Source organism: Chromohalobacter moromii (assembly GCF_023091865.1).
GTDB classification, from domain to species: domain Bacteria; phylum Pseudomonadota; class Gammaproteobacteria; order Pseudomonadales; family Halomonadaceae; genus Chromohalobacter; species Chromohalobacter moromii.
This window is the reverse complement of record NZ_JAHXDI010000004.1, coordinates 399974-456695: the sequence shown is the minus strand read 5'-3', so window position 1 is coordinate 456695 and position 56722 is coordinate 399974. Positions and strand designations below refer to the sequence as shown.

The window sequence follows — 56722 nt, the reverse complement described above, 5'->3', positions numbered from 1 at the left end:
CCTTGATGGAGGCCAGCGCCGATGAGCCCTTCACCATGTATGGGCTACTGGCGGGCGGCATCCGCCTCGATCCCGACCGCCACTGGATGGAAATCGATCTACGCCCGGAAGCACGTTTCCACGACGGTCATCCCGTGACGGCAGAAGACGTCGTGTTCAGCTTTCGTCTGCTGCGCGACGAAGGGCAGCCTTTCTATCGCGCCTACTACGCCGATGTCGACAAGATCGAAGCACTGGATGACGACACCGTGCGTTTAGAATTCAGCGATAACAATTCGCGTGAGTTGCCATTGATCCTCGGCCAGCTTCCGGTGTTGCCCAAACACTATTGGGCCTCGCGCGACTTCACTGCACCGACGCTAGACAAGCCGCTGGGGTCCGGCCCCTATGCGGTCGAGAGCCTCTCGCCGGGGCGTCGCATCGTCTATCATCGTGTCGAGGATTACTGGGGGCGCGACCTGCCCATCAACCGCGGGCGGCACAATATCGACCGTCTGGTCTACGATTACTATCGGGATCAAACCGTGGCGCTGGAGGCCTTCAAGGCCGGCAACCTCGATCTGCGCCGCGAAAGTAGCGCCAAGAACTGGGCCACCGCTTACGATACCCCCGCTCGCAAGGAAGGCTTCATCAAGCGCATGGTCGTCCCTGACGCACAGCCCGCCGGGATGCAAGCCTTCGTCATGAACCTGCGGCGCGAGAAATTCCAGGACCGCCGCGTTCGCGAAGCGTTGACGCTGGCCACCGACTTCGACTGGCTCAACACGCACCTCTTCTACGGCGCGTACGAGGAAACCGATAGCTACTTCGAGAGTTCCGAGATGGAAGCCAATGGCCTGCCCAGCGACGCCGAACGCGTGTTACTCACGCCTTATCGCGATCGCCTGCCGCAGGAGGTCTTCGACACGCCCTTGCCCGCACCCCGGCCCGAGGGCTTGCGAGCACGCCTGAAAAAAGCGCTGGGGCTGCTGCGCGATGCCGGCTATGAGGTCCATGACGGCACCCTAATCAACAACGAGACCCAGCAGCCGCTGCGCCTCGAATTCCTGCTCTACGATACCCAGTTCGAACGCGTCACCCTGCCGCTGATTCAAAACCTCGAGCGCCTCGGCATCGAAGCCAGCCTGCGCGTGGTCGACGTCAATCAGTTCCTGACGCGTCAGCGCAACTTCGATTTCGACTTGATCCTCGGCAGTTTCCCGCAGTCCGCCAACCCAGGTAACGAACAGCGCGAATTCTGGACCAGCGACTACGCCGACGCACCGCGCAGCCGCAACTTGATCGGCTTGCAGAATCCCGCCATCGACGGCCTGGTCGACAGCCTGATTCGTGCCGACAGTCGGCAGGCACTGGACACCGCCGCGCGCGCCCTCGATCGGGTACTGCGCTGGGGTTTCTACGTCATTCCTCAGTGGCACCTCGATGGCACTCGCGTAGCGCTATGGGATAAGTTCGGCTATCCCCAACCATTCCCCGAATACACCTTCGATCTATCGAGCTGGTGGGTCGATCCACAGCGCGCGTCCCGTATAGAACAACGTCAACGCGGCGAACGCTAAGGACAGCATCGTGGCTCATTACATCCTACGTCGCCTGTTACTGATGATCCCTACACTGCTGGGCATCTTGCTGCTCAACTTCATGATCGTGCAGGTGGCGCCGGGCGGTCCTATCGATCAGATGCTGGCCCGCTTCGAAGGCATGGACAGCAACGCCAGCACGCGCCTGGAAAGCGGTGGCGAGACCTCCAGCGGCGACACCCGCAACGCGCGCGGCATCGACCCGCGCCTCGAAGCGGAGCTGGAAAAGCAATTCGGCTTCGATAAGCCGCCTGTGGAACGGTTTTTCGGCATGCTGGCCGATTACGCTACCTTCGATCTCGGCGATAGCTTCTTTCGCGGGCGGCCGGTGATCGATCTGATCGTCGAACGCCTACCGGTGTCGATCTCGCTGGGACTCTGGACGACGCTGCTGGTATATTCGATCTCGATACCACTCGGCATTCGTAAGGCCCTGCGCCACGGCTCGCGCTTCGATGTCTGGACCTCGGGCCTGATCATCGTGGGATATGCCGTGCCAGGATTCTTGTTCGCCATCTTCCTGATCGTGGTGTTCGCCGGCGGCAGCTACCTGGACTGGTTCCCGCTGCGCGGGCTGACCTCGCCCGACTTCGCCGATCTTTCCTGGTGGGGCAAGATCCAGGATTACTTCTGGCACATCGCGCTGCCGGTGCTAGCCTCGGCCATCGGCAGTTTCGCCACGCTCACCATGCTGACCAAGAACAGCTTCCTCGACGAGATCCACAAACAATACGTGCTCACCGCGCGTGCCAAGGGCGCTAGTGAGGGTCTCGTGCTCTATGGACACGTGTTCCGCAATGCCATGCTGATCATCATCGCAGGACTGCCTTCGGCACTGGTGGGCATCTTCTTCACTGGGTCGCTGCTGATCGAGGTGATCTTCTCGCTCGACGGCCTCGGACTTCTCGGCTTCGAGGCCGTCATGCAGCGCGATTATCCGGTCATTTTCGGCACCCTGTATCTCTACACATTGATCGGCTTGGTGCTCAAGCTGATCTCGGATCTCACCTACGTGTGGGTCGACCCTCGCATCGACTTCGCGACGCGGGAGGCATGATGACACTTCGCAAGCGCGCGCAACCGTCTCCCATCGCCCGTCGCCGCTGGCAAATCTTTCGCAGCAATCGGCGCGCTTGGTGGTCGCTGTGGGCCTTCGCCCTGCTGTTGATCGTCAGCCTGGGCGCGGAATTGGTCGCCAACGACAAGCCCATCGTCATGCACTACCAGGGCCAGTGGTACGCCCCGGTGATCTTCGATTACCCCGAAACCGAGTTCGGCGGTTTTCTCCCCACGACAGCCGACTACCGCGACCCCGCCGTGCGCGAAAACATCGCCGCACAGGGCTGGATGCTATGGCCGGCCGTGCCCTTCTCCTACGACACGCTGGATCGCGAGCTGACGGGGCCTGCACCCTCACCGCCCTCGGCACGCCACTGGCTGGGAACCGACGACCACGGCCGCGACGTCTTCGCCCGCGTAATCTACGGCTTTCGTTTGTCGGTGGTCTTCGCCGTGGTACTGACGCTGGGCTCCATGGCACTGGGGGTCCTGTTCGGCGGCGTGCAAGGCTACTTCGGTGGCAAGGTCGACTTGATCGGCCAGCGCATCATCGAGATTTGGTCGGGCATGCCAGTGCTATTCCTGCTGATCATCCTCGCCAGCCTAGTGCAGCCCAACCTGTGGTGGCTGCTGGGCATCATGCTGCTGTTTTCATGGCTGGGCCTGGTCGACATCGTGCGCGCCGAATTCCTGCGCGCACGCAATCTCGAGTACGTGCGCGCGGCACGCGCCATGGGATTGCCCTCGCGCCTGATCATGTGGCGCCATGTGCTGCCCAACGCCATGGTCGCCACCCTGACCTTCATCCCGTTTCTATTCACCGGCGCAATCACCACGCTCACCGCGCTGGATTTCCTGGGCTTCGGCCTGCCGCCAGGCTCGCCCTCCTTGGGTGAACTCGTCGCCCAGGGCAAGAACAACCTGCAGGCGCCCTGGCTTGGCATCACAGCCTTCCTGAGCCTCGGGATCATGCTTTCGCTATTGGTCTTCATCGGCGAAGGGCTACGTGATGCCTTCGATCCGCGCCACGTGCCCAGCACCACCACGTCGACCTCCGCCGATAACGACGCTCTACCCGGGAGAACCGCGCATGGCCACTGACGACGTCGTATTCGAACTCAATGCCCTGCGCATCGCCTTCGGCGACATGCGCGTCGTCGAGGACCTGTCACTCACCATACGCCGTGGTGAAACCGCCGCACTGGTCGGTGAATCGGGCTCCGGCAAGTCGGTATCCGCCCTTGGCGCCCTCGACCTGCTGCCGCCTGGCGCGCGCGTCGAGGGCGGACGCTGGCTCTGCGGACAGTCCCTCGAAGGCCTATCACCGAAGCGCTGGAATACGCTACGCGGCGGTCAAGTCGGTTTCGTGTTCCAAGAGCCCACGACCTCGCTCAACCCCTTGCACACGGTCGGCAAGCAGCTCGGTGAAACGCTGCGCCTTCATCAAGGATTGCGTGGTCGCGCCGCCCGCCAGCGCGCTCGGGAATTGCTGGTGGAAGTACAGTTGCCGCGCCCCGATGAAATGCTCGAGGCGCATCCCCATCAGCTTTCGGGCGGTCAACGCCAGCGCGTGGTGATCGCCATGGCCATCGCCAACGCGCCACGACTTCTCATCGCCGACGAGCCCACCACAGCGTTGGACGTCACCGTACAGCAGGAAATCCTGGCCTTGCTGGCGCGGCTGCGCGACGCCAATGGTATGGCCATGCTGTTCATCACCCACGACCTCAACCTGGTGCGCCGGCATGCCGACAGCGTGCATGTCATGCAGCATGGACGGCTCGTCGAAAGTGGCAGCGTCACACGCGTCTTCGATGCCCCTCGCGCGCCCTATACTCAACACCTGCTCGCCGCCAACCCGGAAGGCCACGCCGCGCCGCTGCCGGCGACCCGCACGATGCTGCTCGAGGCACGTCGACTCGGCGTCTCCTTCGCGCGGAGCAAATCCTGGTTCGGGCGCCGTCCCGCCCCGTTCGTGGCCGTCCAGTCGCTGGATATCACCCTGGCGCGTGGCGAGACACTAGGCTTGGTCGGGGAATCCGGCTCCGGCAAGACCACCCTGGCGTTAGCGCTTCTACGCCTGACCGCCGCCGATGGTGAGATCCTCTTCGATGGCGAACGCCTGGATGCGTTGCGAGGCAACGCGCTCCGTCGTCGGCGGCGACGCTTCCAAGTCGTCTTCCAGGACCCATACGGCTCGCTCTCGCCACGCATGCCGGTCATGGATATCGTCAGCGAAGGGCTACGCTTCCATCACCCAGCTCTCAGCGACGAGGAGATCGAGCAGCGGGTCGCCACCACCCTCGAAGAAGTCGGCCTGCCGGCGAATTGCGCAGCGCGCTATCCGCATGAATTCTCGGGTGGCCAGCGCCAGCGTATCGCCGTGGCGCGCGCCGTCATTCTCGAACCCGATCTCATCGTGCTCGACGAACCAACCTCCGCGCTCGACCGCAGCGTGCAGAAGCAGCTCATCGCTTTGCTGCGCGGCCTGCAAGCACGACGCGGACTGAGTTACCTATTCATCAGCCATGATCTCGCCGTCGTACGCGCCATGGCGCACCGCATCGTGGTGCTTAAAGACGGCGAGATCGTCGAGCAAGGCGACTGCGAAACGCTACTCAACCAACCTCGAGAAGCGTATACCAAGCGCCTTCTCGAGGCCTCTGGATTGCATTTCGGCACCTGACGAACTTTCTATGGTGCTTTATGACGGCGGCGTCAGGTTAATGAGCGATAAGCGTGCAGAAAAGATAACGGTATAAACTAGATGGAAGCGATTTCCGCCTCGGTCAGTTCTCGCCACTCTCCCGGCGCTAGTGCTGAGTCGAGGACGATATCGCCGATCCGTTCGCGGTGCAGTGCCACGACCTCGTTACCCAGCGCCGCGAACATGCGCTTTATCTGATGGTAGCGCCCCTCCTGGATGACCAGACGCGCCTGAACGAATTCGTCTTCGTCCCGCGTCGGTAGACGCTCGAGGCGCGCGGGCAATGTCGGTTTGTCTTCCTTTTCCAGCATCAACCCGGCTGCCAGACGATCTTCCGCATCCTCCATCAGTGGCTGGGCCAGCGTCACGAGGTAATGCTTGTCGCAGCGCCGTTTGGGGGATGTCAGTCGATGCGACCATTGGCCATCCTCGGTGATCAGCACGAGCCCGGTGGTGTCCACGTCCAAACGCCCTGCGATGTGCAGGCGCTCGCGCTTGGTGACATCCAGCAGTTCGACCGCCGAAGGATAGCGCCCCGGCCGTGTCGTACACTCATAGCCCGTGGGCTTGTTGAGCATCAGATACCGCACGCCGACCAGGGCCAAGGGCGCCCCCATCCAGCGCACGTCCTGCTCTTCACCGAGTTTGAAGGCGGCATTTTTGATCACGTCACCGTCCACCTCAACCTCGCCGCGGTGCAGGGCTTTCTTGGCTAGCGAGCGCGTCAGCTCGGTACTTTCACTTAAAAAACGGTCGAGACGCATGCAGGCAATTCACTCCTCGACCTGGAAACGATCGGCATCCATCCAGGCCGGAAATTTGTCACGGAACGCACTCAGCGCCTGGCGATCCAGGTGGCCGGTACGCATGAAGGGTACGTCGCGCGGCTCGTCGATCACGGGCTCACCCTTGAAGTCGACGAGCATCGAGTCGCCCGCGTATGCCAGCCCCTTGGCGTCTTCTCCTACACGGTTGACGCCGATCACATAACAGAGATTTTCGACGGCACGTGCCTGTAGCAGGGTCCGCCAAGGCTGACGACGAGGCGCGGGCCAGTTGGCAACGCACAGCAGCGCATCATACTCGAAATGCTCGCCCGATGCGGGCTGCTGACGCAGCCATACGGGGAATCGCAAGTCATAGCAGACACTCAACAGGATTCTAAATCCCTTGAGCTCTACGATGACGCGCTCACTGCCCATGCCATAGCGCTCATGTTCGCCGGCCATGCGGAACAGGTGGCGCTTGTCGTAATGCGTGATATGGCCATCCGGGCGCGCCCAGACGAGACGATTGAAGTACTCGCCGTCTTCGACCACGGCCACGCTACCAGTCACCACGCAGCCACGCTGGCGGGCTTGTTCGACCATCCAACCGACGGTAGCGCTTTGCGCCATGGGCTCGGCCATTTCGCGGGAGTTCATGGTGAACCCCGTGGCGAACATTTCTGGCAGTACGATCAAGTCCGTATCGTCCGCTGAGAGCGTACCCAGGCGTTCCTCGAGCAAGCGGCAATTGGCTTGGGGGTCTTCCCAGCGCAGGTCGGCCTGCACCAGGGTCGTACGTAATTCGCTCATCACACACCTCCCAGTTTGGGGATTCAGTCTGAAGGTCAGCTCAGGGCGGCGGCAAGTCCCTTTCGTCCATGTTAGATTAGCGCTCGCCTGTTCGGTTTTGTCGCCCCATGCTGAGGTCCCCATGGCTCGAGAGAGTGCCCAAGAGAGCGCTAAAGAAAGTACTAAACAAAGTGCCCCGCAGGACACGTCTTCCCCATCGACGGCCGCCGCCGATAAAGACGCCGCCAAGGGCGTAATGTTCGGCTTGATCGCCTATACGCTATGGGGATGCTTTCCGCTTTTTTTCTCACTTTTCGAGGGCGTACCCGCCTGGGAGATTCTTACTCACCGCATCCTTTGGGCATGTCTCTTTCTAGCCCTCGTGGTCACCCTCCTGGGGCGTTGGCAACCCGTCAGGACCGCCTTGCGCGCACCGCGCCTGCTAGTGCGAGTACTCGGTTGCGCCTTGCTCATCGGTTTCAACTGGGGGCTCTACATCTACGCGGTGGAAACCCACCACGTCCTCCAGGCCAGCCTCGGTTATTTCATGACACCACTGATCAACGTGGCGCTGGGCATGCTGGTATTGCGGGAACGCATGTCACGCCTCCAAGGCGCCGCAGTGGCCATCGCCATCGTCGCCATCGGCGTTCAACTGGTGGGGCTCGGCGGCCTGCCGTGGATCAGCATTTTTCTTGCTCTCAGCTTCGGCACTTATGGCCTGTTGCGCAAGCAGATCAGCCTGGATGGCCTTTCGGGGCTGTTTGTCGAGACACTGATACTGTTGCCCCTCGGCTTACTTGCCGTGGCCTGGTTCGAGATGGCCGGTCTATCCCATTTTGGTGGCACCGTCCACAACACCACGCTGCTGATCGCGAGTGGTGCCCTGACGGCCTTGCCGTTGCTGGCCTTCGCCGGGGCCGCACGCCGACTGCGTCTGTCGACAGTCGGATTCTTGATGTACATCAACCCCACTCTGCAATTTTTGATCGCACTGCTGATCTTTCGCGAGCCTTTAGGCACCCTGCAACTCATTACTTTCGTGCTCATCTGGTTCGGGCTAGCACTGTATTCGCTTTCCGCTTGGCAAGGCAGGTATGCTGGCGCCAAGTAAGACAAGCGTCACGGCACCGACATCGTCTAGAGTGAGTGCATGACCGCCACGACGTGTCGCGCGGCGGCCGACTGGCCCGAGGAAACACGCCTTCATGACGACGCACCTAGTGCTGGTGGGCGCCGGTCACGCGCATCTCCACCTGCTGAAACACGCTACCGCATTACGTCGCGCCGGCTATCGCATCACGCTCGTGGCGCCCACGCGCTTCTGGTATTCGGGTATGGCCGCACGATTGCTTGGCGGCGCGCCGCGCGATGCCTGCAGCCTCGACATCGCCGCCCTCTCCGCACGCCATGGCATCGAGCATGTCACAGCGCCTTTCGTGGCACTCGACGTGCACACCAAACATGTCTTCCTGGCCGACGGTCATCACATCGCCTTCGACGTCCTCTCTCTCAATGTGGGCAGCGACGTCGTCCCGCCGACGCCGACCGGCGCGACCGTGCCGGCTTGGGGAGAAGCACGCTACTGGCACGTCAAGCCCATCGAGCGTCTCGACGCACTGCGCCAGCATGTACTCGATGCCGCCCAGCAGCACCGAACTTTGCATATGGTCGTGGTCGGCGGCGGGCCTTCCGGCGTGGAAATGGCCGCCAATTTGGCAGGACTGAGCCAGCACCTAAGGGCCAACAACGATATTCGCCTTGTCACGCGCCATGCACGCCTCTTGTCCGGCGCACCACCTACCGCGTCTCTATGGGCCAGCCGTCAACTCTCGCGACTGGGCGTCCACTGGCATTCCGACGTCGCGCTCGATGGCGGCGCCGGATGGCTCGATACCCTCGATGTCTCACCCGACGACATCATCCTCGCCACGGGATTGCGACCCGCGTACTGCGTCGCCGACCTGCCACTAGCTCTCGACGACAACGGCATACGCATCAAGGCAACGCTTCAAAGCGAGGAACACGCGACGATCTTCGCCGTCGGTGACTGCGCCTCGCTGATCGATCACAGCCTTCCCAAGCGCGGTATCGAAGGCGTCCGCCAAGGCCCCGTGCTACTGAAGAATTTGATTGCCCTGCAGAATGGCACCCCACTGAGTGACTATCATCCACCGGCAACGGCACTGGCCATCGTGGACATGCACGACAAGGGATTGGCACTTTACGGAGAACACTGGCGAGGGGGTCGCTTGGCCTTGCGGCTCAAGCGCTATATCGATGCGCGCTTCTTGCAGCGTTACCGCTAGATAAGGTGTTGTAGCGTTATCGATAGGGAGGCAGCGACTCGCAGAAAAGCCAAGACGCATCGCACCGCCGGGGATGACGGTGCCTGAATGACACGCTAATGCGTCACACCTGCATATTCATGACATCCTTATAGGCAGTAACCACGCGATCGCGTACTTGCTTGCCCATCTCGAAGGCGATGCTGCCCTTTTGCATATCGACCATTACATCGTTGAGCTCCACGCCCGGCGCCCCCGCCTCAAAAGCTTCTGCCTGCGCATTGGCGGTTTGTTGCAAATGATTGATACGTGAAATCGCGCTATGCAATTCGCCGGTAAAACCACCGCCGCCGACCGACGTATTGACCTGGCTCCCAGGCGTCTGGCTCGCCTGATTGGCCATGGACTGCATTTGCTGAAGCGCCTGTGAAATGGCAGGTGCACTCATGAATTTTCTCCGCCGATCGAACAGCTCTGGAATACGTTGCTGAACCTTATCAGCAACCTGGCCTGCCTCATATCTGCAATTGGGACCTAAAACATCGGCTTTTCCACCCTTTAGGGTTTTCTTAGCTACACATAATGGCGGTCATCAAACATACGTCTCGTGACGGTATCGATCGCACCGTCACGAGACGTCAAACGATGCGCAGAATTTTGGAGTTGGACACCCCCATGCTTGTCGCTGGACCTTTTCAGTGCCTACCCCGGCGTTGCCGGAGGATGACATGAGCACAGCAGCATCCTCCTCGACCGAGGCCAACCAAGGTACGTCAGGACAACGTCAAGGCAGCGCCGCCACGGGCAACGCCCAATCGTTTGTCGACCGACTGCGCAGTAACCCGCGCGTACCGCTGATTATCGCCGCCGCCGCCTGTGTCGCGGTCATCGCCGCCCTTTTAATGTGGGCCAGCTCCCCTGACTACCGCGTGCTTTATTCGACGCTCACGCAGGAAGATGGCGGGAAGATCGTCACCGAACTCGACAGCATGGGGGTGCCCTACGAGTTCAGCGAGAACGGCCAGGCACTGCTGGTGCCGGCCGAACGGGTCAACAAACTACGCATGCAGCTCGCCGAACAAGGCCTGCCGGAAGCCTCCGGTGTGGGCTACGAGCTGATGGACGAGCAATCGTTCGGCATTAGCCAGTTCACCGAGCATGTCAATTACCAGCGCGCCCTCGAAGGCGAATTGTCGCGCACCATCGAGGATCTCGGCCCGGTGGCCAAAGCCCGCGTTCACCTCGCCATGGCCAAGCCTTCAGTCTTCGTGCGCGAGAGTGAGCCTGCCAGCGCCTCCGTCATGCTCGACCTGCAACGCGGGCGCGTCCTCGGCGAAGGACAGGTGCAGGCGATCATGCATCTGGTATCGAGTAGCGTTTCCGAGCTAGCCACCGGCGACGTCGCTGTGATCGATCAAACGGGCCGCCTGCTCTCTCCCGCCAGCGATGGCAACGACGCGCTGAGCGGCACGCAGTTGGATTACGTGTCTCGCGTCGAGCGCAACTATGCCGAGCGCATCGAATCGATCCTGGCGCCCATCCTCGGGGCGCGCAACGTCAAGGCCGAAGTCTCCGCCCAACTCGACTTCTCCAAGCGCGAAGGCACCAGCGAGACTTACTCCCCCAATCAGCCACCCAATGAAGCTGCCGTGCGTAGCGAGCAATCGAGCATCACCTACAGCGGCGATGCCGATCTAGCCATGGGGATTCCTGGCGCGCTGAGCAACCAACCGCCAGGTACCGCAGCGTCCCCCATCAATGCGCCGCAGGCAAATAATGATGGTGCAGACGACAACGCACAGGGCGACGACGCACAGGACGATAACGCTCAGACCGAGGATGGCGCAGACGCCGAAACCCAGGAAAACGCCACCCTGGGGCGCACCAGCCGCAACAACACCATTAATTACGAGGTCGATCACCAGGTCGAACACGTTCAGCACCAGACCGGTACCATCGAACGCCTCAATGCCGCCATCGTGGTCAATTACCGTGACGGCGTGGACGAGGATGGCAATCCGACGCGAGTGCCCCTGAGTGACGACGAGATCGCCAATATCCGCGGCCTCGTTCAGCAGGCCATGGGCTTCTCGGCAGCACGGGGCGACCAGCTCGAGGTCGTCAATTCGCCCTTCGAAGACACTGACGAGCAGCGCCCCACATCACCGTGGTGGGAATCCACCTTGCTGTGGTCGCTGGCCGCCACGCTGGGCAAATACCTGCTGATCGGTCTCGTCGCCCTATTCCTGTGGTTCAAGGTGCTGCGTCCGCTGGTTCAACGCCAGACCGAGCGCCCCGCCTTTACACCTGCCATGTCGAGCCCTGCCGGGGCTGGTGCGAGCGGTGGTGCCGACGCCTATGCGACGGCGCAATCCGAGACGGCTGGCGCCGAAGAAGAACCACCGGCACCGCCACAGAAGCGGCGTGAGCGGCGCTCAGCCAGCTATGAGCAAAACCTCCGTGACGTACGTGAGATCGCTCAGGAAGACCCGCGTCTCGTCGCCATGATCGTCAGAGGGTGGATGGGTTCCCATGACTAAGATGAGTGGCGCTCGCCGAAGCGCAATTCTGCTGCTCTCGTTGGATGAGGACAGCGCCGCCGAGGTCTTCAAGTACCTCAGCAATAAAGAGGTCCAGGAAATCAGTCTGGAGATGGCCTCCTTGAGCCAAATCTCGCACGAGGACATGGAGGAGGCACTGAACGAGTTCCACGATGAAGTGGAGCAGTTCTCCGCCGTCAACCTGCACAGCAGCGAGCATATACGCACCGTGCTTACCAAGGCACTGGGCAGCGAGCGGGCCAACAGCCTGATCGAGGATATTCTCGAAACGACTGGCTCCGCCTCGGGCATCGATGCACTGAATCTGATGGAAAGCACGACCGTGGCGGAGCTGATCCGCGACGAGCATCCGCAGATCATCGCCACCATCGTCATCCATCTGGATCGCAACTTGGCCGCCGATGTACTCGAACAGCTCGACGAGAAACTGCGCAACGACGTCGTGCTACGTATCGCCACCTTCAGCGGCGTGCAGCCAGCGGCATTGCAGGAGCTCACCGAAGTACTCGGCAGCATGCTCGACGGCCAAAACGTCAAGCGCAGCAAGATGGGTGGCGTGAGAACCGCCGCCGAGATCCTCAACCTGATGAACTCGTCTCAGGAAGAGCTGGTCATCGATGCCGTACGGGCGCACAACGACGACCTGGCACAGCGCATCATCGACGAGATGTTCCTGTTCGAGAATATCCTCGACATCGACGACCGCGGCATTCAGCTCATCCTCAAGGAAGTCGATACCAACTCGCTGGTCGTGGCCCTCAAGGGTGCCCAAGAAGCCCTGATCGACAAGATCACGCAAAACATGTCGCAACGCGCGGCTACGCTGATGCGCGAAGACCTCGAAGCACGCGGCCCGGTACGCGTTTCCCAGGTCGAGACCGAGCAGAAAGCGATCCTGCAAGTCGTGCGTCGCCTGGCCGACAACGGCGAAATCGTACTGAGCGGAGGTGACGACAGTTATGTCTGACAAGCCGCTATCCGACGACGTCATTCATACGCCGGACGACCAACGCTGGCGCCCCTGGCGTATGGATGAGCTGCCGCATGACGGTGGCGATGGCAGCGATCGGCTCGACCGTGCGCGACGCTTTGAGCAACGCCGGCGAGAGCAGCGTCAGCGTCTCATCGAAGAACGCGAGGCACTGCACCAAAAAACGCGCGAAAGTGCCTATCGCGAAGGCTACGACGCCGGCTTCGAAGAAGGCCGCCAGGCGGGTTACGAAAAGGGCCTCCAAGAGGGGCGTGAGGCAGGCGATCAGGAAGCCAAGCGCCAGCTCGACGACGCCCTCGCCCCACTCGGCCAACTGGCCGACGAGTTCCGCGCCGCACTGGATACAATGGACACTCAACTTGCCGACCAACTCGTCGAGTTGGCCATGCTCACCGGCAAGCATCTAGCCGACGAAGCATTGGTCGCCACGCCCGAGCATGTAGTGACGCTCGTTCGCCAGCTACTCCACGAGGAGCCCGTGCTAAACGGCCCCACTCAGTTGTGGCTACACCCCGACGATCTGGCGCTGGTCCACGATCATGTCGGCAACGAGCTCGAAGCCGCTCACTGGACGCTGCATGAAGACGCCTCGCTGCAGCGCGGCGGTTGCCGTGCCGAAAGCGCCACCGGCGGTCTCGACGCCACGCTCGAGACGCGTTGGCAAACCGCGTTGAATCAACGTCGTCAGCGCCACGTCGCGCCTGCCTCGACAACGGGCTCGGAGGCCGGTGATGACTGAGACGCATCTTGCCGACACGTACAACGAGACGACTCATGGCGCCCATTGGCAGCGCGCCCTGGGTAAGGTCGCGCTGCGTATCGAGGGGCTGGATTCACGCCGCCCTCACGGCAAGATCGTACGTGCCACCGGTCTGGTACTCGAAGCGACCGGCCTGCGCCTCCCCTTGGGCAGCGCGTGCCTGGTCGAACTCGCTCAGCATGGGCATACCGAATATGCCGAAGCCGAAGTGGTCGGCTTTGCCGGCGACCGGCTGTTTCTCATGCCGCTCGGCGATACTCAGGGCTTGGTGCCGGGGGCGCGCGTGCTGACGCTGGGCAGTAATCAGCGCGATGCCGCCAGCGCACGCCGTTTTCCCCTTGGCGACGCACTCCTCGGACGCGTGCTGGACGGTAACGGCCGCGCGCTCGACGGCAAGGGCTCACTGGAAAATGCCCCACATGCGCCTCTAAACACGCGGCCCATCAACCCACTCGACCGCGCGCCGATCGAGTCCGTCATCGATGTCGGCATTCGCGCCATCAACGGCTTGTTGAGCGTCGGCCGTGGGCAGCGCATGGGGCTTTTCGCAGGCTCCGGGGTCGGCAAGAGTGTGTTGCTCGGCATGATGTCGCGCTACACCCAGGCCGATGTCATCGTCGTCGGCTTGATCGGCGAGCGTGGCCGCGAGGTCAAGGATTTCATCGAGAACATCCTGGGCACCGAGGGACGTGAGCGCGCCGTGGTCGTCGCTGCGCCTGCCGACGTCTCACCGCTGCAACGCTTGCAAGGTGCCGCCTACGCCACGCGAATCGCCGAAGGATTCCGCGACGAAGGACGTAACGTCCTATTGATCATGGACTCCCTGACACGTTACGCCATGGCCATGCGCGAGATCGCTCTCGCCGTGGGCGAACCGCCCGCCACCAAAGGCTATCCGCCGTCCGTCTTCGCGCGCTTACCCGGGCTCGTCGAGCGTGCCGGCAACGGCAAACCCGGCGGCGGGTCGATCACTGCTTTCTATACCGTGCTGACCGAAGGCGACGATCAACAGGATCCCATCGCCGATGCCGCACGCGCCATTCTCGATGGCCACGTCGTGCTCTCGCGGGATCTCGCAGAAAGCGGGCACTACCCCGCCATCGATATCGAAGCCTCGATCAGCCGCGCGATGACCGAAATCACCGAGGGCGCTCACCAGCGCCGAGCGAACCGCTTCAAGCAGCTTTTCTCGCGTTATCAACGTAATCGCGACCTGATCAGCGTCGGTGCTTACGCTGCGGGGCACGACCCGCAGCTCGACCGCGCCGTCGCGCTTTATCCGCGTCTCGAAGGTTTCCTCCAGCAGGGAATCTACGAACAAGCCGATGTCACTGCGACGCTGGACGCCCTGGCATCGCTATTTCCGGAGACGCGCTGATGACATTCACTCTGCATCGCGGTAAGGAGCTCTCATGAACGCACGCTCACCGCTCTCCACGCTCAAGGAGCTGGCGCAGGAAACCTGCGATCAGGCAGCACAGTCGGTGGGACATTCCCGCCGCAGTCTGCAGGAAACCCAGCAGCGCCTGGACCAGCTCTTGAACTATCGGCACGAGTACCGTCAGCGCCTCGACAAGAGCATGGAAAAGGGCATCGAGCCCGCCAACTGGCACAATTACCAACAGTTTCTGGCCTCCCTCGATCAGGCCATCGCCAGCCAGCGCAAAGTGCTCAACGACCAGCAACGCCAGCTCGACCGTCAGCAAGAAACGTGGCAAGGCGAGCGGCGCAAGCTCAACACTTACGATACGCTGGTGTCACGCCGCGAACAGGTCGAACAAAAACGCGCCACACGGCGTGAGCAGCAGCTCTTCGATGAGATGTCGGCGCGCATGTCGCGTCGGCAGAAAAACGATCGTGGCCTCGACGTTACGTCGACGAACACCACGCATTCCAATAACCGCTTTTGACGAGGCATGCTCATGGATATTGCCCTGCTCAACAACCTTCAAGGCGGTAATCAAGCCTCCGCGACCAACCTCGGTAATGCGAGCGAGACGCGTGGCGGCAAGAATGCCGACAATAGTGCCTCTCCGTTCGCAAGCCTCCTCGGCAAGGCCCGTGGCGGCTCGGACGCCAAAAGCGATGCCGGCACCGACTTACTTTCGCAGGACACCGCCAGCCAAGACGACAGCGGTCTCGTCACGGCGCTCAACGAGATGATGCAAGACAGCGATGACGCCAAGCTGCTCAGCGACTGGCTCGAAAGCGGTGATGCCAGCCAACTAGAGGCTCTCACTCAACGCCTGGGTGAAATACAGCAAACGTTGGGCGGCGATGATTCAAAACTCACCGATGACGCGCTGGCGGCCCTACTCGCCGCGCAGCTGCCGACGAATGCCATGACTACCGGCACCGGCCAAGCTCAGGGCGGTGCCGGCATGCTGGCCAGTCAAAGTGGCGATCTGTCGCTCAATGACATCCAGCAGCGCATGCTGCTCATTCAACAATCCTCCAGCGGCATGCGGGACGGTGCCGGCGATACCCTCTCGCGCCAGGACCTCATGGCGCGGCTGACCAACGCCGCCACGAATACAAGTACCGGCCAAGACACTCAGTCCCTCGCTCAACTGATGCAGAATGCACAAAGCGCGTCGGGCCAGGCTTCGTCACAAGGCAATGGCCAGATCTCACCGACGGCCGCCTTCAGTGCCACCCTGGTTCAACAGGCGCAGGCCGTCGCCGATGCACAACGTGGCGACACGCTGACCGGCCAGCAGGGCCTGGAGCGTCAGGGCAGTGACTCGTCACTGTTCACCAACCTGGGCCACAATGCCGCCACGGGTAATGCCACCACCGGTGCCGCCGCCAATGCCAGTGCTGCAGCCAGCGCCGCCGGTGCCTCCGCCACCGCAACACTTACCCCCCAGGTCGGCATGGCCGAATGGGGACAGTCGCTCGGTCAGCAGGTCGTGCGCATGGCACAGCGCGGTGACCAACAGGTCGAATTGCGGCTGCATCCCGCTGAACTCGGTCCATTGAGCGTCTCGCTCAAGATGGGCGATCAGCAGCAGGCCAACCTGCAGTTCTTCTCTGCTCACGGTGCCGTGCGTCACGCCCTTGAAGCAGCGATCCCGCAATTGCGTGAAGCCCTCGCCGATAGCGGCATCGCCTTGGGCGAAACCTCCGTCGGTGAGCAGGACCAGTTCCAGCAGCAATCCGGTGAGCAACAGGGAGAGCCCGGCTCCCGGGGTGATGCTCAAGGTGGATTGTTCGCCGCCGGTGACGCGAACGCTGACATGCCGAGCCTAAACGAGACGCCATTGCAATATATCGCGTCTTCGGGAATTAGCCTTTATGCCTGAGCCTAGCTGCCGATAACACGTGAGAGACGTCCACGGTAGACGTTCGACAAAGCCCGAAGTGGCGTGCGTGAAGCTTTCTATTCGAGCAATCGGATAGCGCTTCCTATCGCCATACTCGGTCCACTCATCTACGCCGAAGCGAATGACATAAACGATGGCCAAAACCAATAAGCGCGGCAAGTCTCTATGGCTAATAGGACTCCTGATTGTCCTGTTCTCGGTCGGTAGCTCCATTGGCGTCTACCTGCTCATGGACTCGCGCCAGGAAGCATCGGCCAACGAAGAGCCGATCGAGCCTGAGGAGGCGCCGGCGCCGATTTTCGTCAAGATCGAACCGTTCACGGTCAACTTGCAGGACGATGAATACAGTGACCGCCTACTCTATGTAGGACTCTCCTTGAAGGTGGGCGACGACAAGACGAAAGAGGTTCTCGAGCAATACATGCCGGAGGTTCGCAGCCGCTTGCTGATGCTGCTTTCCAGCCAAGAAGCCGGCGCTCTCGTCAAGCCCGAGGGCAAGCAACGCCTTGCCAATCAGATTCTGACGCTGTTCGACGAACCGTTAGCCGAGCCGCAGCCGCCTCTGGACGTCACCGGCGTGCTATTTTCCGAATTCATTGTGCAATAAGACGACATGTCCCAAGACGATCTGCTCTCGCAGGAAGAGATCGACGCGCTCCTAAAGGGCGTGAGCGGTGACGAAGATAGCGCGAAGGAAGACGATACTTCGCGCCAGGGAAAGGTGCGTCCGTTCGATCCCGCCAAGCAGCATCGCATCATACGCGAGCGGCTCCATGCGCTGGACATCATCAACGAACGCTTCGCCCGCCAGTTCCGCGTGGCGCTTTTCAACCTGATGCGGCGTAGCGCCGACATCACGGTCGAAAGCGTTCGCTATCAAAGCTATAGCGAGTTCTCGCGCAACCTGCCGGTGCCCACCAATCTCAATTTGATCACCATGAAGCCGTTGCGTGGCTCGGCGCTGGTGGTATTTCCCCCTAGCCTGGTCTTCATGGTGGTCGACAACTTGTTCGGCGGGGACGGACGCTTCCTCACCAAATCCGAGGGACGTGAGTTCACGCGTACCGAACAGCGCATCATCCACCGCATGCTCAAGCTGGCGCTGGATGGCTATAGTGAGTCGTGGAAATCGGTCTATCCCCTGGATATCGAATACACACGCTCGGAATTGCAGGTGAAGTTCGCCAACATCACCAACTCGCCCAACGAAATCGTCGTCAACAGCACCTTTCACGTTGAGGTCGGCAATCTCTCCAGCGAGTTCAACATCTGCATTCCCTACTCGATGATCGAGCCGATCCGCGACACGCTTGCCAGCCCCCTGCACGACACGCATCCCGACGAGGAGCAGCAGTGGGAGGCGCGCATGGCTCATGAGATCCGCCACTCGGACGTGGAGCTGACTGCAGATTTCGTCGACATTCCCTTGCGCCTGCGGGATGTCACCCAGCTGTCGGTGGGCGACATCATCCCCATCGAATTACCCGAGGCGGTGAATGTCAGCGTCGACGGTATTCCCGTGATGACGTGCGATTACGGCAGCCAAAAATCCCAACGCGCCTTGCGCGTTCGGCACCTCATCGAACACGGCTCGAGCCAAGTTGCAGCGAAGGATCCGAAAGATGACTGATTCCAAGAACCCCGATCAGAAAGGCACAGAGGACGAGTGGGCCGACGCCATGGCAGAGCAAGATGCGTCCAAGGATACCGATCCATCCAAGAGCACGGATGAAAGCGCCGCCGACGCGGAAGAAGACCTGTGGGCGGCGGCAATGGCCGAGCAGCAGTCAACTGAAGAAGAAGAAAGCGCCGAAATCACGTCGAACGAAAACGCATCACGCGCGCAAAACGCCGACCATGAAGTGTTCAAGCAGCTCGACGAAGGCGCAGCCGGCACGACGCCGCGCGATCTCGAGCTGATCATGGACATCCCGGTCAAACTCAGCGTGGAGCTAGGACGTACGCGCATCACCATCAAGCAGTTGCTCGAGCTCGCCCAAGGCTCGGTGATCGAGCTGGATGGCCTGGCCGGCGAACCCATGGATATTCTCATCAACGGCTACCTGATAGCGCAGGGGGAAGTCGTGGTCGTGGATGACAAGTACGGCATCCGCATCACCGAGATCATCACGCCCTCGGAACGCGTCAAAAAGCTGAACAAATGAGCGTCGCCGACAGCGCACGCGAGGCGGCCGTCTCGCTCGACGGTGGCGGTGACGCCGCAATGGGAATGGCCTGGGTAGGCAAGACCACCCTCTCCCTGGCGCTGATCGTCGCCATTATATTGCTGTGTGCCTGGCTGCTGCGCCGACTGACACCGGGGCGTCTGCGCGCGTCCCAGCACGTCAAGGTGGTGTCCAACACCGCCATCGGCCAGCGCGAGCGCGTTACCGTCGTCGAGATCCAAGGACGCTGGCTGGTACTCGGCGTCGGCGGCAACCAGGTCAATCTGCTCAAGGATATGCCCGCCGCCGAGACGAGCGATGCACCGACACCGGAGTCCCCGGCTCCGCTTAGCGGCAGCTTCGCCCAACGCTTTCGCCAAGCGCTGGCGCAGAATATCGGACGCAAATCGTCGCACTCACCTGCCGCGCGATCTCAGGACGACGCTACTGCGGACAAGGAATCCGATCGATGAACGTCGCTGCCATGCTCAATCGGATAGACGTCGCCGTCATGCTGCGTCGTGGCCTGGCATTGCTGTTGCTTGTCTGGCCCGCGCTGGGCTGGGGTCAGGAAATTCCGGGCATTGTCACCGAACCCACCGGCGACGGCGGTCAACGCTGGTCGTTGAGCCTGCAGACGTTGCTCCTGCTCAGCTCGCTGGCCTTCTTGCCCGCGCTGCTTCTGGGCATGACCTGCTTTACCCGCATCATCATCGTGTTGAGCTTGCTGCGCACGGCCATCGGCACCCAGTCGACGCCGCCCAACCAAGTATTGTTAGGCCTGGCGTTGTTCATGACGTTTTTCATCATGTCGCCGGTCATCGACCGCGTGCATGAACAAGCGTGGGTGCCTTTCTCCGAGGATCAGATCAGCCTCGAGCAAGCCATGAAGCAAGGCAGTCAGCCGTTTCGCGAGTTCATGTTCGCCCAGACGCGCGAAACCGACCTGGCGCTCTTCGCGCGCATGGCCGACGCCGATGAAATGCAGGGCCCCGAAGATGTCCCGATGCGCCTGCTGGTGCCTGCCTTCATGACCAGCGAACTCAAGACCGCGTTCCAGATCGGTTTCAGTATCTTCATTCCATTTCTGATCATCGACCTGGTGGTCGCCAGTGTATTGATGGCACTGGGGATGATGATGGTGCCACCGGCGACGATTTCTCTGCCCTTCAAGCTCATGCTATTCGTGCTCGTCGACGGCTGGAATTTGCTCATCGGCTCGCTGGCCCAAAGCTTCTATATGTAGGCCGATATACGGCATGAGCGTACACCGAGGACGCCCTTGCCACCGATATTAAGGAGACGCTGCCATGACCCCCGAAATGGTCATGGGACTGGCGTACCAGGGCATGAAAGTCACGCTGATGCTCGCCGGTCCCCTACTGATGACGGCCCTGTTGATCGGCCTGTTGGTCAGCTTGTTTCAAGCGGCCACGCAGATCAACGAGATGACCTTGACCTTCATCCCCAAGATACTGGGCGTTTTCGGTGCCTTGGTCGTGGCAGGCCCGTGGCTGATCCAAACGATCGTCGACTTTACCCGCGAGCTATTTCAGAACCTACCCACGATGGTCAGCTAGACACCCATGGTTCAGGTAACGTTCGACCAATTGCATGAATGGCTGACGCTATTCTTTTGGCCGTTCGTGCGCATCCTGGCCTTCCTCTCGGCGACCCCGATCTGGAACCAGCACGGCGTACCGCGCCAGGTGTCTATCGTACTAGGGGCGCTACTGGCGATGGTCATCGCACCAACGCTGCCCCCCATGCCCGACACGCCGATCTTCTCGGTAGCAGCACTCGGCATTCTGATTCAGGAAATACTGATCGGCGTCGCCATGGGAATGGTCATGCGCGTGACCATTGCAGTGGTGCAGGCCGCTGGCGAATTCATCGGTCTGCAGATGGGGCTGGCGTTTGCCACTTTTTTCACGCCGGGCGTGGGCAACAGCATGGTGCTGTCGCGCATCTTTCAAATGATCACTCTGCTCATGTTCCTAGCGCTCAACGGGCATTTGATGACGCTAGAGATACTCGCCAATTCCTTCCAGACCCTACCGATCGGCGGTCCCAGAGTGGATAGCAGTGCCGGCGAGCTCATCGCCTACTGGGGGAGTGAAATTTTCACGTCCGGCGTGCTCCTGGCATTGCCCTTGATCGTCTCGCTACTGATCATCAACCTGACGCTTGGCGTACTCAACCGCGCCTCGCCGCAGTTATCGATCTTCTCGATAGGCTTCCCCATGACCCTGACCACCGGCCTCGTGCTGATGATGACGCTAATGCCGGACCTGCTACGCTTCTTGGAGATCGTCTTCAGCGACAGCCTGAATACCATGCAGGAGGTGGTGCAGCGTCTAGCGGGTGGTTAATAAGGTTTGAATACCTCACTGAATGCAAAACGCCACGTCCTTGCGGACGTGGCGTTTTTCTTTCCGGCTCCAACCTTAGGACGCTTGAGCGAGCCTAGTTCAGATACTGGAACAAGGACATCTGCTGAATATCGGCGAACGATTTCTGTGACGCCTGCAGCCCTACCTGGCTGAGCATATAATCGGAAATCGCCGAATTGTAATCCAGGTCGACTAGATCGGAGCGCGTCTGCTCATAGGCAATCTCACGGTTGCCGCCGACATCGTCCAAGGCGTCCAGCTCGTTCATGCGTGCGCCGACCGAAGCCCGTGTGGTCAGCACGTTATCCAGCGAGGCATCCAGCTTGCGGCTCGCGGTAGACAGCGTGTTGTCGAGCGCGGCTTGATCGGCGTCGGTCTCGACAGGCTGGCGCAAGGCATTGATGGTATCGCCGATGGTCTTGAACAGGCTGGCCTGCTGCTCATCCATATCGCCACCCGGCGTAACGTTCAACGAATCACCGTCTGCCGGCTCGCCTTCCATCGTCAGCGCCAGACCACCGAATTCGATGGTCTCGCCATCGGTGTACTCAGCCGTAACTGATTCGTCGGTGTTGGTATTGGTAACGGTATATTCAAGATCACCGCCATCTTCAGCGAACGAGATCTCGTATGCATCACCATAGCCCGCAGCAGCAGCATCACGAACATCCGGCCCCGAGAAGGTCATGCTCCCCGTATTGCCTTCACCGGCTTCGGCGATATATTCGCTGCCCGACGAGAACTTCATGAACACGTCGGAACCCGTATCACTAGTGTTCATCGAGCGCTCGGCATCGATCTTCTGTTTTTTGACGCCCTGATCGCCTTCATAGCTTATGGTATCGACGCCGCCACCGGCATCGGTGCGCGAGAAGGCCTTGGCATTATCCTGATAACCGCTAAACAAGTAGGTGCCATTACCATCGGTGGTGTTGCCAAGCCCGATCAGCGTTTCATAGGCACCCTCGAGATCGGAGGCCAGCGACTCGCGGTCGGCGTCGCTCAAGGTGCCGTTACCGGCTTGTACAACCAGTGATTTGGCCGAACCGATAGCATCGCTGACGCTATTAAGGACACTTTCCTCTTGGCTAAGCGAGTTACGCGCGGTCACTCGGCTACTTTCTTGTTGCGCATTGACGGCCAGCGACTGCGATACCCCCACCGCACGCGAGGCGGCACGCGGATCGTCGGACGGATTCACCACGCGCTTGCCGGAAGCGATCTGCTGACCGACATCCGCGAAATCGGCTTGCTGGCGGTTCATCGCCGAAACGCCCTGCTCGTACATCGTCACGGTGCTGATACGCATTTTTGCTTACCTCGTCACGCACGCTGCGTTTACCCAGCGTCGTATTGTCTTCGGAAACGAAATCCAACATCACTGCGCCGCTCGATCAGCGACATCAACGCAACTGCAGAACCGAATCGAGCACCTGGGACCCCACGTCGATGACCCGTGCATTGGCCTGGTAATACTGCTGATAACGGACCAGGTTGGCGTACTCCTCATCCAGGTTCACACCGGACTCGGATTGCTGATACTCGCGCAGTTGCTCGGTAAGCCCCGATTGCGCGTCCAGATTGACCTGCGTGATGTTGGTGGTATTGCCCACGTCGTTGACCAGGGAGGCGTAGGCGTCGCTGACCGATGACGTTCCGCCGACGATCTTCTCGCTCTGCAAGTCGAGCAGCGCCAGCGCGTTTTCATTGTTACCGCTACCGCCCTCGCTGCTCGCGGCGGCGATCTCCGCGCCTTCGCTGATCGCCACTTCGAAGTCCTGCGCGGCGGTGCGCGTGGGCTGCAGCATAAAGGTATCGCCTTCCTCCGGCGTACCGGTCACGTTCAGGGACACACCATCCAGCGATGCCTCGCCGTCGTCATTCACATCTAGAGTGCCGGTCTTGCCATCGGAAAGCCTCTCGTATTCGTAATTTCCGTCTTCGGTGGCAGTAATGCGGTAATCGCTCGAGGTCAGCTTCGTAACGTCGCCATATTCGGCGGTGATCTCGCCGGTACCGTCATTCTCGCTATTGCTCAAAACGCGCGGCGAGCCAACATTGAAGAAGGCTCCGCCGTCTTCACCGTTGAGATCGACACCTTGCTCATGCACGGCATTGAATTCCGCCCCCAACACCGCCGTCATGCGGCCCAGTTGGTTCTGCACGCTGTCCAGCGTTTCGCTGCGGAATGACAACAAGCCGCCCAGTTCGCCGTTCTCGAAGGCGCTATCATCGATCTGGTTGACGTTGCCCGCCGCGTCGCGATAACCGATCACCGTGCGCGACGGGTCTTCGCTGGAAGACACCGCTTCGAGGTCATAGCTCCGCGTGCCTGACACCAGCGGCTGGCCATTTTCCAGGTTGATGTTGTAGGTATCGCCATCCTGGACGTTCAGGTCCGCGCCCACTAACTCATTGAGATCGGACACCAGCTTGTCCCGCTTGTCGAGCAGCGTGTTGGGCTCTTCACCGGACTTGGCGCGCGCCTGGGTGATCTGGTCATTGAGTGATGCGATCTGCGTAGCAGTGTTGTTGATGTCCGTCACCGTCCCTTCGAGCTGACCATTGAGGCTACTGCGCATGTCGCCCAGGTAAGAGTCGAAAGAACGAAACTGCGCCGCCATGGACGACGCCGAACCCAACACTCCTTCGCGGGCCGCGGGATCGGATGCCGCGCCGGAAAGATCGTCCAGGCTGGAGAAAAAGTCCTGCATCAGGGGCGCTAGCCCCGCATCGCTATCGGCCAGCAGGTTGTCGATCTGCGAAACCTGGCTCTGATAGCTTTCCAGGGCGCTTGTCTGGCTGTTGGCGTCGTTGTACTGCTCGGTGATGTAGCTATTGAATTGGCGCTGCACTTCGTCGACCGAAACCCCGGTGCCCGTCGAGCCATTGCTATAACTTTCCCCGAGAATAGGCAACTGGCGATTGTAGCCCTCGGTATAGACGTTGCTCAGGTTGTTGCTGGTCGTCGACAACGCTGTCTGGGCCGCACTTAGGCCACTCAGGCCAATCGAGAAAATGCTCATGACACGTTTTCCTGGCTAGGGGTACCGGGCCCTATCGAGGATGGCCGGCACGACGAATAGTGATTACTTGTTGTATCGGCAAGACCGCGCACGACTTGAGGAAAAATCCATGCGGAGGCTCAGAAAATGCCCGTGGGCATGCGCGACACGCCATAGGGATCGGCATTGTCAGCTTCTGCGCCGGCGCCAGAGGGCTCGGTGGCACGGGCCAACGCTGGGCCGCTCGCGAGGCCTTCATCGATCTGTGCCATCACATCGATCACCTTATCGGCATAGTTCGGGTCGGTGGCATAGCCGCCGGACTGCAATGCGCGCGCCGCGTTTTCCGGTGTCGATGCGGTGACCACGTCGGCGTAACGCGGGTTGTTACCAATCAACTGGGCGTAATCCTTGAAGGCGGCCTCAAAGGAGTCGTAGACGCGGAAATCATCGCTTTGCTGGCGAGCCCGGCCATCGACATACTCCGTGGTCATGATACTCGTATCATCCCCGTCCCAGCCGTCGCTGGCCTTGATACCGAAGAGATTATGGCTGTTGCCGCCATCACGGGTGGGGATCTCACGCTCACCCCAACCGGTTTCCAACGCCGCTTGCGCCAGGATCAATGACGCGGGCACGCCGCTCTCCTGGGCAGCCGCCTCGGCAGGCTCACGCAAGCGCGACAGGAATTCTTCGACATGCGGCGCCGCACGCGTCTCACCGGTAGCGGCTTCCGCCACCGATGGCCGTGTCTCACGATTTTCCGCCACTTCCGGCATCGTCGCGCGTGCAGACGACGCGTCGGAGGCCTGCGTCGCAGCGTCCTCCTTGGCAACCGTATCTTTGGGGATGATCGGATCGCTCAATACGCGCGGTGTGCCGCGCGGAATACCGGCAATCAGATCGCTGCGCGTCACATCGTCATCGCGACCGACAATGCCTCTGCCCTGCAATTGCTCGACCAGCATGTCCGAGAGCCCAATGTTCCCCGAGAGCTTTTGCGCCCATTGCTTATCGAGCATCGAGGTGTAGGTATCGGTCTCATTGCTGCTGAGCAGATCGGACTGCGGAATCGCATCGCGCATGCTCTTGAGCATCATCTGCAGAAACACTGCTTCGAACTGATCCGCCGCCTGCGAAAGCCCCTTCTCGGGGGAGTGACTCGCCGTATGCTTGAGCCGTGACAACGACTGCACATCGAGGGCGAACTGGTTACTGAGTCCATCGACACTCATCAGATGATCTCCAGCTCCGCATTGAGCGCGCCTGCGGACTTCAGCGCCTGCAGAATCGACATCAGATCCTGAGGTGAAGCGCCCAGCGCGTTGAGGGCATTGACGACATCCATGAGTTCGGCGCTGGTATTGACCATTTGCAGCGCCCCGCCTTCCTGCTGGATGGAAATGTCCGCATCCGGCACCACCACCGTATCGCCGTCGCTCAGGGGATTGGGCTGACTGACCTGAGGCGTGGAATCGATGGTCACCGAGAGATTGCCGTGCGCTACCGCCGCGCGGTCCAGCGTCACCTCACGATTGAGGACCACCGAGCCAGTACGCGAATTGACGATGACTTTGGCCGGGCCTGCATTGGGCGTAACGTCCAGGTTCTGGATGCGCGCCATGAAATTGACCCGCGAGTTGCTATCGCTAGGCGATTTCAAACGGATCAAGCGGCCATCCATCGCCGCGGCCACAGGCTCACCGAAGTCCTGGTTGATGGCCTCGACGACGCGCTGCGCCGTCGTGAAGTCAGACTCATTGAGGTAAAGATCCAGCGTACCGTCACCGCGCCCCAAGCGCAGGGCCACTTCCTGCTCGACCGTGGCCCCACCGGGAATCCGCCCGGCCGCCGTGTGATTGACCTGAACACTGTTGCCGGCCTGCTGGGCGCCCACGCCACCGACCAGCAAGTTGCCCTGTGCCATCGCGTAGACGTTGCCATCCACCCCGCGCAGCGGCGTCATCAGCAGCGTGCCGCCACGCAAGCTGTCGGCGTTACCCATCGAGGAAACGGTGATATCCATTTCCTGGCCCTGACGCGCGAAGGGAGGCAACTGCGCCGTCACCATGACCGCGGCTACGTTGCGCAACTGCATGTTGGTGCCTTCAGGAATGCTCACGCCCAACTGCGAGAGCATATTGATCAACGTCTGGCCCGTGAACGGCGTCTGCGTCGTCTGGTCACCCGTGCCGTCCAACCCCACGACCAGGCCATAGCCTACCAACTGGTTCTCGCGCACCCCGGCGAAACTCGCCAGGTCACGAATGCGCTCGGCCTGTGCGGGAGCGGCGCAGACACCACACAACAACAGCACGCCCATCCAACGCAGCAAACTTCTCATGGCGTATCTCATCCTCATCAGAAAGGCGCACTCATCAGAAAGGCGCAATGTTCAGCCAGAGACGCTGGAGCCAACCCATGTGCTGCGCCTCGTTGATGTAGCCATCACCCACGTATTCGATGCGTGCATCGGCCACCTGTCCCGATGGCACGGTGTTCTGCGTCGTCACCGAGCGCGGATCGACAACCCCCGAGAAGCGGATGTACTCGGTGCCCTGATTGATGGCGATACGCTTTTCCCCACGAATGCTGAGATTGCCGTTGGGCAGAATATCCACCACCGTCGCTGTCAGGGTGCCGGTAAAGGTATTGCTGGCGCTCGCCCCGCCGCTGCCCTCGAAGTCGTTTTCGCCCGAGACATCCAGGCCGTTGTCCTCGAGGAAACTCATCAGGTCGGGGATCGTCTCCAGATCAAGCCCCATGCTGCCTTCGCGGTTCGCATTGGCCGAGGAATCCTTGCTGGCGCTGACATCTTCGTTGATCGTGATCGTGATGATGTCGCCGATCTGACGCGGACGCCGATCCTGAAAGAGCGGCTGATATCCGTAGCGCGCCTGATAGATCGCCCCATTGGGCTGTGACATTGGCGACTCGGGATAGGTCACCGGGCCAGCATCGGGCACCACCGACTCATGCGGCAACTGCGCGCAGCCGCTCATGACCAACAGCACGAGCAGACATAGCACGCGTGCCAAGATGCCAAACCCGCCTCGCCCTGCCATGAGGCCGCTCATCGGCGAGCGCGGCTTGTCGCCGTCGGATACGCTCACGCGCGTCCCTCTTTCCACGTCCATCCCCTTCACGACGCGACTCCTCACAGCTGCGTCAGGCGCGACAGCATCTGATCGGACGTTTCCACCGCTTTGCTGTTGATTTCGTAGGCACGCTGGGTCTCGATCATGCTGACCATCTCCTCCACCACATTGACGTTGGAGGTTTCGACGTAGCCTTGATACAACCGCCCTGCGCCTTCCATGCCCGGAATCAAATCATTGCGCGGACCGGAAGCATCGGTTTCCTGATAGAGGTTCTCACCCATGCTCTCGAGACCAGCGGGGTTGATGAACTTGGACACCATGAGCTGGCCGACTTCCTGCGACGCGGTGTCGCCGGGCTGCGTCACGGAGACCACGCCATCCTGGGAAACCGACACCGACAGCGCGTTTTCCGGGATCACGATGGGCGGATCGAGCGGATAACCGCCGGCGGTCACCATCTGACCGTTCTCATCGATCTGGAAACTGCCATCACGGGTATACGACGTGCCGCCGTCGGGCATTTGCACCGCGAAGAAACCGTCGCCATTGATGGCCAGGTCTTTAGAATTATCGGTGTTCTGCAAGCCGCCCTGGGTATGCAAACGCTCGGTGGCGACCGGGCGCACCCCGGTCCCTACTTGCAAGCCGGAAGGCAGCGTATCTACCGCCGAGGCCTGCGCACCGGGCTGACGCACGTTCTGATAGAGCAGGTCCTCGAACACCGGCCGCGAGCGCTTGAAGCCATTGGTCGACACGTTGGAGAGGTTGTTGGAAATGACATCGAGCTTGACCTGTTGGGATTCAAGCCCCGTCTTGGCCGTCCACAGCGATCTAATCATGACTCTTACCTGTTAGAGGGCACCGCGGGGCGATGCCGGAAATTCGTTGGCGCGATTAGGCTTGAATCGACAACAAGCTATTGGCGCGTTGTGCGTTCTGGTCGGCGCTCTCGATCACCTTCATCTGCATGTCGTAGCGACGCGCGCCGTCGATCATGGCGACCATGGCATCGGTGGCGCTGACGTTACTGCCTTCCAGTACGCCGGATTGCAGACGCGCATCCTCGTTCTGAGGTTGCGGTGCCGCTATGTCGGCATCCTCTCCCGGCGGCAGGCGGAACCATCCATCGTCGCCACGCGTCAATGCCTGCTGGTCCGGTGTCACCAGCTTCAAACGCCCCACCTGCGCGATTTCATCGGGGTTGGCACCGGCCTCGATCACGCTGATCGAACCATCCGAGCCAATCGAGAAATCCGCATCCGGCGGCACCACGACCGGGGCATTGTTGTCGCCCATGACGGGCTCGCCCTTGACGGTCAACATGCCATCCGCGTTGACCTGCAGATCGCCACGCTTCGTGTAGGCCTCGCCGCCTTGCGGATCCTGAATGGCAAGGAAGGCATCGCCCTGCATGGCGACATCCAGACGCCGCCCCGTCGCGTTCATGTAACCTGGCGAAAAGTCCGTGCCCGGCGTGGTCGCCGCTACCGTGGTACGTGTCGCCAGACGGCCGTCTCCTTCTACCGGCACCGCGCGCATCGCGTCGAGTTCAGCGCGAAACCCCGGTGTCGAGACGTTGGAAAGATTGTGACTGACCACCGCCTGCTGATTCATCGATTGGCTGGCGCCGCTACCGGCGGTATAGATAATCCGATCCATGCTGATCGTCCTGCTCGACTCACAACGAATGAAGCCGGCCGAAACGGCCGGCCGGCTTAGGCGTTAACGCAAGTTGGTGACCGTTTCCAGAATATCGGACTGGGTCTGGATGGCGTTGTTGTTGGCCTGGAAGTTGCGCTGGGCGATGATCATGTCGACCAGTTCCTGCGTCAGGTCCACGTTGGAGGCTTCCACCGTGCCCGACTCCAGGCTACCGATCTGGCCGGAACCGGCCTGACCCAGCAATGCCGCGCCGGATTCCTGGGTTGCCGTCCACAGGTTGTCGCCTTCCGGTGTCAGCCCTTCAGGATTGCGGAAGTTAGCCATGCCGATGGTGCCGACTTCGCCGCTATTGCCATTGGAGTAGTTGGCCATGATTTCACCGTTCTCGGTGATATCCACGCCCACGAAGGTGCCAGAAGCATTACCGTCCTGAGCGAACTCCCTCAATTCGAAATCTTCGCCATTCTGGGTGGTGCCAGCAAGGTCGATATCAAAACTCAACTGGTTCGCGCCGTTACCCAACTCGGCCGCATCTGCAGTAAATGTCAGTGACGTAGCCCCTTCAGTACCATCGCCATTGGGATCGGCATTCGGATCTAATTGACCATTACCATTGAATGTCAAAGTTTGTGGATCAGAGACTAACGGGGCTCCGCCGCCAGGGTTTGGTATAGAAGCCCTAGCCTCCCAAGTATTGGTATCTGTCTTGGTGTAATACATGCTCATGTCGTGTGCGACGCCCAGTGAGTCATACACGGTGCCGGCATTGGTCACGTAGGAGTAAGAATCACTGTTGTCCTGTTCGAAAGGAACAGCATCACCATCAATCGTCTCTGCTTCAGCGTCCAGGTTGAATGCAGCCTGCGCACCGTTCTCGGTACCTGTCGCCTGGGCAGCCTGGCTAAACTCCGTCACCTGCAGCGGCTCGCCTTGCTGGTCCGTCAGACGCGCACCCTGAGCGTTCTCGAAGTAACCGTCGGCGCTCATGGTGAGCTGGCCATTGCGCGAATACGCCATTTGCTCGTTCTGCGAAAACTGGAAGAAGCCATCGCCGGCGATGGCCAAGTCGAGGCTACGCCCGGTGGTTTCGAGACTGCCGGTACCGAAGTTCTGCACCGTGTCCGCGACGCGCGTCCCCAACCCTTGGCTGTTGGCGTAGATATCGGCGAACTGTACCGAGGAACTTTTGTAGCCCACGGTCTGCGAGTTGGCGATGTTATTGCCGATGGTGTCCAACTGCGACGAGGCCGCGTTGACCCCGCTCAATGATTGTGAAAAGCCCATTTCCTTTCCCCGCGTTAATTTGGATTCAAATCGTGATCAAAGAATCTGACGTATGTCTTCTAAGGCGACACTATCGGAGGTACCCAAATCGAGGGTCGGACCGTTCTCACCCGACGTCACGCCTTGTACCAAGGCATAATTGAGCGGTGTGACGGGAACCTCTTCGCCGCCGACCTTGGCCGTCATCTCGACGTTATAGGCGCCCTCGGCCACGGCATTGCCATCCAGCCCCGTGCCCGGCCAGTCGAAGGCCTGCACGCCCGCCGGTACATTTTCCTCGACACTCTTATGGACGACCTGGCCAGAGCCATTGGTGATGGTAATCTCGAGCTCATCGGCGCCCGTTTCCAACTCGGCGCCCAGCGGGGTGGCCACGACGCTACCATCTTCGCCTTCACCCACGCGTACGGTGCTGCCCGGCACCATCACGCCTTGGCCAATCAGCGACGAAGCCTGCAGCGTTTTGCCGGCATCGATCTGATTGTTGATTTCACCCAGCGAGTCGTTGAGTTCCTGAATACCGCTGACGGTGTTGATCTGTGCCAACTGCGCCGTCATGTCCGAATTGTCCATCGGCTTCGTCGGATCTTGGTTTTGCAGCTGAGTGATCAACAGCGTCATGAAGCGTTCGTTGAGATCTCCCGAAGACTCCATACCGGTAGTGCGCGTTTCATTCGCGGCGTTGGCATTGGGCGTACCGTTGATCGAGGCAAGCGTATTGCTGCCGATAACCGAACTAGCCATTTTTCTCTCCGTTAACCTTGTCCGATGGTGAGCGTCTGACTCATCAGCGACTTACTGGTATTCATGACCTCGACGTTGGCCTGGTAGGAACGCGACGCCGCGATCATGTCGACCATTTCATCGACCGGATTGACGTTCGGCATGGCCACGTAGCCCTCTTCATTCGCCAAGGGATGCTCGGGGCGATACTCCATACGCGGTGGTGAATCGTCCTCGACCACCTCGGTCGCACGCACGCCACCCACCTCGCTGCCACCCTGAGACTGCGCCTGAAACATGACGTGCTTGGCGCGATAGGGCTCGCCATCGGGGCCAGCCACACTATCGGCGTTAGCCATGTTGCTGGCGGTGGCGTTCATGCGCTGTGACTGCGCACTCATCGCCGAGGAGGAAATATCGAAAATACTGAACATGGACATAGCGATCATTTACCTTTCAGGCTGCATGGCACCTTTGATGCCCTGGATTTTGCTAGTCAAAATCGTCGTATTGGCCTGATAGCGCAGCGCGTTGTCGGCGAACGCAGCACGCTCGCGATCCATATCAACGGTATTGCCATCTAGGCTCGGCTGCTCGGGAACGCGGTACAGCAGATCGTGGACACCGCCGCCGCCCGTCGCCTGTGCCGGGATATGACGCGCGGAGGTCGTGGTGAGCGACAAACCGCCCTCTTGACCGCGCCCGCCGGATTGCATGGCGCGATCCAGTTCCGCCGAGAAGTCGAAATCACGTGCCTTGTAATTCGGCGTATCGGCATTGGCGATATTGTTGGCCAATACCTTCTGGCGCTCGTGGCGAAGGCTAAGCGCCTCCTGGTGGTGATCCAGGTAGCCTGAAAGCTTGTCGATCATGCCCTGTGTCCCTGTCATCGCGTTCGTTCCGCGGTTCGTTCCCCTTCGCTAGACATGGGGAAATTTGCACGATGCAGAATAGCCGCGCCGCCGTCACTGCAAACGACTAAACAAGCCGATATTTGAGCGCCATTTCCACCTTTGCTTGATGTGACGTCCCACTAGAATCAGGTCATCGGGTTCCGGCTTCGACACGCATTGAGGCTCACTCAAAGGCTCACTCAAGCGCTCCGGCAATCACTCAAGGGCTTCGGCAATGCAGCGCATCCTCAACGCAATTCGAGCATTTAGCCTCGCGCGCCCACTCGGGCTCGTGCTGGGCCTGCTTGCGATAGCGGCAACGCCCACGGCGCTAGCCACCCCGGACGACGCCATCGCCCAGGCCACCCGGCACTTTCTGATGACGCAGGCCGCATCCCTGGGAGACGATGTCGGCGTCGAGCTGACCAGTGACACCTCGCGCCTTCCCGAATGCCGCTCGCCGCAGCCGTTCCTGCCTCGCGATGGCGTGCCGCAAGGCCGTGTCATGGTGGGCGTGCGCTGCAGCAACGATGAACGGGTTCGCTATGTACAGGCACGCGTCTCGGCCAGCGTGCGTTTTCTGGTGGCCTCCACGGCCATCAAGCGCGGTGAGCGACTTAGCGCCGACATGCTCGACTGGGAACGCGCCGATGTCTCACGCCGCCCCCGCAATGCCCTGAATGACCCGAGCCAGGCCATTGGCAAAGTCGTCATGCAGCGCCTCGTCAAGGGCATGGCCTTGCGCGGCGATAGGCTGCGTCAGCCGTATCTCGTCCATCGCGGCGAGGCCGTGACGCTCATCGCCGGCGGCGAGGGCTTTTCGGTGACGCGCGAAGGTGAGGCATTGAACAACGGCGGCAAGGGCGATTCTGTACGAGCCCGCATGCCGGATGGGAAAGTGCTTCGCGGCCAAGTGGACGCACGGGGAAGGCTTGCAGTCAGTTACTGATAGACACGTCAACAGACGCTACAATGCCGGCAGCGTGGCAGTGAATCGCCGCCTTCAAAAATGAAGCGATCAATGCCCTACAGTTTTTATCAACGTGGCCGATAAAGGGTACAAGCCCGCGCTGCAAGAGAGCTCAATTGTGAAAATTTCCAACCTACATCCGCCGACTCAGGCCTCACAGAGTGAGAAGAGTGACGCCGCCCAGCGTACACCGCGTAACGGTGACACCGCGCAAACCGGTTCGCCGGCAAGCATCACCACGCTGAGTCAGGGCAATGAAACCGATACCAGCCAGGACATCGACGCCGCACGTGTCGACGAGATCCGCCAGGCCATCAGCGACGGCCAACTGGAGCTTGATACCGGCAAGATCGCCGATGGCTTGATCGACAGTGTCCGCGACATGCTCGGCGACACGCCGGCCCGCTAATCTCGGTTCGAACACACGCCGGCCTGACACCCGGCACAAAACCAAAGGATGGATGGGACGCCATTATGTCGCTCGCCGAAACCCTGGACCGCCAACTCGACGCCATGCAGCGCTTCGTCACCTTGCTGCGCGAAGAGCGGCAGTCCTTGTCCCAGGGCGAGGTCGATGGCCCCGAGCTGGAACGCCTCGCCGAGGAGAAGTCCCAAGTCGCTGCTGAACTGGAAACGCTCGACGCCGAACGCCGCCGCCTTCTGCATGAGCAAGGCCACGGCGAAAGCCGTCAAAGCGCCGAGCGCGCTGCCACCGAGGTACAGCGACAAGACAGCTGGCACCAGCTGCGCAGTACCGGTGAAGAGGCGCGCCAGCTCAACCGCATCAACGGCTTGCTGGCCATGAACCGTATGGAGCAGAACCAGCGCATGCTCAACTTCCTGAAAGAAGCCGCCGGCAGCACGATGTACGAAGCCGATGGACGTTCACGGCACAAAGGCCTCAACCGCATCAGCTCGCGAGTATAGTGCGAGCATCGACTCCGTCCCTTACCAGGCACTGCCCCTTCTCAAACACCGTGACGGCCTCTCCCCTCGCCTTGCGTACAGGCATGAGAAAGCTACTGAAATGAACCATACTGATGGCATGCTCAACGCTTTAGGGGAGTCATGCCATGGACTTCATCGCCGTCGCCCTCAGCCTGCTACTGATCCGCCTCGCGCTACCCACTGACTCCACAAAGCCCACGCGCGCTGACATGCCGCCATTGCACCGGCCGCGACATACCACGCACTACCAACGCCGGCCGCCCACGCCACCACCACGTTATCTTCACCGCTGCAATACGGCTACTTACAAGGATTAACGTAGGTTATTGGCACCATTTCATCGCTATGGCAAAGCCTATATCGAGTAATATATGCAGTGAGACGAAGCTGCATCCCAATGGCCTCATCTCTGCGTACAAAGCTTTGCCCCATCCATTTGGATGGGGCTTTTTTCGTTAAAGACGTTTGTTATTAGAAATCAAGCCAGCCGTTCCAGCAGTGCCTCGCGCCTTTCTTCAGCCATGAAAGCGGCTTGCAAAGCATTGCGGGTCATGTCGATGAAGTCGTCTCGTGTCCACCCGAAGGCCTCGTAACAGGCGACGTAGTTATCCAGCATGCCGCCGCCGAAATAGGCGGGATCGTCGGAATTAAGGGTGACGTTGAGCCCCGCCTCGCGCAGAGCGGGCAGCGGATGTTCGGCTAGCGTGTCGGTTACCTTGAGCTTGACATTGGAAAGCGGACACACCGTCAACGGTATGCGGGCTTCGCTCAACCGCGCGACCAGCTTGGGGTCTTCCAGGCAGCGCACACCGTGATCGATGCGACACACTTCGAGCGCCTCCCAGGCTTCGCGGATATAAGCGGCGGGCCCCTCCTCTCCGGCATGCGCCACGCCGGGAATGCCCAGCGCCCGCGCCCGCGCGAACACCTCGGCGAAACGCCCCGGCGGATGATCGCGCTCGGCGCTATCGAGCCCCACTGCATCGATCATCGAATGCCAAGGCGTCGCCTGCTCGAACACCTCCAGCGCTTCGGCGGGGTCACGATCTCGCAGAAAGCTCATGATCAATGCCGAGGAAATATCGTAGCGCGAACGCGCCTCACGACACGCCGCCAACAACCCCTCGAACGGCGCCTCGAGCGGCACGCCACGCACCAGATGCGCCTGCGGATCGAACGACAGCTCGACATGCACTACGCCATCTTCCCGGGCACGGGCGAAATACGCCATCGCCAGATCATAGAAATCGTCCTGCGTGTGCAACACGCCCATGCCCTGGTAATACAAACCGAGAAACGACGGCAGATCCTCGAAATCGTACGCCGCGCGCACCGCCTCCACCGAGTCATATGGCAGCGTCACACCATTACGCGCCGCCAGGGCGAACATCAGCTCCGGCTCCAGCGTCCCTTCGATATGCAGATGCAGCTCAGCCTTGGGCAGTTCGCGCAGCCACGTCGTCATCGCCGTCTCGCTCGTCGTCATCGCGTCTCTCACCTTATGCTGTCCGTTCGGTCAAGGATGCATCAAGGGCTAGCCGGATGCCAATGGCGCCATTCATGGCTGACGGCACCTCATCATCTGAAAACGACGCTCTGCTAAGAGCTGACAACGACATTCTCACTAGGCGTTGGCACGACCGCTTAAATGTCCGGCTTCTCGCCTATCCCGCGACTTACGCGGTCTGAGCGAATCTTTCGATGTGGTTTTCGGTTCATCGCACTTTGACGGGAAATGCAGCACAGATCATCGCGAACAAGTTCGCTCCCACCATCCCACTGCCGGTTAGATTGTCCTTGTGGGAGGGAATTTATTCCCGATAGCAGTGAACATGGTCGGGCCTTACCACTTCACACTGATCTGCAATGAAGCGTATTTAGGCCACTAGCCAGTGTTGCGAGTGATATCATAAAACGCTATCATACCGTAATGAAAACCAAGCACCGGAAGACCCTGACAGCCGTCTACCGTCATCCCACAGCCAGCGGGATCGTGTTTGCCGACATTGAGGCGCTTGTCATAGCCTTAGGTGGCGTGGTTCGCGAAGGCGATGGATCGCGTGTCGCCTTCGATCTAGGCGAAGGTGCCCGGCTCTATTTGCACCGCCCCCACCCCGGTAAGGAAGCTAAGAAATATCAGGTTGAAGACGTCCGTGCCTGGCTGGACGAGAGAGGAGTGACGCCATGACTAATGCACTCAAATACCAAGGTTATACCGCGCGCATCGAGTTCGATGCTGAAGATGAGGTATTCGTAGGCCGCGTGCTCGGGATTGCCGACCGCATCAGCTTCCATGGTGAAAGCGTCGCCGAGCTGACCGAAGCTTTTCATGTGGCGGTTGACCACTATCTGGAAGACTGCCGTGTGACAGGGCGTGAACCTCTGAAACCGGCATCCGGTCGCGTGATGCTGCGCATTCCCCCCGAAGTGCACGCCGCCGCCAACGTAGCGGCCCAGGCCTCCGGCAAGAGCCTCAACCAGTGGGCTACCGATGCCATCGCCCAGGCCGCTGGCGAGACAGCTCACCCCTGAGCCATTGATTCAGGCTTGCTACTGCCACCCCCTCAACAAAAGAACACGCCCTTGCTGTTCTGGGCCAGCATGCCGGCTCGACATTCACCGCCCCGTTGCAAGCGGCGAACGACCTCCAGTTGCCGCACGGGCTGAAACTCACTCATCGAAAAGCACCTCTTCGATGCTGCGGGGCGTTTGTGTCGGCGTCTCGGCTAGTGCGGAGACACGCTCCAGCCAGTCGACACACTGCCATAGCAGCAGAAACTGGCGCAGCGAGATCTGCCCTGTCGTCTCGAATTTCTTGATCGTGGGGGCCGGCACGCCGCTTTGTTCCGCAAGGCGCTGGCGAGACCATTTAAGTTCCCGGCGGCGAGCGCGCACAGCCTGAGCCAGTTCCTCTTGCACGTCCGCCGCCGTGCTCAGCGACAATCGCATAAGCTACCCCATAAAAGACCCAATAGTATCCATAGTGGCACAAATAGCGCCTTTATGGATACTATCGTATCCATAATTTTGCTTATGTATCACTCGCCTCCCAACGCCTTACCGCCACCATCGACATGAACTTGCCCTCCTCACTGAACGTCAATCGAAACACGCCGTGCGCGCCATCCGGGGTGACGATGCGGCGCAGTGCCGTGGCGGGAAAGCTCACCCGGCGCCCGTCCACGCTGGTGGCGATCACGGTTTGCATGGCGCCTTCGTAATGGTAGCGACACGTCTCAAGGGAAAGGTCGAGCATGATATCCAGCGAGGGCATGACGAGCGCAGGCTCCAAGTGAATGACTGGGTGAATAAAGAGACGCCAAGTATACCCAGCCACGGCCCATGAAAAAATTTGCAATTCACCCCTAAAGCAAATTCCCCCTGCGCCGATAAATGAGGTAACGGCCAACGGCGCCGTTGTGGCACGCCCCGGAATTACCGACGGCAGGCCAATGGAGCCCAACAGAGAGGAAAGTCAAAATGGCAGTTATCAATACGAACATCACGGCCATGATCGGCCAGCAGAACCTGAGCCAGTCACAGAGCGCTCTGTCCACTTCCATGGAGCGTCTGTCCTCCGGCCTGCGCATCAACAGCGCCGCCGACGATGCCGCCGGTCAGGCCATCGCCAACCGCATGAGCAGCCAGATCAACGGCCTCAGCCAGGCACAGAGCAACGCCAACGACGGCATCTCTGTCGCCCAGACCACCGAAGGCGCCCTGAACCAGGTCAACGACAACCTGCAGCGCGTACGTGAGCTGACGGTTCAGGCCCAGAACGGCACCAACAGCCAGGAAGACTTGAATTCCATCCAGGACGAGATCAACCAGCGCCTGGGTGAAATCGACCGTATTTCCGACGAAACCAGCTTCAATGGCGTCGACGTCCTCGCTAAGAATCAGGAAATTTCCATTCAGGTGGGCTCCGAGGATGGCCAGACCATCAGCATGAACCTGCAGAAAGTCGATTCCGGAACGCTGGAACTAGGTAGCTTTAACGTAAATGGCACGATGGAAGACAATACGGCAGCCGATACCGGTGCATTGGATGACGCAGGCTTCACAGCTGGTACCACAGATGGTGGCGTGACAGCATATTCCTCGAATACTGGTGCAGCAGACAGTAGTGATGCCGTCGCCAGCTTGGCAGACGGTGACACAATAACTTCGGACGGTACCACCTATACCAAGAATTCTGATGGCTTCTTGGCAGATGGTGATACTGCAGGTAACGAAATTACTACAGCAGCAATGGCCACTGAGCTTGATAATGACGGCGGCACCACATCGACTGGCTATACCATTGCTACCAGTGGTGACGGCGGCGCAGTCACTGATACTGCAAGCGGCGATACGGCTTATGTCAATGCAAATGACGCACTGACCACCGAAGACGTGACATACTACGAGCAGGACGATGGGACGATCAATACAGAGTCGGATGGTAGCGGTGATCAGGTATATGCCAAAGATGATGGCACCTTGACGACCGAAGCCTCTAGCCTAGTGGCCGGTAGCAAAACCGGTGATCCGCTCGCTTCATTGGATTCTGCCATCAGCCAGGTCGATAGCCAGCGCTCCGAACTGGGGGCTTTGCAGAACCGTTTCGACTCGGCCATCACTAACCTGAGCACTACCGAGACCAACCTCACCTCCGCTCGCTCGCGCATCGAAGATGCCGATTACGCGGATGAAGTCTCCAACATGACCAAGAACCAGATTCTGCAACAGGCCGGCACCTCCGTACTGTCCCAGGCCAACCAGTTGCCGCAGAACGCCCTGTCTCTGCTGGGCTAACACCGGCACTGCGTCGATAGAGCCACGGCTTTATCATCAAGTAGTAACGAACCGGCTTCCTCGTGGAGCCGGTTTTTCTTCATAGGCGGCTGCGCCCCAGGATTCGTACGAAACGCCGGCGAGTGCCGAATTTTCGTACAAAGCCTGACGCTTTTCGATGTTGATGAGATACACGACCGGAGTGTTACATGACGACGCAAGAGACCGTAAATAATCTTCTGAAAGACATCCGGGATAAGCTCTCTCAACACGAGAAAAGCGCCTGGCAAGACGCGCTCAAGCAGCTCGACGACGCAGAACAACATGCTCCAGGCGACCCGGAAATTTTGTACTTGCGGGGGTGCGCAGAATCGAAACTCGAGCGCCCACAGAAAGCGTTGAATGCGTTCCTGCATGCCTCGTATCAAAGGCCTGACGATGTCAGCCTTTTTCATTACATTGCCAAGCAGCATGCACGGCTCGGCCATGACAAGGCAGCACTCAGTGCATTGAAGCGCTGCCTACAACTCAATCCCAAGAGCACGAAAATAAGGCGCCTCATTGCGGCCACCAACTTCCAAATCGGGAATATGGAAGAGGCGGAAAATTGGAGAAAAAAAGCCGTTCTTGAGCAGCCTTTTTTTGTTACCAACAATCCTGGAGAGAACACCAAGCTACATGTCTTGGTGTTACAGACCGCTTATGCAGGTCGCTGGGGAATTAGCAGGAAAAACTTTCAAATCAACTTAAGCGAAGGGCACAATAACCTTCACAGTTTGTTGGACGCCGAGCATGTAAAACTCATGATCCTCTACATTGACGAAGTCATCAAGCACCCGGAGATCATCCGCAAGCTGCCACATTATGATGTGGTTTACAATAGCATCACCGATGCCGAGCGGGGCGAAGTGGCCTTGAATCTCGTCGAGGGTGTTCTGCATAAGTTCGACAAGCCTGTCATCAATCCGCCGCGGGCTGTTCTGGGCGCATCGCGCGAGGGTAATTACCGGCGCTTCAAGGACCATCCGACTCTTATTCTGCCGCTGAGCATCAAGCTGGAGAACGTCACGGGGCATTGTCGTGACATCGTGCAGCAGGCGATACAAGAACACGATCTCGCCCTGCCCCTGATCGTTCGCGTCGCGGGTTATCAGAACGGCAAGTTGATGCATAAGGTGGAAGACCTTGAGCAGCATGACTTTTCCAATATTGATGAATTGCTCGCTGAAGGGCCGCAAACGCTTTATTGCATCCGTTATCATGAAAGTGGGCTCGACCATCCTCGCGCGCCAGGCGATAGGTTGTACCCCAAGTACCGCGCTTTCCTGATCGACGGCAAACTTTACCCGATCCATGTGCGCTTCGGTCATGGCGACTGGAACGTCCATATGCCAGAGCACAAGCCCACGGTAAAACGCTTTCCTTGGCTGATCGATGAGTGGGAACGCGATTTTTTCGAAGACCCGGAGGCGATGCTGCCGAAAGGTGCATGGCGAGAGCTCGAGGAGGCGCTCAAGGGCATCGGCGTCGATTACCTAGGCGTGGACTTCGGCATACTCACCGAGCCCGAGAACGCCGATAAGTTGGTGATATTCGAAGCCAACCCCGCGATGCGCAACTTCCTTGATCAAGTGGACCCCGAGACACCGGCCTATCAGGCATCTTATCGCGCTATACACGCAGCCCATGACATGTTCGTCGCGCGGGCAAACCTGGCGCCCTGGGAATACGTATTGCATGAGGGGCAGCCAAGCGAGCCCAGCGCGAATGAAGAGGCGCCTTTTCCTTTCGAATGGGAGTTTACGGGCAGGGCCGTGGTGTTGGATAACGCAGCTTCCATCCCGCGACATCCGCGCTTTCGCCAATGGGTCGAGACCAATACGCTGGCCATCGTCTCGTTCGATCCGCTTAGTCGCGTCAACGCCCGCGATGTCGAGAATATCGAAGAATTCCAGCATATCCCCCATGCCCTACTGGGTGACGGCGGTCAAACAACGCTGTATCAGACACTCGATGAAACGCTAAGCGCGCCCCTATCACCATTGCCGCCCGAGCAACTACCGGAGAGCCTTCGTGATGGTTCGCGGGTGCTCGCTCGCCTTCCCGCCAAAACGGTGGCGCTGGATAATATCGAAGGCTTGAAGAGCCTGGACTGGCTGATACTGGATGAATTCTCAGATGCGGCCACCATTTTGGAAAATGGCGTCCATGCGCTCGCCGATACGCTACTGCTGCAAATCGGCGTAGCCTTCTCACCCACGCATGAGCGTCAACCCACCTTAGCGGAAGTGAGTCACTGGGCAAGCCAGCATGGCTTCATTTTTTACCGTCTCAACCAGCCTCATCACCGTAGTATGCTGCCCGATAGAGCGGATATCGAAGCGCCACAGTCCACGCAACTGGTCAGCGCGGACGCTCTATTCATCCCTGATCCAGCGCGTCGCAATGCGCTCAGCGAGAATCAATGCAAGCGTTTGGCCTTTATTCTCGACATGGCGTTTGGCATCCATGATTTACCCTATCGCTTGCTGGCCCAACATGATGAACAACTTGCTGAAGACTACTTGCGAGCACGTGGCTACATTTCCACGCCGCAAGACGGGCATGAAGAAGAGAGCAATGCTGGGTTAGAAGCCGCTCTCTGATATTTGTTTTTCTCTGGCTACCTAGCCGCTGTCTGAAAAGTCAGACGAGCGAAGGTCAGACAAGGCAAAAATCAGCGAAAAGGCGGAGTTTACGGGATGTAAATGAGCATTTTGAGCTGATTTTTAACGCCGTATGGCCGAGCGCAGACAGTTTTCAGACAATGCCTAGTGATACAGGAACGTGACATGCTTCACCGCCATCATTCACAGCGCATAGCCGAACTGCAGTCGCCACAACAGAGGACGCCAGGGCACTGGCAGGGGATTGACGAATGAGTACGTCACTGGCACTCGATCCCCAAAACTGGCACGCCTTGGAAGAGGCCTTTCATCAGGCGCTGAAAGCGGGGCTGGAACATCTCCAATCCTTGGAGGAACAGCCTGTCTGGCGGCCCGCCCCGGAAGCGGTGAAGTCTGCGTTCCGCGCGCCGTTGCCTAAATCACCCAAGCCGTTGGAGCAGTTGCTGGATCAGTTTCGTGATCAGCTTTTGCCTTATGGCAATGGCAATACTCACCCCCGTTTTTTTGGTTGGGTGCATGGCGGCGGAAACCTGTATGGGGCGCTGGGCGAGCTTTGCGCGGCATTGCTCAACAACAATCTCGGCGGTCGCGATCATATCGCCCATCAAGTGGAGCACCAGGTACTGCAATGGAGCCGGGAGATGTTTGGATTCCCGGCGAGCAGCTCTGGGTTACTGACATCCGGCACCTCCATGGCCACGCTCGTTGCCTTGGCAGTGGCGCGGCAAAGCGCTGTTGGTGCCTCAATGAAAACCCAAGGGCTACAAGGCAACACATCGCCCCTCGTAGGTTACTGCTCGGCACAGAGCCATAACTCCGTGCTGAAAGCGTTCCAACTGCTCGGGTTGGGTAGCGACGCCCTGCGTGCAGTTCCTGTCAGTGACGACTTCACACTGGATACGCACGCACTGGCGGAGCTGATAGCAGCAGACCGCCTAGCCGGCGCTACCCCCTTCTGTGTCATTGCAACGGTAGGAACCGTCAATACAGGAGCCATCGATGATATCGCCGCCACTCGCGATATCTGCGATCGCGAAGGCCTGTGGCTACATGTGGATGCCGCTTTCGGTGGAGCATTGGCGCTACTGGACGAATACCAGAATGCGCTAGGAGCTGTTCAAGATGCCGACTCGATCGCCTTCGATTTTCATAAATGGTTTCAAGTTCCCTATGCAGTGGGCGGGCTACTGGTCAAGGATGCCAACACGCATCGTGCCACGTTTTCTGAACGCAAAGAGTACCTGACAACTGAGCCCATGGGGCTTTCCGCAGGCGCCCCGTGGTTCTGTGACTTCGGCCCCGAACTCTCGCGTGGCTTCATGGCCCTGAAAGTATGGTTCACGTTTCAAGGGGTAGGAACGGAACGCCTTGCAGGAGTGGTACGAAAACACTGCCAACTGGCCACAGAAACGGCCAACGCCATTGACGCTTCAGCCAATCTGGAGCGCCTGGCACCAGTGCCCATGAATGTCGTTTGCTGCCGATACGTGCCACCGCGTTTACAGGGTGAGGCATCACAGCAAGCGGCCTACCTGGATGCGCTTAATAGCGCCATTGTCACGCAGCTTCAGTTGCAAGGCCGCGCAGCGCCTTCCACCACCGTTTTGCATGGCTGTGTGGCTATCCGCGTGGCAATTGTAAATCATCGTACGGAAAGTGCTCACATGAATGATTTAGTGTCTGATATCCAACAACTAGGCACGCAAATCGATCAGTGCTTTGCCTTTCTTCTTCAACCGGCCCAATGGCACTTGATGCAGGGCGGCGATGCGCGCTTGGTCGTTGATCCCGATACTGAGCTTAACCGTTATGGTTGCTCCCCAGCTCCACGGAACCATGCCTTCACTTTTTCCTCTTCTACGGCCACCTCCATCTCTGCACCGGCTTATCACGCAGCAGAGCGGTACCAACAACGCCTTCTGCACGATTGCGTAAAAGCCGATGACCTTGCGCCGCTAGCCCAGCATTGCCGTGATCTGGAATCAAACCTAGCCACAACGTTTGGATTCGCCGACCTCAACCCCGACCTGCATCTATCCCCCTCGGGCACTGATTCACAACTTCATGTCGTCGCTGCCGTGACGACGGCAATACCCGCCAAGTGGATCAGTATCGTCTGTGGTGCGGATGAAACAGGAAGCGGAACACCTTTTTCAGTCACCGGCTGCCACTTCGATAATACGACCTGTCTCGGCCATACCGTGACCAAAGGCGAACGCCTAGCAGGCATGGCGCCAATCGCCTATAAAGGCGTGCCCTTTCGAGATGCCCGTGGGCGCTTACAGACCATTAAGGAAATGGACAACGCCATTGAGGATTATGTGCGTGATGCTGTATCACAAGGCTACAATGTGATGCTGCATGCCATGGACCAGTCTAAATTTGGCTGCTGGGCACCTTCTCCCAAAAAACTGGATCAGTTGCGCAATGATTACGGCCAACGGATACAAGTTATCATTGATGCTTGCCAGTTACGCATTGATCAAGAAGACCTGTCCAGCCACCTCTCGAAAGGCGATATCTTATTATTGACGGGTTCTAAATTCTTCACCGGCCCTCCTTTCAGTGGCGTCGCTATATTCCCCAAAGAATTTTCACGACAGTTACTTCACTCTGGCCGCGCTTTACCACAAGGGCTTGCCGAGTATTTACCCAAGCCCGATCTAGGCAATTGGGAAGCACTCCTTCAAACGGCTACAGCGCCACCGACTATTGGCATGTATTTGCGTTGGAAAGCCGCTTTGGAAGAAGCCCAACGCTACTACCAAGTGCCTAAAGAAAAGCGAATCGAAGGACTAGACCGCTTTAGTCATGAAGTGTCTGATCTTATCGATAGCCATCCCCAGCTTGAACCATTATTCGAAAAATCGAGCGCATGGTGGGCACGTTCCGATATGCTAGGAGACGAACTGGGAGTTCGTCGCAGTATTTTTCCATTCCTGATTCGTCATCGCAACGGCGAGTACCTTGCCCAAGATCAGGTAAGAGACCTTTACGAAAAACTGAACAGTGATTTCAGCGCTGACGTAAAATTCGGGGAAAAAGAACTGGCAGCACAGTGCTGCCATATCGGACAACCCGTCAAGATAACTGGGCACAACACTTCGGCATTGCGTATTAGCATGGGCGCTCGAATCCTCTCTGATGGCTGGCATGACGGTACTCATGATAGCCAACATTTAGAAGAAGAGCTTCGTCAAATCCGCGTGATCTTGGAAAAGATATCACTTTGCATTGCCTAAGCACAGCGCACCAACTCAACATGAGACGTGATGACCTCGATCCGGTGCCACCGCGCCGGATCGTCACGCTCCCTGCCTAACGCCAACAAAATATCATCAGTGCCTAAAGTTCCTCTTGCGAATGCCGATAACTGAATAAATACAATGACCGCATCCTCTATGCCAAGGGACACGACATGACCATCATCAATTCCAACCTGCTCTTCCGCACCGGTCAACAGCATCGGGTACGCGCCAATAACAAGCTTGATTCAACGCTTGAGCGTCTTTCTGCGGGGTTGCAAAGCATTATAGAGTTATTTTCTCGGTAATGAGAAGTTTCTTGGCTAAATAACAGAAACAATCTTCCGCCACCTAGATTTCAATATTGCAAGCACCATACAAATGGCTACTCAACAATATATACTGCTCCATGAGAGAACAACCACTAACCTGGAGAAATCTTTTTTACGAGAACTTCCTAATAGCAAAGAGCTTTTAGAGCATATCAATTTGGAACACCCAGCCTATTCTAGTCGTCACAACATAAAATGTTTCCTTCAAGCCATTTTAAAATGGCTTGAAGGAGAGTCGACCTATAACATTAACATAAAAATTCCCAAAATCTAATTGAGGCATATTTTACAAGTTTCATGAGTCATGTAGTATATTATAAACCACATCAACCCTACTGCAACAAAAGCAGTAGACAGGCAGCCTACCTTTGCGCTTCCTGACGCTCTGGTTATACCCAGCGCCAACAAAAAGAAGAAGGCAATGGCTATAATTATAGGCATACAACAACCTCGCGACTACAGCTTATCGACTGCTTCTTTATCAGCTAGCAAAGAGTCATTTTCTTTATCAAACTCAGCGCTATGCTTTTTCTCTTCTACCAACAAAATATGACGATTATCATAACACCAACTGACGAACACGTCTTCCTTTAAGAGACTTCTGACTGGAAATGGCAAGAAGCTATAAACAAAACTCGAAACATCTTTAAACTTTTCTTCATCATTGATCAAGTTTTGAGTAATAGGCCCTGCAGCACTTACCCATATTTGAGTAACCCTAGGGAGCATATCATCCATGAAACCTTTCTTCTCAGAAGTGCTATTTACTTTCTCAACATCACTAGAAGAAGATATCTTATTTTTACTCTTCTTACCTAGTAAACCAAAGGCTTTTCCTTTTTTCTCCTTTTCATCTTTAACTTCTTCAAGCATCATCAGCAAAGATGCACCCTCTTGTAACATCAGGTACTCTTCACCTCCCTCAAGGACAAGAAGCTCTCCACATTCGATTTCACCAATCTCTTTATCATCGCCTTCGGAGTACACTACTGATGCATGACCACGCAATAAGATGCTAAAAACAAAAGGCTGCTTTTTTATATCTATGATGCCTGGCGTATCTATGACTGAGAGCCCATCTACAGGAGTGGCTACAAGACCTTCACTCAAGACACCCAATTCAAAATATTCCGACAAGCATACTTTTTTCATTTCCACCACCCATACTTTTAATAAATTTTTCAACAACTGAACGCCATAAATCATGAACTTCGACAAAGCGCCCATCTAATTAGTATCGGCTACTATCAAAAAATCTTTAACATTTTTTGCAAAATTACGAGCTAAAATACTCCAAGCACATCGATGTAGGGGCAGACTTATGAAGCCACGGGGCTTCGTTAAACCTACAGATTTTAGACTGAAGGCATTAGCAACAAGACAACGATTAAACGGTCACAGGGCGTCTTGGTGGCTTTCAAATTGTCATAGTTCCTTGCTTGCCGTAGCTCTCGAATGCTTTGTGGTATCAATATCTGACAGAATGAGATCAGATGGGTATTCCAACTCCATAGCTGCACAGGCAATAGCGCAGTTAGGCAAGGGAATGTTGACCATGCAATGCACTTGCATTACCTTCTCTATATGCCACTGCGTTGCCAACGAGCGGAGACCCATCATGAACACAGCCATTGAGGATGATTCCACCCTGACGGATCGCTACCAGACGACTGTGCCGGCATCAGTTCGACGTGCACTGAAGCTGAAGCGCCGCGACCGGATTCACTACACGGTCCGCCCCAATGGGGAGGTGGTGCTCTCCCGTGCCAGCGATGAGCCCAGCCAAGACCCTGTGATGGCTAGCTTCTTGGCATTCCTGGAACGCGATCTACAGGCGCATCCGGAGAATATTCGTCCTGTCGCTGCTGGCACCTTTGCTGAGGCTGAACGCCTGACGTCAGGCATCGAGGTAGACCTCGGTGAGGCACTACCAGAAGACGATGACGACGTATGAGCCCTCTGGTGATCAACGGGTGGACGATCTACGCACATCCACTCTTCCTGGCGCAGGTCGAGGCCCTGACCGACAAGGTAAAGCGACTACAAGCGAAAGACCCGGTGGGATACCGCACCAAACCCGCCACCAAACGTCTGGCAGCCATTGTTAAACTGGCCTTGAACGACATCCCACAGGATCCATCAGGCCCACAGTATCGACAGGGGAACACGCTCGGAACGGCTCATACCCATTGGCAACGGGCAAAATTCTACCAGCAGTACCGGCTATTCTTTCGTTACGACCTCGCCAGCAGAATACTCATCTATGCCTGGGTTAACGACGAATCCACCAAACGTGCCTATGGCAGCAAGTACGACGCTTATGCTGTCTTCAGCAAGATGCTCGAGAACGGTAACCCACCGGATAGCTGGGATAAGTTATGGAAAGCGGCTAGCAGTGAGGGCAAACGCATCCAAACGCTGTTGGGCTCGAACGCGTCACGATAAAAGGTGGCTAAAAACCATCGAGAACAAGCTCGCTCCCTCGAAAGCCGTACCCGGCCAGCTAGCATTTCCGCTTCGATAGCCTTCTAGGGAGAAGGGGTTCAAAAACTGGCGATCTCACAGGTATTGGCAATCGACAAGTGCTCGGCGTTTCACGCGCAAACCTTTACCGCCTATTCGCAGATGAGGGCGGTGTGACACGCTATATCCAGTGCCGCCGGCTGGCCGCCGCGCGGCGACGTCTCGAAGACCCGAGTGATCTAAACGGTATCGGCGAGATCGCCACGCAACACGGCTTTAACAACCCTGCGCATTTCTCGCACCGTTTTCGCGAGCTATTCGGTATTTCTCCCCGCGAGCTTCGGCATGGCACGCGTCAGCACTACTCCCGCGATCTCGAAAGTGGTACGGCCATGCTGGGGCCCATCTTCCGCCAGCTTGGTCGTTAGACTTTGTACGCATAAAGCTGCTTGCGCTTACCAGTTTTTCGTACATAGCCTTGCAATGAGTGACGACTTTTCCTTATATCTCTTTTTAGGGGCCTTTTCTTTTCTCTGCGTCTCAATACGCTCCGCCCCACTTGGTGAGAATCTTTTGCATTGTTACAACGTCCGGAAACCGGCACGGGTGCCCGGAACCCCCTCTATAGAGGGTTGACGCCAGCCCGCCGCCACGCAACGGGACTGAACGGACGCCACCATGAGCGATGCATATCGACTGGCCTGGAGCATTGGCCACGCGGAGGGGATGGATTTTTCAGCCAGGTACTTGTGCCGCACTAATAGGCATGTAGAATCGAGAAAGTTCATAAACAAAAATTACAAACTGTAACCAAAGATAAAAGAACAACAAGCATTATCTTTTAATCGGCATTCCATCCTACCCAATAAATAGCAGGTGCTCCATGCTAACTAATAATAGCTCTACAAACCACCCCGCCAATGTGCTGCGTTCCTTGCTCGCCAAGGAACATGCCATCACGATCTTTTCGAAAAAGACGACAAAGCCATTGTCCGCTGAGGTCATCAACCTCGACTTAGACACGGGACAGTTCGACCTAAGCGTCAACTACCATAAAAGCGACATCGACACTTATATTTATCAGGAGCATCTCTCCTTCGACATTGAAATTGAGAGCGGCACACAAGAAGACAAAACCGAGATATATAATTTCGAAAAAGTAAAAGCAAAAGTACTAAAAAAGGATACCGGAGTTTACGAAATAAAATGCCAGCTCGGGGAAGAGCTCTTCATTCAGGAGTCTCGCGGAGCGGTACGCATTCCCTTCATTCTAGGCATGAGTGCGAATGTCAATATAGAGGTATTCTCCGATGAGCTGACCATCAAGGGACGTTTGCGCAATATTTCCAATGGCGGCTGTATGATCGATATCGCGCTCGAAGATAGCCTGCCATTGTACGTCACTCAGCTACTGCCGAGCATCACCCTTGAATTCCCCAATGGTGAATATTTCTACTCGCAGGGTTCCATACGCCATATGCGACCATTCGGGAGTGAGGGCCATGCGGCCATCGGCATTCAATTCGTTGAAGTCCCTCGTGATATGGAAAATGTCTTATTCAGGCTGGTCTCGGAATCGGAGCGCGAGGCCGCACATCGCGCGGGAATGAACATGCGTGGCGTGGGCCCCTCGCCTTTATTTTTCCCGAGAAAGAAGGAAAACACTATCTTGAAGAGTGAGCAGCAAGCCAAGGCCGACGAGTCACACAACATGCCGCCCATGGTGAAAGGCGTTCGGGAAATCTCGCGCCAACTTCAAGCCGTGCTCATTTATATCAAGAACTGGAACTCCTTTCCTGAGGAAACGCTTTACGACTGCACCGATTCCCTTATTCACCTCGTACGGCAAAACCGTAAGGAGCTGCTGTACGCGCTTTCGTTCATTCGTGACCAGCCAGGATGGATACGGCATGCGATTCAGGTGGCTGGCTATTTTGCCGATATGCTGATCGCCCGAGATCCTCATTCGCCGTATCTTCGCGAAGTCATCGCCGGCACTTTGCTCCATACCATGGGCAAACCGCTACTCATGAGCGACAAACTACCCTCGCTGAAGACCAACATGACCCCTCAACAAAAGGAAATACTGAGCGGCCATGTCGACAAGCTGCTCGAAAAGATCGCGGAACTGGGCTGGCAGCCCAGCAAGGGGTGCCTGGATATCATTCAAAATGCCAACGAGCGTCTGGATGGCAGCGGTTACCCCAACGGCAAGACAGAAGCACAACTTTCCGAGATGGTGAAACAGCTATCGGTCATCAAGCTAATCAACAAGCTTACCAACGAGCGTAACAGTGTATCCCCACGCACACCGCTGGATGCATACCGCTGGGCACATGAGAATGGAGATAAGTATGAGCGAACGGTCATCATCGACTATATCCAGCAATATGGCTTATATCCCATTGGCAGTCTGGCTAAATTTTCCGGCGGATTTCTTGCGTGGGTAATGGATATCGACAACAAGGGGATGCCCAACAAGGTGCATGTCGTCAAGAATCTGGCATTCATCGACGCCAGTATCGACACGCATTTATCATCCAATGATTTCAGCCAGATCGGCAAGCTGGAGGGCACCGCCAACCCCAACGACTACTCGATCAGCCATAAACCATGAGCGGCGGTGAGCATCACCGTTCAAGAGGTCCATGGCCTGAAAAAAATGCTGACATAGCCTCAAGGCGCAGCGGCGTTTGCCGATAACTGGAAGGTGGGTATCGTCATTCAAACTTTTTGAATGCCTCACTCGCTGCGTATGACGCTTGCTCAGCAAGCCTTGGGCCAGCTTAGCTGGCCTTTTTTCTCGTCGTTTGTTTATGGCCTTACCTCACTAAAGGCAACGTCATGTCTTCTCCCCGTACCCAAATCACCGTTAATGAGCTGAATGACGAGATCGTGCCGCGCCTCGATCTGGTCGAGAAGTTGATCAATACGACCCTGGCGTCGCTCATCGAAGCCACCGAATCCGTCGAGGAACGCGAACGGCGCGAGGATCAAAAACGCCGTTTCGAGCTGATGCTGCTGTCCATTCGCATGAATGTCGCCAGTGTATCGCGCCGCCATGCGACGGTGATCCGCGCCGCTCAGAACGGCGACCGCACTGGCGGTTCTCTCTTGCAGTTGGATGAAAACGAGGCGATTGCCTTGGATAACGCACGGTCGTTGTACGATCAGGTCAAGGCGCATGCACGTTAATCACGTCACAGCGCGGATTATTGGTGGGATCAAAGCGCAATGGACGTTCGTACTTTAGGCGGGGGATACTTGATTTTTTCTTGTGATGCGTTAAACCTGCTGAACTTCTCTGAAAGTGGCTAGCACACCATGCGGACATTATTGCGCAGTCAAGTATTTCTCATCGTGCTATGGGGAGTGGCCATGGCGACCCTGCCTTACACGACGTACAAGATACTGCTCTTCCAGCGCCAGGCGCCGTCACTACTCAGCGCCCATTTTCCTGCATTGCTCGTTGCCAATATTGCCATGATCGTGCTCCTGGTCGGCCTATTGCTACTCGTCACCTCTGCTCATTTGCAGTTGCGCCAGGGCCGTTCGCGAGGCCGACCTGAAGCACCACCCTCAACGCCGCCTACCCCCAAACCCAAGTCGCGCTCTTCACGCTCGCCGCGTCCAAGGACCGACGCCCGCGCCGAGGCCACTACCGCAACCGGTCTGCAATTAGTCGAGATCGAAGCGGAGAGCCCGCTGCAGAGTCGTTTGCCCATTGGCGCCGTGGTCGAGTCGGTCAATGGTACGCCGGCGACATCGCTCGCAGCGGCGGAATCCGTTCTCAAACCGGGAGTCAATGAACTCGATTGGCTAGACGACGCCGGTAAGCGCAACATGGCCTATGTGATGGTGCACGATGGCAAGCTGCATGCCGAGTTTCGCCCCGTATGAATCCATCATTAAAGTTCGGCCTGACATGGCCGATAGATTCCCTGTAAAGACGCCACCCCGTTATTAAAAAGAAAAAGCGCGAGGCACCCGATGACTCATATCGGAACATTCATTACGGAATCCGACACCAGCATCCATGAAAAACTGACGCATGCCCTCGAAACGCTTCTCGAGCGCGACGCCCCTTTGCTAAAGGCATCGGCGACGGAGCGTTCGCTCTCCTTCCGCTTGGCCATGTACCTGCAACAGGCGTTTCCCGATTGGGATATCGATTGTGAATACAATCGCTGGACGGGCCCCTGCAAGCGCACTCGCCACATGACGAGCGTAACCAATACCGCCGATACCGATGCGCGTACCGCCTACCCCGACATCATCATTCATCACCGCGGAACCCACGAGAATCTCGCTGCCATCGAGGTGCAAAAAAGCACCAATAGCTTCGGTAAGCATCAGGACATCAAAAAGATTCAGGCTTACAAGCGCGATAGCAGCTTTCGGCATGCCTTCTTCGTCGACATCGGTGTCGGCGACGATGCCGGGCGCACGCACATCGACATGATGACGTGACCCGCTCGACACCGAGTGCTCTTAGGTTCTATTGAAAGAACCTGCTTCTCAAAAGCCTGTCTTTTCAAAGAAGTCTGCACTCGACAACAACAAGCGATAACAACGCAGGGGGACGCACATGTCGTCGAACATTCCTGAATTTCCCGTCAACAGCGGTCCCGCCACCGCCAACATCACCCCCAACCCGCTGAGCGGTCGCCAGCGACTGGACATGGCCCTGGCCCACATCCAGCCCGACAATGGCGCCCAGGGAGCCTCTGAATCATCGTCCTTGACCATGAGCGAGCTCGCCAAGCCCATCGATCGCGTCAACGACGTAATGCGCGCCTATAACGTCCAATTCGAGCTATCGGAATACGAGGGCCGGATCGTGACACGCATCGTCGACCGCGAAAGCCGAGAACTGATTCGTCAGATCCCCAGCGAGGAAGTGTTGCGCATCGCCGAAACCCTGGAGCAACGCCAAGGCCGGCTAGTCGACTGGGAAGTGTGATTCATGCCGCGCGTGGCGCATAGCCGATCCTGAAACCGCCCCAGTGCTCGCCGTTGATGAAGACCGGCACCGACAGGTCATGCATCACCTCACCGGTATCGCGCTTGTAGGTCTGCACCAGTAGCGTCTGGGTATGCGCCCCACAACGTCCGCCCGTAGCGTCGTCGAACAGGCGCTTGCTTCGCGAGAACTTGAGGTCGGTGGCGTAATCGCCGGTGGGTGGATGGCTGACATGGCGGTTGTGCGTGGGTACATAGCCTTGCCGGTCACAGAGAATGGCGTAGCTGGCGTCGAGTTCCGCCAGAAGCGGTTCCTGCAGGTCGGGCAGGTATTGGTCCATGAAGGGGTCGAAAGGCGTTCGATATAACGGCGGATTGGTGCCGGCAACTGGCGTATAGCCTTCGGAAAACAAAGCGCCGCGTTCGAGTTCACCGCGCTTGAGCGCCGCTTCACACAATGCGCCGATCCGGTCGGCGGTTTCTCGCGCACGCTTGAAGACTTGCTGATGACGCCCCGCCACGCGTTGCAAAGCCAGCTCGCCATCCACTGCCTCGGCCGCTTCCATCAGGGCTTTGGCCTCGCCGGCGAGGCCGTGCATGTCACGCGTGCCCGCATCGATCTGGGTTTCCAGCGTTCCCAAGGTGCCGGCGACCTCTTGAACGTTACCGTCGGTGTCACGCATGGCATCGGCGATATCCGCGATCTGCGCTTCCACGGTATCGAAGTCCTTGGACAGCCCCGCCAGGTGCGAGCCCACGGCATCGACCTCACGCGCCCGCTCGCCGACATGACGCATCAAGCCGCCCAGCGACTCGACGACATGGCGACTGCTATCGCCGATTTCCCCAACCAACGTTTCCACCTGCTGCGAGGCATCGCTACTGCGCCGCGCCAACGCCCTCACCTCCTCGGCAACGACCACGAAACCGCGACCGTGCTCGCCGGCACGCACCGCTTCGATGGAAGCGTTGAGCGAGAGTAGATGCGTCTGTTCGGCGATGGTGGCGATCATGCCGGTGACATCGCGTGCTTTGGCGCTGCGCTCGTTGAGAGTATCGAGCAGCTCAAGCGCTTCATCGGAGTGTGACGCCAGGGTGCGCATCTCGCGAATGACACCTTCCAGTGCGTCGCGGTTTTCCTGATTGCTGGTACGCGCCTGACCGGCGAGATCGGCTACATCGCGGGCACTGGACGAGACCCGCGCCACGGCCTCGGCGATTGCCCGCGTACGCGCGGTGGCATCGTTGACGATGCCTTTCTGCTCATTGAGTCGCCGATCCATGCGGTCAGCGTGATGCGAGACTTCCGCGGCCGCGATGGCCGTGCGGCTGGCACGGCCCACCAGACGATGCGCCATGCGTCTCAGCGAGAGATAATCACGCATCGCTCGCGAGAAACCACGCCCGCCGAATGCCTCGAGACGCTCGCCATCCGCACGGTATAGGCGCCCGGCGACGCCGCCCTTGGCTCCGAACCATCCTCCTGCCAGCATCGCGACGAGCACGCCTACCCCGCGCAGCCACCACGATGTACCGTCCAGCGCCAACCACATGCCCAGCGCTGCTCCCACAAGTGCCACGATGAAAGTGATCACGTGCATCCTGTTTCGCTCCGATTGAGGCTATTCCCCCTTTATATCGGCAATCAAACGCTCGACTGATTAGCACTTTGGATCAATCGACCAAGGATGTAGGGGGCGCCCCTATCGGCTTAGCGAGACGCCAGTCCATCCGCCTGTGTACCGCCTCGCACTTGCACACACGGCCCGCACGCCGCACCATTAGTAGCTATTAGAAACACTTCTAGCGTTATATCTTTTCGCTCAGAAACCTGACTTCCTTGCACATCAACGAGACCCGGATGCTCAAGCGTTACTTTCCCATCGTCGAGTGGCTACCAGGTTATGACCGCTACACGCTATCCCAGGATCTCTTCGCCGCCGTCATCGTCACCTTGATGGTCATTCCGCAAGCGCTGGCCTATGCCCTGCTCGCCGGGCTGCCGGCGGTGACGGGCCTTTACGCCAGCATGCTGCCGTTGGTGGCCTATACGGTCTTCGGCACCAGCCGTACGCTGGCGGTGGGCCCCATGGCGATCGTCGCCTTGATGACGGCCGCGGCGCTATCGGGCATCGTCGCCACGGGGACCGTCGCCTACAGCGAAGCCGCCGCAACACTGGCGTTCCTGTCTGGCGTCATGCTGATGCTGATGGGCGTCTTCCGGCTGGGCTTCTTCGCCAACTTCTTGAGCCACCCGGTCGTTTCCGGCCTGCTCAGCGCCTCGGGCGTGCTGATCGCTACCAGCCAGTTGGGCAACTTGTTGGGCATCTCGATGTCCGGGTTCACGCTGATCGAGCAGCTCGCCGGGCTGGCCACGCATTGGCAGGATTTCAACGGTCTGACGGCATTGATCGGTCTCGGCTCGCTGGCGTTTTTGATGGGGATGCGCCGCGCCGGCCCCACGCTGCGCCGCCTGGGCATGACCGCCACGTTGAGTGGCTTCATCACCAAGGCGGGGCCGATCATTGCGGTGATGATCTCGACCCTGCTGGTGTGGGCATTCGACCTGGAGGCGCACGGCGTCGCCGTGGTCGGCGAGATTCCGCGCCATCTACCGCCGCTCGCGCTGCCTTCGCTCGACCCGAGCCTGATCGGCACGCTGCTCATGCCGGCGTTTCTGATCAGCTTGGTGGGCTTTATCGAGTCGGTATCGCTGGCGCAGATGCTGGCCGCCAAGCGTCGCCAGCGCATCTCGCCCGACCAGGAGCTTTTCGCGCTAGGCGGCAGCAACCTCGCCGCCGCCTTGAGCAGTAGCATGCCGGTGACGGGCAGCCTATCGCGCACGGTGATCAACTTCGATGCCGGCGCGCGTACACCGGCCGCAGGCAGCTTCGCCGCGCTGGGCGTGGCACTGGTGACGCTCTATCTCACGCCGCTGATTCACTTTCTGCCTATCGCCACGCTCGCCGCCAGCATCATCGTCTCGACCTTCACGCTGCTCGATGCGCGCGGTCTCAAGCGTACTTGGCGTTATTCGAAGCGCGATTTCGCCGCCATGCTGGCGACCATCGTGCTGACCTTCGTCAGCGGCGTCGAAGTCGGCGTGATGGCCGGCGTGGGGCTGTCACTGGCATTGTTCCTGTATCGCACCAGCCGCCCACATAGCGCCTTGGTAGGCCGCGTCCCCGGTACCGAGCATTTCCGCAACGTCGAGCGCCACACCACCGAGCACGACCCCACCGTGGCACTGCTGCGCGTCGACGAGAGCCTGTACTTCGCCAACGCGCGTTACTTGGAAGACACCGTTTACGCCATGGTCGCCGAACGCCCGGCGCTGAAGCATGTCGTGTTGATCAGTTCGGCCGTCAACTTGATCGACGCCTCGGCGCTGGAAAGCCTGGAAGCGATCAACGCTCGCCTCGACGATTCACAGGTCAAACTGCATCTCGCCGAGGTAAAAGGCCCGGTGATGGACCAGCTCAAGCAAAGCGATTTTCTCGACCATCTCACCGGCGAAGTCTTCCTCAGCACATATCACGCCTGGGAAGCGCTACACGACGAGAAAACGGCCGTGAAACCGACGCGCGATACCTCGTCCTCCTAGCCTTCTACCAGCGCTTTCACCTTGTCGACGATATGCGCGCCGATGGGGATTGCCGAGGTGGCGGCGGGCGATGGCGCGTTGCAGACGTTGACACTGCGGCGCGTGTTGACGAACAGGAAGTCGTCGATCATCTTGCCGTCCTTGGCCACGGCTTGAGCGCGCACGCCTGCCGGGTACGGGCGCAGGTCGTCGCGGGTCAGGCGCGGACAGTACTTGCGCACTTCTTCCAGATAGCCGCCCTTGAAAAGCGAATTCTTCATCTCGTGAAGCCCCGGCTTGAGATTGGCTCGCAGCACCTTGCGAATGCCGGGATCGCCGGCCATCGCCGCCAAGTCGCCGAACGACACGTCGCGCTTGCGATACCCCTCGCGCTTGAAAGCCAGCACGGCATTCGGTCCCACGGTGACGCTACCGTCGATCATGCGCGTCAGGTGCACGCCGAGAAACGGCATCGACGGATCGGGAATCGGGTAGATCAGATGATTGACGATGCGATTGTGCTCGGGCGGCAATTGATAGTATTCGCCCCGGAACGGGCAAATCGTGAACTCGGGCGTGACGCCCAGCATGCACACCACGCGGTCCGCCATCAGTCCCGAGCATGAGACCAGGTGCCGTGTTGTGAACGTGCCCTGGCCGGTGGTGACCACGACTTCTTCGCTGCGCTCTTCGAGGGCCGTGACCGGCGCCGTGTAACGTACT

57 protein-coding genes (2 of these 57 cut by a window edge) are annotated in these 56722 nt (G+C 58.6%); 37 read left to right on the top strand and 20 right to left on the bottom strand.

The window, feature by feature from the left end; translation table 11 throughout:
- The 4 genes in view from KZO83_RS15100 to KZO83_RS15085 are tightly spaced (at most 10 nt apart) and all read left to right on the top strand, a layout consistent with a single transcriptional unit that may run on beyond the window.
- Nucleotides 1-1559: the 3' portion of an extracellular solute-binding protein gene (locus tag KZO83_RS15100; RefSeq protein ID WP_247621351.1), read on the top strand. The gene continues 277 nt to the left of window position 1, outside the view; only the last 1559 of its 1836 coding nucleotides appear in the window; the start codon falls outside the window, past its left edge; it ends in the stop codon at nt 1557-1559.
- 10 nt (nt 1560-1569) lie between these two features.
- Complete coding sequence (locus KZO83_RS15095; RefSeq protein WP_247621350.1) at nt 1570-2637, top strand: microcin C ABC transporter permease YejB; 1068 nt, start codon at nt 1570-1572, stop codon at nt 2635-2637.
- Nucleotides 2637-3740, top strand: coding sequence for an ABC transporter permease (locus tag KZO83_RS15090; protein WP_247621349.1), 1104 nt, complete (start codon nt 2637-2639; stop codon nt 3738-3740). Before KZO83_RS15095 ends, KZO83_RS15090 begins: the two co-directional genes overlap by 1 nt.
- Nucleotides 3730-5325, top strand: coding sequence for an ABC transporter ATP-binding protein (locus KZO83_RS15085; RefSeq protein WP_247621348.1), 1596 nt, complete (start codon nt 3730-3732; stop codon nt 5323-5325). Before KZO83_RS15090 ends, KZO83_RS15085 begins: the two co-directional genes overlap by 11 nt.
- A 77-nt stretch (nt 5326-5402) precedes the next feature.
- Here the strand turns inward: KZO83_RS15085 and rsuA are convergent, their stop codons facing one another.
- Together rsuA and KZO83_RS15075 are read right to left on the bottom strand one after the other, a co-directional pair.
- The gene (rsuA, locus tag KZO83_RS15080) at nt 5403-6110 is read right to left on the bottom strand and encodes a 16S rRNA pseudouridine(516) synthase RsuA (RefSeq protein ID WP_247621347.1); all 708 of its coding nucleotides are present in this window, start codon (nt 6108-6110) and stop codon (nt 5403-5405) included.
- Between the two features lie 9 nt (nt 6111-6119).
- The gene (locus KZO83_RS15075; protein ID WP_247621346.1) at nt 6120-6923 is read right to left on the bottom strand and encodes an amidohydrolase; all 804 of its coding nucleotides are present in this window, start codon (nt 6921-6923) and stop codon (nt 6120-6122) included.
- Nucleotides 6924-7158: 235 nt separating this feature from the next.
- Here KZO83_RS15075 and rarD point away from each other — a divergent pair, with 235 nt between their 5' ends.
- Both rarD and KZO83_RS15065 read left to right on the top strand, forming a co-directional pair.
- Nucleotides 7159-8016, top strand: coding sequence for an EamA family transporter RarD (gene rarD / locus KZO83_RS15070; protein WP_247621430.1), 858 nt, complete (start codon nt 7159-7161; stop codon nt 8014-8016).
- Nucleotides 8017-8110: 94 nt separating this feature from the next.
- Nucleotides 8111-9211: an NAD(P)/FAD-dependent oxidoreductase gene (locus tag KZO83_RS15065; protein WP_247621345.1), complete on the top strand. Its 1101-nt coding sequence runs from the start codon at nt 8111-8113 to the stop codon at nt 9209-9211.
- A 103-nt stretch (nt 9212-9314) separates the two neighbouring features.
- Here the strand turns inward: KZO83_RS15065 and fliE are convergent, their stop codons facing one another.
- Complete coding sequence (fliE, locus tag KZO83_RS15060; RefSeq protein WP_178998800.1) at nt 9315-9638, bottom strand: flagellar hook-basal body complex protein FliE; 324 nt, start codon at nt 9636-9638, stop codon at nt 9315-9317.
- Between the two features lie 280 nt (nt 9639-9918).
- Between fliE and fliF the strand changes: the two genes are divergently transcribed.
- From fliF to fliR, 13 genes are all read left to right on the top strand, one after another.
- Nucleotides 9919-11730, top strand: a complete 1812-nt coding sequence (fliF, locus tag KZO83_RS15055) for a flagellar basal-body MS-ring/collar protein FliF (protein ID WP_247621344.1) — start codon at nt 9919-9921, stop codon at nt 11728-11730.
- Complete coding sequence (fliG, locus tag KZO83_RS15050) at nt 11723-12718, top strand: flagellar motor switch protein FliG (RefSeq protein ID WP_246895008.1); 996 nt, start codon at nt 11723-11725, stop codon at nt 12716-12718. The genes fliF and fliG overlap by 8 nt, the downstream gene beginning before the upstream one ends.
- On the top strand, nt 12711-13481 hold the full coding sequence (locus tag KZO83_RS15045) for a flagellar assembly protein FliH (protein WP_247621343.1): 771 nt from the start codon (nt 12711-12713) through the stop codon (nt 13479-13481). Before fliG ends, KZO83_RS15045 begins: the two co-directional genes overlap by 8 nt.
- Nucleotides 13474-14880 (top strand): flagellar protein export ATPase FliI, encoded by a 1407-nt coding sequence (fliI, locus tag KZO83_RS15040; RefSeq protein WP_247621342.1) that lies wholly within the window; start codon nt 13474-13476, stop codon nt 14878-14880. Before KZO83_RS15045 ends, fliI begins: the two co-directional genes overlap by 8 nt.
- A gap of 34 nt (nt 14881-14914) precedes the next feature.
- Nucleotides 14915-15412 carry a flagellar export protein FliJ gene (fliJ, locus tag KZO83_RS15035; protein ID WP_178998805.1) on the top strand — a complete coding sequence of 166 codons (498 nt, stop codon included), beginning with the start codon at nt 14915-14917 and terminating at the stop codon, nt 15410-15412.
- A 12-nt stretch (nt 15413-15424) separates the two neighbouring features.
- On the top strand, nt 15425-16807 hold the full coding sequence (locus KZO83_RS15030; RefSeq protein WP_178998806.1) for a flagellar hook-length control protein FliK: 1383 nt from the start codon (nt 15425-15427) through the stop codon (nt 16805-16807).
- A gap of 154 nt (nt 16808-16961) precedes the next feature.
- On the top strand, nt 16962-17435 hold the full coding sequence (gene fliL, locus KZO83_RS15025; protein WP_247621341.1) for a flagellar basal body-associated protein FliL: 474 nt from the start codon (nt 16962-16964) through the stop codon (nt 17433-17435).
- Between the two features lie 6 nt (nt 17436-17441).
- A complete protein-coding gene (fliM, locus tag KZO83_RS15020; protein ID WP_247621340.1) occupies nt 17442-18458 on the top strand; it encodes a flagellar motor switch protein FliM in 1017 nt (338 codons plus the stop codon).
- The gene (gene fliN, locus KZO83_RS15015; protein ID WP_247621339.1) at nt 18451-18993 is read left to right on the top strand and encodes a flagellar motor switch protein FliN; all 543 of its coding nucleotides are present in this window, start codon (nt 18451-18453) and stop codon (nt 18991-18993) included. Before fliM ends, fliN begins: the two co-directional genes overlap by 8 nt.
- Nucleotides 18990-19466: a flagellar biosynthetic protein FliO gene (gene fliO / locus KZO83_RS15010; protein ID WP_218975961.1), complete on the top strand. Its 477-nt coding sequence runs from the start codon at nt 18990-18992 to the stop codon at nt 19464-19466. Before fliN ends, fliO begins: the two co-directional genes overlap by 4 nt.
- 38 nt (nt 19467-19504) lie before the next feature.
- Entirely contained in the window at nt 19505-20239 is a 735-nt protein-coding gene (fliP, locus tag KZO83_RS15005) for a flagellar type III secretion system pore protein FliP (RefSeq protein ID WP_218921684.1), read from the top strand.
- Nucleotides 20240-20303: 64 nt separating this feature from the next.
- A complete protein-coding gene (fliQ, locus tag KZO83_RS15000; protein WP_040241314.1) occupies nt 20304-20573 on the top strand; it encodes a flagellar biosynthesis protein FliQ in 270 nt (89 codons plus the stop codon).
- Nucleotides 20574-20579: 6 nt separating this feature from the next.
- On the top strand, nt 20580-21365 hold the full coding sequence (fliR, locus tag KZO83_RS14995) for a flagellar biosynthetic protein FliR (RefSeq protein ID WP_246894999.1): 786 nt from the start codon (nt 20580-20582) through the stop codon (nt 21363-21365).
- A 94-nt stretch (nt 21366-21459) separates the two neighbouring features.
- Here the strand turns inward: fliR and flgL are convergent, their stop codons facing one another.
- The 11 genes from flgL to flgB form a co-directional block, all read right to left on the bottom strand.
- Nucleotides 21460-22695 (bottom strand): flagellar hook-associated protein FlgL, encoded by a 1236-nt coding sequence (gene flgL / locus KZO83_RS14990; RefSeq protein WP_178998810.1) that lies wholly within the window; start codon nt 22693-22695, stop codon nt 21460-21462.
- 94 nt (nt 22696-22789) lie between these two features.
- Nucleotides 22790-24412 carry a flagellar hook-associated protein FlgK gene (flgK, locus tag KZO83_RS14985; protein ID WP_247621338.1) on the bottom strand — a complete coding sequence of 541 codons (1623 nt, stop codon included), beginning with the start codon at nt 24410-24412 and terminating at the stop codon, nt 22790-22792.
- 119 nt (nt 24413-24531) lie between these two features.
- Nucleotides 24532-25626: a flagellar assembly peptidoglycan hydrolase FlgJ gene (gene flgJ / locus KZO83_RS14980; RefSeq protein WP_247621337.1), complete on the bottom strand. Its 1095-nt coding sequence runs from the start codon at nt 25624-25626 to the stop codon at nt 24532-24534.
- On the bottom strand, nt 25626-26735 hold the full coding sequence (locus tag KZO83_RS14975) for a flagellar basal body P-ring protein FlgI (protein ID WP_098060054.1): 1110 nt from the start codon (nt 26733-26735) through the stop codon (nt 25626-25628). The genes flgJ and KZO83_RS14975 overlap by 1 nt, the downstream gene beginning before the upstream one ends.
- A gap of 34 nt (nt 26736-26769) precedes the next feature.
- Nucleotides 26770-27456 (bottom strand): flagellar basal body L-ring protein FlgH, encoded by a 687-nt coding sequence (locus KZO83_RS14970; protein WP_247621429.1) that lies wholly within the window; start codon nt 27454-27456, stop codon nt 26770-26772.
- A 92-nt stretch (nt 27457-27548) separates the two neighbouring features.
- Nucleotides 27549-28331, bottom strand: a complete 783-nt coding sequence (gene flgG, locus KZO83_RS14965; protein ID WP_178998813.1) for a flagellar basal-body rod protein FlgG — start codon at nt 28329-28331, stop codon at nt 27549-27551.
- A gap of 55 nt (nt 28332-28386) precedes the next feature.
- A complete protein-coding gene (locus tag KZO83_RS14960) occupies nt 28387-29151 on the bottom strand; it encodes a flagellar basal body rod protein FlgF (RefSeq protein WP_040241328.1) in 765 nt (254 codons plus the stop codon).
- A 63-nt stretch (nt 29152-29214) separates the two neighbouring features.
- On the bottom strand, nt 29215-30438 hold the full coding sequence (locus KZO83_RS14955) for a flagellar hook protein FlgE (protein ID WP_247621336.1): 1224 nt from the start codon (nt 30436-30438) through the stop codon (nt 29215-29217).
- A 36-nt stretch (nt 30439-30474) separates the two neighbouring features.
- Nucleotides 30475-31182, bottom strand: coding sequence for a flagellar hook assembly protein FlgD (locus KZO83_RS14950; RefSeq protein ID WP_247621335.1), 708 nt, complete (start codon nt 31180-31182; stop codon nt 30475-30477).
- A gap of 11 nt (nt 31183-31193) precedes the next feature.
- The gene (flgC, locus tag KZO83_RS14945; RefSeq protein ID WP_246895673.1) at nt 31194-31601 is read right to left on the bottom strand and encodes a flagellar basal body rod protein FlgC; all 408 of its coding nucleotides are present in this window, start codon (nt 31599-31601) and stop codon (nt 31194-31196) included.
- Between the two features lie 9 nt (nt 31602-31610).
- Nucleotides 31611-32033 carry a flagellar basal body rod protein FlgB gene (gene flgB / locus KZO83_RS14940; protein WP_178998835.1) on the bottom strand — a complete coding sequence of 141 codons (423 nt, stop codon included), beginning with the start codon at nt 32031-32033 and terminating at the stop codon, nt 31611-31613.
- A 256-nt stretch (nt 32034-32289) separates the two neighbouring features.
- Here flgB and flgA point away from each other — a divergent pair, with 256 nt between their 5' ends.
- The 3 genes from flgA to KZO83_RS14925 all read left to right on the top strand — a co-directional run bounded on the left by flgA (nt 32290) and on the right by KZO83_RS14925 (nt 33951).
- The gene (flgA, locus tag KZO83_RS14935) at nt 32290-33003 is read left to right on the top strand and encodes a flagellar basal body P-ring formation chaperone FlgA (protein ID WP_247621334.1); all 714 of its coding nucleotides are present in this window, start codon (nt 32290-32292) and stop codon (nt 33001-33003) included.
- A 139-nt stretch (nt 33004-33142) separates the two neighbouring features.
- Entirely contained in the window at nt 33143-33433 is a 291-nt protein-coding gene (gene flgM, locus KZO83_RS14930) for a flagellar biosynthesis anti-sigma factor FlgM (RefSeq protein ID WP_247621333.1), read from the top strand.
- Between the two features lie 65 nt (nt 33434-33498).
- Nucleotides 33499-33951, top strand: a complete 453-nt coding sequence (locus KZO83_RS14925) for a flagella synthesis protein FlgN (RefSeq protein WP_075369197.1) — start codon at nt 33499-33501, stop codon at nt 33949-33951.
- Nucleotides 33952-34450: 499 nt separating this feature from the next.
- Here KZO83_RS14925 and KZO83_RS14920 read toward each other — a convergent pair whose 3' ends face one another.
- On the bottom strand, nt 34451-35458 hold the full coding sequence (locus KZO83_RS14920) for an adenosine deaminase (protein ID WP_418904315.1): 1008 nt from the start codon (nt 35456-35458) through the stop codon (nt 34451-34453).
- 444 nt (nt 35459-35902) lie between these two features.
- Between KZO83_RS14920 and KZO83_RS14915 the strand changes: the two genes are divergently transcribed.
- Together KZO83_RS14915 and KZO83_RS14910 are read left to right on the top strand one after the other, a co-directional pair.
- Complete coding sequence (locus tag KZO83_RS14915; RefSeq protein ID WP_247621332.1) at nt 35903-36160, top strand: type II toxin-antitoxin system HicA family toxin; 258 nt, start codon at nt 35903-35905, stop codon at nt 36158-36160.
- The gene (locus tag KZO83_RS14910; protein WP_246922097.1) at nt 36157-36504 is read left to right on the top strand and encodes a type II toxin-antitoxin system HicB family antitoxin; all 348 of its coding nucleotides are present in this window, start codon (nt 36157-36159) and stop codon (nt 36502-36504) included. The genes KZO83_RS14915 and KZO83_RS14910 overlap by 4 nt, the downstream gene beginning before the upstream one ends.
- Nucleotides 36505-36642: 138 nt before the next feature.
- Here KZO83_RS14910 and KZO83_RS14905 read toward each other — a convergent pair whose 3' ends face one another.
- Together KZO83_RS14905 and KZO83_RS14900 are read right to left on the bottom strand one after the other, a co-directional pair.
- Nucleotides 36643-36921, bottom strand: a complete 279-nt coding sequence (locus KZO83_RS14905; RefSeq protein ID WP_247621331.1) for a helix-turn-helix domain-containing protein — start codon at nt 36919-36921, stop codon at nt 36643-36645.
- Between the two features lie 82 nt (nt 36922-37003).
- A complete protein-coding gene (locus tag KZO83_RS14900; RefSeq protein ID WP_247621330.1) occupies nt 37004-37246 on the bottom strand; it encodes a DUF2835 family protein in 243 nt (80 codons plus the stop codon).
- A gap of 206 nt (nt 37247-37452) precedes the next feature.
- On the opposite strand from KZO83_RS14900, the gene KZO83_RS14895 reads away from it, so the two are divergent.
- The 4 genes from KZO83_RS14895 to KZO83_RS16370 all read left to right on the top strand — a co-directional run bounded on the left by KZO83_RS14895 (nt 37453) and on the right by KZO83_RS16370 (nt 44967).
- Nucleotides 37453-38769, top strand: a complete 1317-nt coding sequence (locus tag KZO83_RS14895; RefSeq protein WP_247621329.1) for a FliC/FljB family flagellin — start codon at nt 37453-37455, stop codon at nt 38767-38769.
- A gap of 188 nt (nt 38770-38957) precedes the next feature.
- Complete coding sequence (locus tag KZO83_RS14890; RefSeq protein WP_247621328.1) at nt 38958-41393, top strand: tetratricopeptide repeat protein; 2436 nt, start codon at nt 38958-38960, stop codon at nt 41391-41393.
- A gap of 272 nt (nt 41394-41665) precedes the next feature.
- Nucleotides 41666-44656 (top strand): pyridoxal phosphate-dependent decarboxylase family protein, encoded by a 2991-nt coding sequence (locus tag KZO83_RS14885; protein ID WP_247621327.1) that lies wholly within the window; start codon nt 41666-41668, stop codon nt 44654-44656.
- Nucleotides 44657-44832: 176 nt separating this feature from the next.
- Nucleotides 44833-44967: a hypothetical protein gene (locus KZO83_RS16370; RefSeq protein WP_261505793.1), complete on the top strand. Its 135-nt coding sequence runs from the start codon at nt 44833-44835 to the stop codon at nt 44965-44967.
- Nucleotides 44968-45447: 480 nt separating this feature from the next.
- Here KZO83_RS16370 and KZO83_RS14880 read toward each other — a convergent pair whose 3' ends face one another.
- The gene (locus tag KZO83_RS14880; RefSeq protein WP_247621326.1) at nt 45448-46197 is read right to left on the bottom strand and encodes a hypothetical protein; all 750 of its coding nucleotides are present in this window, start codon (nt 46195-46197) and stop codon (nt 45448-45450) included.
- A 412-nt stretch (nt 46198-46609) separates the two neighbouring features.
- Between KZO83_RS14880 and KZO83_RS14875 the strand changes: the two genes are divergently transcribed.
- The 8 genes from KZO83_RS14875 to KZO83_RS14840 all read left to right on the top strand — a co-directional run bounded on the left by KZO83_RS14875 (nt 46610) and on the right by KZO83_RS14840 (nt 52417).
- Nucleotides 46610-46945: a type II toxin-antitoxin system PrlF family antitoxin gene (locus KZO83_RS14875; protein ID WP_247621325.1), complete on the top strand. Its 336-nt coding sequence runs from the start codon at nt 46610-46612 to the stop codon at nt 46943-46945.
- Complete coding sequence (locus KZO83_RS14870) at nt 46942-47436, top strand: type II toxin-antitoxin system YhaV family toxin (RefSeq protein WP_247621324.1); 495 nt, start codon at nt 46942-46944, stop codon at nt 47434-47436. The genes KZO83_RS14875 and KZO83_RS14870 overlap by 4 nt, the downstream gene beginning before the upstream one ends.
- Nucleotides 47437-47573: 137 nt before the next feature.
- Nucleotides 47574-47882, top strand: a complete 309-nt coding sequence (locus tag KZO83_RS14865; protein ID WP_261505794.1) for a helix-turn-helix domain-containing protein — start codon at nt 47574-47576, stop codon at nt 47880-47882.
- Nucleotides 47883-48337: 455 nt separating this feature from the next.
- Entirely contained in the window at nt 48338-50071 is a 1734-nt protein-coding gene (locus tag KZO83_RS14860) for a PilZ domain-containing protein (RefSeq protein ID WP_247621322.1), read from the top strand.
- A 227-nt stretch (nt 50072-50298) separates the two neighbouring features.
- Complete coding sequence (locus tag KZO83_RS14855) at nt 50299-50649, top strand: hypothetical protein (protein ID WP_247621321.1); 351 nt, start codon at nt 50299-50301, stop codon at nt 50647-50649.
- Nucleotides 50650-50832: 183 nt separating this feature from the next.
- Entirely contained in the window at nt 50833-51354 is a 522-nt protein-coding gene (locus KZO83_RS14850) for a hypothetical protein (RefSeq protein WP_247621320.1), read from the top strand.
- A gap of 90 nt (nt 51355-51444) precedes the next feature.
- The gene (locus KZO83_RS14845; protein ID WP_052444947.1) at nt 51445-51924 is read left to right on the top strand and encodes a hypothetical protein; all 480 of its coding nucleotides are present in this window, start codon (nt 51445-51447) and stop codon (nt 51922-51924) included.
- 118 nt (nt 51925-52042) lie between these two features.
- Nucleotides 52043-52417: a flagellar protein FlaG gene (locus KZO83_RS14840; RefSeq protein WP_247621319.1), complete on the top strand. Its 375-nt coding sequence runs from the start codon at nt 52043-52045 to the stop codon at nt 52415-52417.
- A gap of 1 nt (nt 52418) precedes the next feature.
- Here the strand turns inward: KZO83_RS14840 and KZO83_RS14835 are convergent, their stop codons facing one another.
- Nucleotides 52419-54017 carry a methyl-accepting chemotaxis protein gene (locus KZO83_RS14835; protein ID WP_040241395.1) on the bottom strand — a complete coding sequence of 533 codons (1599 nt, stop codon included), beginning with the start codon at nt 54015-54017 and terminating at the stop codon, nt 52419-52421.
- Between the two features lie 260 nt (nt 54018-54277).
- On the opposite strand from KZO83_RS14835, the gene KZO83_RS14830 reads away from it, so the two are divergent.
- Complete coding sequence (locus KZO83_RS14830) at nt 54278-56020, top strand: SulP family inorganic anion transporter (RefSeq protein WP_247621318.1); 1743 nt, start codon at nt 54278-54280, stop codon at nt 56018-56020.
- Here KZO83_RS14830 and lhgO read toward each other — a convergent pair.
- On the bottom strand, nt 56017-56722 hold the 3' portion of the coding sequence (gene lhgO, locus KZO83_RS14825) for an L-2-hydroxyglutarate oxidase (protein ID WP_247621317.1). The gene runs 491 nt beyond the window's last position; 706 of the gene's 1197 nt are visible here — the last part of the coding sequence; its start codon lies off the right edge, out of view; it ends in the stop codon at nt 56017-56019. The two genes, KZO83_RS14830 and lhgO, sit on opposite strands and share 4 nt — an antisense overlap.

Excerpts from the sequence above, each read along its gene's own strand:
- KZO83_RS14845 (WP_052444947.1), top strand. The coding sequence starts at position 51,445 with ATGACTCATATCGGAACATTCATTACGGAATCCGACACCAGCATCCAT.
- flgB (WP_178998835.1), bottom strand. The coding sequence starts at position 32,033 with ATGATCGACAAGCTTTCAGGCTACCTGGATCACCACCAGGAGGCGCTT.
- KZO83_RS14835 (WP_040241395.1), bottom strand. The coding sequence starts at position 54,017 with ATGCACGTGATCACTTTCATCGTGGCACTTGTGGGAGCAGCGCTGGGC.
- KZO83_RS16370 (WP_261505793.1), top strand. The coding sequence starts at position 44,833 with ATGACCATCATCAATTCCAACCTGCTCTTCCGCACCGGTCAACAGCAT.
- KZO83_RS14880 (WP_247621326.1), bottom strand. The coding sequence starts at position 46,197 with ATGATTTATGGCGTTCAGTTGTTGAAAAATTTATTAAAAGTATGGGTG.
- fliO (WP_218975961.1), top strand. The coding sequence starts at position 18,990 with ATGAGCGTCGCCGACAGCGCACGCGAGGCGGCCGTCTCGCTCGACGGT.
- KZO83_RS15075 (WP_247621346.1), bottom strand. The coding sequence starts at position 6,923 with ATGAGCGAATTACGTACGACCCTGGTGCAGGCCGACCTGCGCTGGGAA.
- KZO83_RS14830 (WP_247621318.1), top strand. The coding sequence starts at position 54,278 with ATGCTCAAGCGTTACTTTCCCATCGTCGAGTGGCTACCAGGTTATGAC.
- fliP (WP_218921684.1), top strand. The coding sequence starts at position 19,505 with ATGCTGCGTCGTGGCCTGGCATTGCTGTTGCTTGTCTGGCCCGCGCTG.
- KZO83_RS14870 (WP_247621324.1), top strand. The coding sequence starts at position 46,942 with ATGAGCCCTCTGGTGATCAACGGGTGGACGATCTACGCACATCCACTC.
- KZO83_RS14900 (WP_247621330.1), bottom strand. The coding sequence starts at position 37,246 with ATGCCCTCGCTGGATATCATGCTCGACCTTTCCCTTGAGACGTGTCGC.
- KZO83_RS14955 (WP_247621336.1), bottom strand. The coding sequence starts at position 30,438 with ATGGGCTTTTCACAATCATTGAGCGGGGTCAACGCGGCCTCGTCGCAG.
- KZO83_RS14850 (WP_247621320.1), top strand. The coding sequence starts at position 50,833 with ATGGCGACCCTGCCTTACACGACGTACAAGATACTGCTCTTCCAGCGC.
- flgA (WP_247621334.1), top strand. The coding sequence starts at position 32,290 with ATGCAGCGCATCCTCAACGCAATTCGAGCATTTAGCCTCGCGCGCCCA.
- KZO83_RS14970 (WP_247621429.1), bottom strand. The coding sequence starts at position 27,456 with ATGGCAGGGCGAGGCGGGTTTGGCATCTTGGCACGCGTGCTATGTCTG.
- KZO83_RS14855 (WP_247621321.1), top strand. The coding sequence starts at position 50,299 with ATGTCTTCTCCCCGTACCCAAATCACCGTTAATGAGCTGAATGACGAG.
- KZO83_RS14885 (WP_247621327.1), top strand. The coding sequence starts at position 41,666 with ATGAGTACGTCACTGGCACTCGATCCCCAAAACTGGCACGCCTTGGAA.
- KZO83_RS14910 (WP_246922097.1), top strand. The coding sequence starts at position 36,157 with ATGACTAATGCACTCAAATACCAAGGTTATACCGCGCGCATCGAGTTC.
- KZO83_RS14890 (WP_247621328.1), top strand. The coding sequence starts at position 38,958 with ATGACGACGCAAGAGACCGTAAATAATCTTCTGAAAGACATCCGGGAT.
- flgK (WP_247621338.1), bottom strand. The coding sequence starts at position 24,412 with ATGAGCATTTTCTCGATTGGCCTGAGTGGCCTAAGTGCGGCCCAGACA.
- fliF (WP_247621344.1), top strand. The coding sequence starts at position 9,919 with ATGAGCACAGCAGCATCCTCCTCGACCGAGGCCAACCAAGGTACGTCA.
- KZO83_RS14840 (WP_247621319.1), top strand. The coding sequence starts at position 52,043 with ATGTCGTCGAACATTCCTGAATTTCCCGTCAACAGCGGTCCCGCCACC.
- KZO83_RS14895 (WP_247621329.1), top strand. The coding sequence starts at position 37,453 with ATGGCAGTTATCAATACGAACATCACGGCCATGATCGGCCAGCAGAAC.
- fliE (WP_178998800.1), bottom strand. The coding sequence starts at position 9,638 with ATGAGTGCACCTGCCATTTCACAGGCGCTTCAGCAAATGCAGTCCATG.
- flgL (WP_178998810.1), bottom strand. The coding sequence starts at position 22,695 with ATGCGTATCAGCACCGTGACGATGTACGAGCAGGGCGTTTCGGCGATG.
- fliL (WP_247621341.1), top strand. The coding sequence starts at position 16,962 with ATGGCCAAAACCAATAAGCGCGGCAAGTCTCTATGGCTAATAGGACTC.
- fliN (WP_247621339.1), top strand. The coding sequence starts at position 18,451 with ATGACTGATTCCAAGAACCCCGATCAGAAAGGCACAGAGGACGAGTGG.
- KZO83_RS14915 (WP_247621332.1), top strand. The coding sequence starts at position 35,903 with ATGAAAACCAAGCACCGGAAGACCCTGACAGCCGTCTACCGTCATCCC.
- KZO83_RS15090 (WP_247621349.1), top strand. The coding sequence starts at position 2,637 with ATGACACTTCGCAAGCGCGCGCAACCGTCTCCCATCGCCCGTCGCCGC.
- KZO83_RS15045 (WP_247621343.1), top strand. The coding sequence starts at position 12,711 with ATGTCTGACAAGCCGCTATCCGACGACGTCATTCATACGCCGGACGAC.
- KZO83_RS14920 (WP_418904315.1), bottom strand. The coding sequence starts at position 35,458 with ATGACGACGAGCGAGACGGCGATGACGACGTGGCTGCGCGAACTGCCC.
- KZO83_RS14975 (WP_098060054.1), bottom strand. The coding sequence starts at position 26,735 with ATGAGAAGTTTGCTGCGTTGGATGGGCGTGCTGTTGTTGTGTGGTGTC.
- KZO83_RS14875 (WP_247621325.1), top strand. The coding sequence starts at position 46,610 with ATGAACACAGCCATTGAGGATGATTCCACCCTGACGGATCGCTACCAG.
- rsuA (WP_247621347.1), bottom strand. The coding sequence starts at position 6,110 with ATGCGTCTCGACCGTTTTTTAAGTGAAAGTACCGAGCTGACGCGCTCG.
- flgC (WP_246895673.1), bottom strand. The coding sequence starts at position 31,601 with ATGTCCATGTTCAGTATTTTCGATATTTCCTCCTCGGCGATGAGTGCG.
- KZO83_RS14860 (WP_247621322.1), top strand. The coding sequence starts at position 48,338 with ATGCTAACTAATAATAGCTCTACAAACCACCCCGCCAATGTGCTGCGT.
- KZO83_RS15085 (WP_247621348.1), top strand. The coding sequence starts at position 3,730 with ATGGCCACTGACGACGTCGTATTCGAACTCAATGCCCTGCGCATCGCC.
- fliQ (WP_040241314.1), top strand. The coding sequence starts at position 20,304 with ATGACCCCCGAAATGGTCATGGGACTGGCGTACCAGGGCATGAAAGTC.
- KZO83_RS14925 (WP_075369197.1), top strand. The coding sequence starts at position 33,499 with ATGTCGCTCGCCGAAACCCTGGACCGCCAACTCGACGCCATGCAGCGC.
- fliR (WP_246894999.1), top strand. The coding sequence starts at position 20,580 with ATGGTTCAGGTAACGTTCGACCAATTGCATGAATGGCTGACGCTATTC.
- fliG (WP_246895008.1), top strand. The coding sequence starts at position 11,723 with ATGACTAAGATGAGTGGCGCTCGCCGAAGCGCAATTCTGCTGCTCTCG.
- fliM (WP_247621340.1), top strand. The coding sequence starts at position 17,442 with ATGTCCCAAGACGATCTGCTCTCGCAGGAAGAGATCGACGCGCTCCTA.
- fliI (WP_247621342.1), top strand. The coding sequence starts at position 13,474 with ATGACTGAGACGCATCTTGCCGACACGTACAACGAGACGACTCATGGC.
- flgJ (WP_247621337.1), bottom strand. The coding sequence starts at position 25,626 with ATGAGTGTCGATGGACTCAGTAACCAGTTCGCCCTCGATGTGCAGTCG.
- KZO83_RS14950 (WP_247621335.1), bottom strand. The coding sequence starts at position 31,182 with ATGGCTAGTTCGGTTATCGGCAGCAATACGCTTGCCTCGATCAACGGT.
- fliJ (WP_178998805.1), top strand. The coding sequence starts at position 14,915 with ATGAACGCACGCTCACCGCTCTCCACGCTCAAGGAGCTGGCGCAGGAA.
- rarD (WP_247621430.1), top strand. The coding sequence starts at position 7,159 with ATGTTCGGCTTGATCGCCTATACGCTATGGGGATGCTTTCCGCTTTTT.
- flgG (WP_178998813.1), bottom strand. The coding sequence starts at position 28,331 with ATGATTAGATCGCTGTGGACGGCCAAGACGGGGCTTGAATCCCAACAG.
- KZO83_RS14905 (WP_247621331.1), bottom strand. The coding sequence starts at position 36,921 with ATGCGATTGTCGCTGAGCACGGCGGCGGACGTGCAAGAGGAACTGGCT.
- KZO83_RS14960 (WP_040241328.1), bottom strand. The coding sequence starts at position 29,151 with ATGGATCGGATTATCTATACCGCCGGTAGCGGCGCCAGCCAATCGATG.
- KZO83_RS15065 (WP_247621345.1), top strand. The coding sequence starts at position 8,111 with ATGACGACGCACCTAGTGCTGGTGGGCGCCGGTCACGCGCATCTCCAC.
- KZO83_RS15030 (WP_178998806.1), top strand. The coding sequence starts at position 15,425 with ATGGATATTGCCCTGCTCAACAACCTTCAAGGCGGTAATCAAGCCTCC.